This window comes from Streptomyces sp. URMC 126 (assembly GCF_051386555.1).
GTDB lineage: Bacteria > Actinomycetota > Actinomycetes > Streptomycetales > Streptomycetaceae > Streptomyces.
In genome coordinates this window covers 1-47,413 of the sequence record NZ_JBPQTX010000013.1, presented here as the reverse complement: position 1 = coordinate 47,413, position 47,413 = coordinate 1, and the positions used below count along the sequence as shown (strand labels likewise).

At 73.1% G+C, this 47,413-nt stretch carries 35 protein-coding genes, 1 pseudogene and 1 riboswitch; of the genes and pseudogenes, 19 read left to right on the top strand and 17 right to left on the bottom strand.

Annotated elements, in window-relative coordinates; translation table 11 throughout:
• Window positions 1-1,130 (bottom strand): hypothetical protein (locus tag ACSNOK_RS03305; protein WP_436779006.1); only part of this gene is annotated, 1,130 nt, incomplete at its 3' end.
• Window positions 1,131-1,337: 207 nt separating this feature from the next.
• A riboswitch (glycine riboswitch) is annotated at window positions 1,338-1,442 on the top strand.
• A gap of 160 nt (window positions 1,443-1,602) precedes the next feature.
• Between ACSNOK_RS03305 and gcvT the strand changes: the two genes are divergently transcribed.
• The 4 genes from gcvT (at window position 1,603) to ACSNOK_RS03285 (ending at window position 6,184) form a co-directional block, all read left to right on the top strand.
• A complete protein-coding gene (gene gcvT, locus ACSNOK_RS03300) occupies window positions 1,603-2,754 on the top strand; it encodes a glycine cleavage system aminomethyltransferase GcvT (protein WP_436779005.1) in 1,152 nt (383 codons plus the stop codon).
• A 229-nt stretch (window positions 2,755-2,983) separates the two neighbouring features.
• Entirely contained in the window at window positions 2,984-3,361 is a 378-nt protein-coding gene (gcvH, locus tag ACSNOK_RS03295; protein ID WP_436779004.1) for a glycine cleavage system protein GcvH, read from the top strand.
• Window positions 3,362-3,407: 46 nt separating this feature from the next.
• Window positions 3,408-4,670: a serine hydroxymethyltransferase gene (glyA, locus tag ACSNOK_RS03290; RefSeq protein ID WP_436779003.1), complete on the top strand. Its 1,263-nt coding sequence runs from the start codon at window positions 3,408-3,410 to the stop codon at window positions 4,668-4,670.
• A gap of 131 nt (window positions 4,671-4,801) precedes the next feature.
• The gene (locus ACSNOK_RS03285) at window positions 4,802-6,184 is read left to right on the top strand and encodes an L-serine ammonia-lyase (RefSeq protein ID WP_436779002.1); all 1,383 of its coding nucleotides are present in this window, start codon (window positions 4,802-4,804) and stop codon (window positions 6,182-6,184) included.
• 98 nt (window positions 6,185-6,282) lie between these two features.
• On the opposite strand, the gene ACSNOK_RS03280 is transcribed toward ACSNOK_RS03285, so the two are convergent.
• Together ACSNOK_RS03280 and ACSNOK_RS03275 are read right to left on the bottom strand one after the other, a co-directional pair.
• Window positions 6,283-6,576: a hypothetical protein gene (locus ACSNOK_RS03280; protein ID WP_436779001.1), complete on the bottom strand. Its 294-nt coding sequence runs from the start codon at window positions 6,574-6,576 to the stop codon at window positions 6,283-6,285.
• Complete coding sequence (locus tag ACSNOK_RS03275; protein ID WP_436779000.1) at window positions 6,573-6,740, bottom strand: hypothetical protein; 168 nt, start codon at window positions 6,738-6,740, stop codon at window positions 6,573-6,575. The genes ACSNOK_RS03280 and ACSNOK_RS03275 overlap by 4 nt, the downstream gene beginning before the upstream one ends.
• Window positions 6,741-6,978: 238 nt before the next feature.
• Between ACSNOK_RS03275 and ACSNOK_RS03270 the strand changes: the two genes are divergently transcribed.
• Together ACSNOK_RS03270 and ACSNOK_RS03265 are read left to right on the top strand one after the other, a co-directional pair.
• Entirely contained in the window at window positions 6,979-8,319 is a 1,341-nt protein-coding gene (locus tag ACSNOK_RS03270) for a tetratricopeptide repeat protein (protein ID WP_436779007.1), read from the top strand.
• Window positions 8,320-8,361: 42 nt separating this feature from the next.
• Complete coding sequence (locus tag ACSNOK_RS03265; RefSeq protein WP_436778999.1) at window positions 8,362-8,727, top strand: hypothetical protein; 366 nt, start codon at window positions 8,362-8,364, stop codon at window positions 8,725-8,727.
• 77 nt (window positions 8,728-8,804) lie between these two features.
• Here the strand turns inward: ACSNOK_RS03265 and ACSNOK_RS03260 are convergent, their stop codons facing one another.
• Complete coding sequence (locus ACSNOK_RS03260; protein ID WP_436778998.1) at window positions 8,805-9,377, bottom strand: ArsR/SmtB family transcription factor; 573 nt, start codon at window positions 9,375-9,377, stop codon at window positions 8,805-8,807.
• Window positions 9,378-9,483: 106 nt separating this feature from the next.
• On the opposite strand from ACSNOK_RS03260, the gene ACSNOK_RS03255 reads away from it, so the two are divergent.
• Window positions 9,484-10,749, top strand: coding sequence for an MFS transporter (locus ACSNOK_RS03255; protein WP_436778997.1), 1,266 nt, complete (start codon window positions 9,484-9,486; stop codon window positions 10,747-10,749).
• A 96-nt stretch (window positions 10,750-10,845) separates the two neighbouring features.
• On the opposite strand, the gene ACSNOK_RS03250 is transcribed toward ACSNOK_RS03255, so the two are convergent.
• The 3 genes from ACSNOK_RS03250 to cutA form a co-directional block, all read right to left on the bottom strand.
• Window positions 10,846-11,892: an AraC family transcriptional regulator ligand-binding domain-containing protein gene (locus tag ACSNOK_RS03250; protein WP_436778996.1), complete on the bottom strand. Its 1,047-nt coding sequence runs from the start codon at window positions 11,890-11,892 to the stop codon at window positions 10,846-10,848.
• Between the two features lie 312 nt (window positions 11,893-12,204).
• Window positions 12,205-12,963 carry an ATP-grasp domain-containing protein gene (locus ACSNOK_RS03245; RefSeq protein ID WP_436778995.1) on the bottom strand — a complete coding sequence of 253 codons (759 nt, stop codon included), beginning with the start codon at window positions 12,961-12,963 and terminating at the stop codon, window positions 12,205-12,207.
• Window positions 12,964-13,028: 65 nt separating this feature from the next.
• Window positions 13,029-13,382, bottom strand: coding sequence for a divalent-cation tolerance protein CutA (gene cutA, locus ACSNOK_RS03240; protein ID WP_436778994.1), 354 nt, complete (start codon window positions 13,380-13,382; stop codon window positions 13,029-13,031).
• A 108-nt stretch (window positions 13,383-13,490) separates the two neighbouring features.
• On the opposite strand from cutA, the gene ACSNOK_RS03235 reads away from it, so the two are divergent.
• Window positions 13,491-13,799 (top strand): hypothetical protein, encoded by a 309-nt coding sequence (locus ACSNOK_RS03235; protein WP_223769923.1) that lies wholly within the window; start codon window positions 13,491-13,493, stop codon window positions 13,797-13,799.
• Window positions 13,800-13,831: 32 nt separating this feature from the next.
• On the opposite strand, the gene ACSNOK_RS03230 is transcribed toward ACSNOK_RS03235, so the two are convergent.
• From ACSNOK_RS03230 to ACSNOK_RS03205, 6 genes are all read right to left on the bottom strand, one after another.
• Window positions 13,832-14,071 carry an EF-hand domain-containing protein gene (locus tag ACSNOK_RS03230; protein WP_436778993.1) on the bottom strand — a complete coding sequence of 80 codons (240 nt, stop codon included), beginning with the start codon at window positions 14,069-14,071 and terminating at the stop codon, window positions 13,832-13,834.
• 58 nt (window positions 14,072-14,129) lie between these two features.
• Complete coding sequence (locus tag ACSNOK_RS03225; protein ID WP_436778992.1) at window positions 14,130-14,846, bottom strand: N-acetylmuramoyl-L-alanine amidase; 717 nt, start codon at window positions 14,844-14,846, stop codon at window positions 14,130-14,132.
• 476 nt (window positions 14,847-15,322) lie between these two features.
• Window positions 15,323-15,826 (bottom strand): ATP-binding protein, encoded by a 504-nt coding sequence (locus ACSNOK_RS03220; protein WP_436778991.1) that lies wholly within the window; start codon window positions 15,824-15,826, stop codon window positions 15,323-15,325.
• A 286-nt stretch (window positions 15,827-16,112) separates the two neighbouring features.
• Window positions 16,113-16,895, bottom strand: coding sequence for an enoyl-CoA hydratase/isomerase family protein (locus tag ACSNOK_RS03215; RefSeq protein ID WP_436778990.1), 783 nt, complete (start codon window positions 16,893-16,895; stop codon window positions 16,113-16,115).
• A gap of 81 nt (window positions 16,896-16,976) precedes the next feature.
• Complete coding sequence (locus tag ACSNOK_RS03210) at window positions 16,977-18,230, bottom strand: L,D-transpeptidase (protein WP_436778989.1); 1,254 nt, start codon at window positions 18,228-18,230, stop codon at window positions 16,977-16,979.
• 165 nt (window positions 18,231-18,395) lie between these two features.
• Window positions 18,396-19,670 carry an Ig-like domain-containing protein gene (locus ACSNOK_RS03205; RefSeq protein WP_436778988.1) on the bottom strand — a complete coding sequence of 425 codons (1,275 nt, stop codon included), beginning with the start codon at window positions 19,668-19,670 and terminating at the stop codon, window positions 18,396-18,398.
• A 215-nt stretch (window positions 19,671-19,885) separates the two neighbouring features.
• Between ACSNOK_RS03205 and glgX the strand changes: the two genes are divergently transcribed.
• From glgX to ACSNOK_RS03180, 5 genes are all read left to right on the top strand, one after another.
• The gene (gene glgX / locus ACSNOK_RS03200; protein ID WP_436778987.1) at window positions 19,886-22,255 is read left to right on the top strand and encodes a glycogen debranching protein GlgX; all 2,370 of its coding nucleotides are present in this window, start codon (window positions 19,886-19,888) and stop codon (window positions 22,253-22,255) included.
• A gap of 51 nt (window positions 22,256-22,306) precedes the next feature.
• On the top strand, window positions 22,307-24,421 hold the full coding sequence (locus ACSNOK_RS03195; protein ID WP_436778986.1) for an ABC transporter transmembrane domain-containing protein: 2,115 nt from the start codon (window positions 22,307-22,309) through the stop codon (window positions 24,419-24,421).
• The gene (locus ACSNOK_RS03190; RefSeq protein WP_436778985.1) at window positions 24,418-26,304 is read left to right on the top strand and encodes an ABC transporter ATP-binding protein; all 1,887 of its coding nucleotides are present in this window, start codon (window positions 24,418-24,420) and stop codon (window positions 26,302-26,304) included. The genes ACSNOK_RS03195 and ACSNOK_RS03190 overlap by 4 nt, the downstream gene beginning before the upstream one ends.
• A 1,480-nt stretch (window positions 26,305-27,784) precedes the next feature.
• On the top strand, window positions 27,785-30,067 hold the full coding sequence (locus ACSNOK_RS03185) for a M4 family metallopeptidase (protein ID WP_436778984.1): 2,283 nt from the start codon (window positions 27,785-27,787) through the stop codon (window positions 30,065-30,067).
• 389 nt (window positions 30,068-30,456) lie between these two features.
• Window positions 30,457-32,010, top strand: a complete 1,554-nt coding sequence (locus tag ACSNOK_RS03180; protein WP_436778983.1) for a M4 family metallopeptidase — start codon at window positions 30,457-30,459, stop codon at window positions 32,008-32,010.
• 174 nt (window positions 32,011-32,184) lie between these two features.
• Here ACSNOK_RS03180 and glgP read toward each other — a convergent pair whose 3' ends face one another.
• Window positions 32,185-34,812 carry an alpha-glucan family phosphorylase gene (gene glgP / locus ACSNOK_RS03175; RefSeq protein ID WP_436778982.1) on the bottom strand — a complete coding sequence of 876 codons (2,628 nt, stop codon included), beginning with the start codon at window positions 34,810-34,812 and terminating at the stop codon, window positions 32,185-32,187.
• A 153-nt stretch (window positions 34,813-34,965) separates the two neighbouring features.
• Between glgP and ACSNOK_RS03170 the strand changes: the two genes are divergently transcribed.
• From ACSNOK_RS03170 to glgB, 5 genes are all read left to right on the top strand, one after another.
• Window positions 34,966-35,892, top strand: a complete 927-nt coding sequence (locus ACSNOK_RS03170; protein ID WP_436778981.1) for a helix-turn-helix domain-containing protein — start codon at window positions 34,966-34,968, stop codon at window positions 35,890-35,892.
• Between the two features lie 680 nt (window positions 35,893-36,572).
• Window positions 36,573-38,576 (top strand): maltotransferase domain-containing protein, encoded by a 2,004-nt coding sequence (locus ACSNOK_RS03165; RefSeq protein ID WP_436778980.1) that lies wholly within the window; start codon window positions 36,573-36,575, stop codon window positions 38,574-38,576.
• The gene (treS, locus tag ACSNOK_RS03160; protein WP_436778979.1) at window positions 38,573-40,291 is read left to right on the top strand and encodes a maltose alpha-D-glucosyltransferase; all 1,719 of its coding nucleotides are present in this window, start codon (window positions 38,573-38,575) and stop codon (window positions 40,289-40,291) included. The genes ACSNOK_RS03165 and treS overlap by 4 nt, the downstream gene beginning before the upstream one ends.
• Before the next feature lie 313 nt (window positions 40,292-40,604).
• Window positions 40,605-42,089 carry a maltokinase N-terminal cap-like domain-containing protein gene (locus ACSNOK_RS03155; RefSeq protein WP_436778978.1) on the top strand — a complete coding sequence of 495 codons (1,485 nt, stop codon included), beginning with the start codon at window positions 40,605-40,607 and terminating at the stop codon, window positions 42,087-42,089.
• 101 nt (window positions 42,090-42,190) lie between these two features.
• Window positions 42,191-44,503 (top strand): 1,4-alpha-glucan branching enzyme, encoded by a 2,313-nt coding sequence (gene glgB, locus ACSNOK_RS03150; RefSeq protein ID WP_436778977.1) that lies wholly within the window; start codon window positions 42,191-42,193, stop codon window positions 44,501-44,503.
• An 81-nt stretch (window positions 44,504-44,584) separates the two neighbouring features.
• On the opposite strand, the gene ACSNOK_RS03145 is transcribed toward glgB, so the two are convergent.
• The 3 genes from ACSNOK_RS03145 to ACSNOK_RS03135 are packed head-to-tail and all read right to left on the bottom strand — an operon-like array spanning window position 44,585 to window position 46,249.
• The gene (locus ACSNOK_RS03145; RefSeq protein WP_436778976.1) at window positions 44,585-45,265 is read right to left on the bottom strand and encodes a hypothetical protein; all 681 of its coding nucleotides are present in this window, start codon (window positions 45,263-45,265) and stop codon (window positions 44,585-44,587) included.
• Entirely contained in the window at window positions 45,262-46,023 is a 762-nt protein-coding gene (locus ACSNOK_RS03140; protein WP_436778975.1) for an RNA polymerase sigma factor, read from the bottom strand. The genes ACSNOK_RS03145 and ACSNOK_RS03140 overlap by 4 nt, the downstream gene beginning before the upstream one ends.
• Window positions 46,016-46,249 (bottom strand): hypothetical protein, encoded by a 234-nt coding sequence (locus tag ACSNOK_RS03135; RefSeq protein ID WP_436778974.1) that lies wholly within the window; start codon window positions 46,247-46,249, stop codon window positions 46,016-46,018. The genes ACSNOK_RS03140 and ACSNOK_RS03135 overlap by 8 nt, the downstream gene beginning before the upstream one ends.
• Window positions 46,250-46,952: 703 nt before the next feature.
• On the opposite strand from ACSNOK_RS03135, the pseudogene ACSNOK_RS03130 reads away from it, so the two are divergent.
• Window positions 46,953-47,413 (top strand): annotated as a pseudogene (locus tag ACSNOK_RS03130) (hypothetical protein); the annotation flags it as partial.

Sequence of the window (47,413 nt, the reverse complement as noted above, 5' to 3'; positions counted from 1 at the left end):
GGAGGCTTCGGCGCGGGGGGCTTCGGCGCGGGGCGGAACGCGCCCGGGGACGGCGGGCGGACGGGAACGGCCGGTCCCGGAGCGGACGGGCCGGGCGCACGGGCGGGCTCGGAGGGCGGCCCGGGAGACTTCGCCCCAGGGGGCTTCGACGCAGGACGGAACGCGCCGGAGGACGGCGGATGGACGGGAACGGACGGCCCCGGAACGGAGGGTCCCGGGGCAGGCGGTCCCGGAACGGCGGGCCCTGAGGCGGACGATCGCGGAACGGACGCCTCCGTTCGGCGCGGCACGGCGGCCGGCGCCGCCGGGGAGGCACCGGCCGGTGCTCCGGCGGATTCTCCCGCCGGGGAGGAACCGGCGGAGCCCTCCGCCAGGGACGGACCGGCGGAGCCTCCCGCCGGGGACGGACCGGCGAAGGCCCCGGCCGCCCCCGGACCGCCGGGCGCGCTCGTCGCGCTCGGGTCCGTGAAGGCGATCGTCCGCAACGCCGCCGCGGCCGGGCGGTCGAGCAGGACCACGCTCGCGGCGCCCGTCGGCGGCCGGCCCCCGGCCGCGGCCGTGATCAGCCGCTCCATGGCACGGCGGTGGCGCGCGAACGCGGCCCGGGAGACCGTCCGCCCGCGGGCCCGCTGCCCGGCGAGCGCCGCCCCGGGCTCGACGGCGAGCAGCAGGACGTGCAGCGCGGTGCGGCGGCGGCGCGCCTCGCGGGCCAGCAGGCGGCGGACCCAGCCGCGCTGCCCGCAGTCGTGCACGACGAGGCTCGCGCCGGAGCGCAGGGCGCGCCAGAGGCGCGCGTAGTGCGCGAGGCGCGCGAGGGGGCGGTAGACGCCGTACGGGAGCCGGACCGGCAGCCCGCGCAGCCGGCGCTCCAGGCGGGCCCGGGCGTCCTGCGAGTCCACGCTGCGGACGGGGGCGCCCCGGCCGTCGAGGGCGGGCACGGCCCGCCGGATCAGGGTGGACTTGCCGGCGCCGGGGAGCCCGGAGACCACCAGCAGATCACCGGCGCGGTACCGCAGCTCCGCCGGGGGCGGCGCCGCCCCGCGCAGGTCGCGCACCGGCGGCCCGGCGGCCCCCGCCGCACGCGCCGCCCGCGCGGCTTCCGCCGCCTCCCCCTGGACGCCCGTTCGCACCGCTCCCCCGCCCCTCGCACGCTCTCCCACGGCCTCGTCGCTCCGTCGCTCGTGCTCTCGGTGTACCCCCCTCGCATACGGAGGGAGTAAAGGAAAAGTAATCCAATGCGATGGGCTCCGGACGGTCCATCGCACGCCCGTACGTGCAATGATGTGCGCGCCAAGAGCACGACCAACGGCGTCACGATCAACTGCATACCGGCCGCTCGAATCCGCGCGGGAGAGTCCCGGCACGGCGTACCGCCGCCCGCCGGGCGCCGAAGGAGCAAGTTCCTCCCTTGAATCTCTCAGGCCCCGTACCGCGCAGGGTGAGGCAGATCTGAAAAGCGGACCGCCCGGCGGTCCCACCCAAGGTGCAAGCCGCGCGCCCCTCCGGGGGCTCCCGGTGAACCTCTCAGGTTCCGATGACAGATGGGGAGGCCGTCCTCCGACGTCCCCGCGTCCCCGCGACCGCTGCCCGGGAGCCTTGACCATGTCTGCTGCACAGCCCGCACCGCCTTCCGAGACCGCCGCCCCCCGCCGTACCGCGCTCGACGCGCTGCACCGCGCCCTGGGCGCGACGATGACCGACTTCGCCGGCTGGGACATGCCCCTCCGCTACGGGAGCGAGCGCGACGAGCACGTGGCCGTCCGCACCCGCGCCGGTCTGTTCGACCTCTCGCACATGGGCGAGATCACCCTTACGGGTCCGCAGGCCGGCCAGGCGCTGGATCACGCCCTGGTGGGCAACCTGTCCGCGCTGAAGCCCGGCCGGGCCCGCTACACGATGATCTGCGACGAGCGCGGCGGGATCCTGGACGACCTGATCGTCTACCGGCTGGCCGACGAGGAGTACATGGTCGTCGCCAACGCCTCCAACGCCCAGGTGGTGCTGGACGCGCTCACCGAGCGGGCCGCGGGCTTCGAGGCCGAGGTGCGGGACGACCGTGAGAACTACGCGCTGATCGCCGTCCAGGGCCCGGCCTCGCCCGCGATCCTGAAGTCGGTCACCGACGCCGACCTGGACGGCCTGAAGTACTACGCGGGCCTGCCCGGCACGGTCGCCGGCGTCGAGGCGCTGATCGCCCGCACCGGCTACACGGGCGAGGACGGCTTCGAGCTGTTCGTCGCCCCCGCCGACGCGGAGAAGCTCTGGCAGGCGCTGACCGAGGCGGGCGCGGAGGCGGGGCTCGTCCCCTGTGGTCTCTCCTGCCGGGACACGCTGCGCCTGGAGGCGGGCATGCCGCTGTACGGGCACGAGCTGACGACCGCGACCACGCCGTTCGACGCCGGGCTCGGCCGGGTCGTCAAGTTCGACAAGCCGGGCGACTTCGTGGGCCGCGCGGCGCTGGAGGCCGCCGCCGAGCGCGCCGCAGACGCCCCGCCGCGCAAGCTCGTCGGCCTGGTGGCCGCCGGGCGGCGGGTGCCGCGGGCCGGCTACCCGGTGGTGGACGCCGCCTCGGGCGCGGTGATCGGCGAGGTCACCTCCGGCGCCCCCTCCCCCACGCTCGGCAAGCCGATCGCCATCGCCTACGTGGACGCGGCCCACGCCGCGCCCGGGACGGCGGGGGTCGCCGTGGACATCCGCGGCAGCCACGAGCCGTACGAGGTCGTGGCGCTGCCGTTCTACCGGCGGGAGCGCTGACCTCCGCCCGGCCCCGGCCCCTGCGCGGGCGCGGGCGCGCGGCCCGCACCGCCCGCGTACGGAGACCGGGCCGGGCCGGGGGCCGGCGGGGCATACCCGGGGAAACCGGGAGGAACCCCCGCGGCCTCCGCTGTGACGCCCCTCACCCCTCGTCTCACCTGTCAAGACACCCCCTGGCCGGACCAGGGGTCCTGCACAAGCACCGATCCGCGTACAGGAGAATCGACCCATGAGCAACCCCCAGCACCTCCGTTACACCAAGGAGCACGAGTGGCTGTCGGCCACCGACGAGAACGGTGTGGCGACGGTGGGTATCACCGAGTTCGCGGCCAACGCGCTCGGTGACGTCGTCTTCGCCCAGCTCCCGGCCGTGGGCGACACCATCACCGCGGGCGAGACCTGTGGTGAGCTGGAGTCCACCAAGTCGGTCAGCGACCTCTTCGCCCCCGTCACGGGCGAGGTCGTCGAGGCCAACCAGGACGTCGTGGACGACCCCTCGCTGGTGAACTCCGCCCCCTTCGAGGGCGGCTGGCTGTTCAAGGTGAAGATCACGGACGAGCCGGCGGAGCTGCTGACCGCCGACGCGTACACGGACTTCGCCGGCTGACTCGCGTCCCGCCTCCACCCGGCCCCTCCCGCCCCAGGAAGAACTCATGTCGCTTCTGAACAGCTCCCTCCATGAGCTCGACCCCGACGTCGCCGCCGCTGTCGACGCCGAACTCCACCGTCAGCAGTCCACGCTCGAAATGATCGCCTCGGAGAACTTCGCTCCGGTCGCGGTCATGGAGGCCCAGGGCTCGGTCCTCACCAACAAGTACGCCGAGGGCTACCCGGGCCGCCGCTACTACGGCGGCTGCGAGCACGTCGATGTCGTCGAGCAGATCGCCATCGACCGGATCAAGGCGCTGTTCGGCGCCGAGGCCGCCAACGTGCAGCCGCACTCGGGCGCCCAGGCCAACGCCGCGGCGATGTTCGCGCTGCTCAAGCCGGGCGACACCATCCTGGGTCTGAACCTCGCCCACGGCGGGCACCTGACCCACGGCATGAAGATCAACTTCTCGGGCAAGCTCTACAACGTGGTCGCGTACCACGTCGACGAGCAGACCAACCTGGTCGACATGGAGGAGGTCGAGCGCCTCGCCAAGGAGCACCGCCCCAAGCTGATCGTCGCCGGCTGGTCCGCCTACCCGCGTCAGCTGGACTTCGCGGCCTTCCGCCGGATCGCCGACGAGGTCGGCGCGTACCTGATGGTCGACATGGCCCACTTCGCGGGCCTGGTCGCCGCCGGGCTGCACCCCTCCCCGGTGCCGCACGCGCACGTCGTCACCACCACCACGCACAAGACCCTCGGCGGTCCGCGCGGCGGTGTGATCCTCTCCACGGCCGAGCTCGCCAAGAAGATCAACTCGGCGGTCTTCCCCGGTCAGCAGGGTGGTCCGCTGGAGCATGTGATCGCGGCCAAGGCGGTCTCCTTCAAGGTCGCGGCGAGCGAGGAGTTCAAGGAGCGCCAGCAGCGCACGCTGGAGGGCGCGAAGATCCTGGCCGAGCGCCTGGTCCAGGACGACGTCAAGGAACACGGCGTCTCCGTCCTGTCCGGCGGCACGGACGTGCACCTGGTCCTCGTCGACCTGCGCAACTCCCAGCTGGACGGCCAGCAGGCCGAGGACCGCCTCCACGAGGTCGGCATCACGGTCAACCGCAACGCCGTCCCGAACGACCCGCGCCCCCCGATGGTCACCTCGGGCCTGCGGATCGGCACCCCGGCGCTGGCCACCCGCGGCTTCACCACCGAGGACTTCCGCGAGGTCGCGGACGTCATCGCCGAGGCCCTGAAGCCCGAGTACGACGCCCAGGCGCTGCGCGCCCGCGTCACGGCGCTGGCGGACAAGCACCCGCTGTACCCCGGCCTGAAGTAGGACCGGACCTCCGGTTTTACCGGGATGTACGGGGCATCGCGCACACTGGAGGTGAGCGCGGTGCCCCGCACCACGTCACGCATAAAGCTGTCACCCCCCACGTACCATCCCCGACCCAAGGAGCTGCCACCGTGGCCATCTCCGTCTTCGATCTCTTCTCGATCGGCATAGGCCCGTCCAGCTCCCACACGGTCGGCCCGATGCGCGCCGCCCGGATGTTCGTGGGCCGCCTGAAGAAGGACGGCCTGCTCGCCCAGACCGCCTCGGTACGGGCGGAGCTCTTCGGCTCCCTCGGCGCCACCGGGCACGGGCACGGCACCCCCAAGGCCGTCCTCCTCGGTCTGGAGGGCCACTCCCCGCGCACCGTCGACGTCGAGATCGCCGACGACGAGGTGGAGCGCATCCGCACCACCAAGCGCCTGCGCCTCCTCGGCACCGAGATCGGCTCGGACCACGAGATCGACTTCGACGACTCGACGCAGCTGATCCTGCACCGCCGCCGCTCGCTGCCGTACCACGCCAACGGCATGACGCTCTTCGCCTACGACGAGAGCGGCGCGCCCCTGCTGGAGAAGACCTACTACTCGGTCGGCGGCGGCTTCGTGGTGGACGAGGACGCGGTCGGGGCGGACCGGATCGTCCCCGACGACACCGTCCTGAAGTACCCCTTCCGCACCGGCGACGAGCTGCTGCGGATGTCCCGCGAGTCCGGCCTGTCGATCTCCGCGATGATGATGGAGAACGAGAAGGCCTGGCGCACCGAGGACGAGATCCGCGCCGGCCTGCTGGAGATCTGGCGCGTCATGCAGGCGTGCGTCAGCCGCGGCATGTCCCGCGAGGGCATCCTCCCCGGCGGCCTGAAGGTCCGCCGCCGCGCCGCGAGCACCGCCCGCCAGCTGCGCGCCGAGGGCGACGCGCAGGCCCGCGCCATGGAGTGGATCACCGTCTACGCGATGGCGGTCAACGAGGAGAACGCGGCCGGCGGCCGTGTCGTCACCGCTCCCACCAACGGCGCCGCCGGCATCATCCCGGCCGTCCTGCACTACTACACGAACTTCGTCCCCGGCGCGGACGAGGAAGGCGTCGTCCGCTTCCTCCTCGCCGCCGGCGCCATCGGCATGCTCTTCAAGGAGAACGCCTCCATCTCCGGCGCCGAGGTCGGCTGCCAGGGCGAGGTCGGCTCGGCCTGCTCCATGGCCTCCGGCGGCCTCGCCGAGGTCCTCGGCGGCTCCCCCGAGCAGGTCGAGAACGCGGCCGAGATCGGCATGGAGCACAACCTGGGCCTGACCTGCGACCCGGTCGGCGGCCTGGTCCAGATCCCGTGCATCGAGCGCAACGGCATGGCGGCGGCGAAGGCCGTCACGGCGGCCCGCATGGCCCTGCGCGGCGACGGCCGGCACCACGTCTCCCTCGACAAGGTCATCAAGACCATGAAGGAGACCGGCGCGGACATGAAGGTCAAGTACAAGGAGACGGCACGCGGCGGCCTGGCCGTCAACGTCATCGAGTGCTGACCGCGCTGACGCGCTGAACCTCCCCCTCCGCACGCCCCGCCCGCACCCCCGGGCGGGGCGTCGCCGTCCCGGCTCCCCGCTCGGCCGCTCGGCCGCTGTCAGGCGCGCACTCGCCGGTGCTCCCGCCGCCAGTGCCCGGCCCGCTCCCGGGCGACCAGCGCCTCGGCGGCCGCGTCGCCCGCCCGCACGGCGTTCGCGAGCGCTTCCCGCAGGGCCGCACAGCAGACGCACGGGCGGCGGGGCCGCTGGGACACGGCGGGGAGGCTGTACGCGCCTCCGGCAGCGGATCCGTGCGGGACGGTGACCACGTACTCGCGCATGATCGCCAAGTCCGGACGCGGGGGCGGGTATTCGCCGACTCCGACGGCTTCCCCGTCACTCGATCCGGTCATCGCGCGCCCCCTTCCGGGTCGAGCCCCAACGCGCGGCGCTCGTCGGGCGAAGCGAGGGTCAGCCGGTACCTCGGGCACCACCACGAACCGGTACCGCCGATCCCCAGCAGGCGCACCTTGCCGCCGTCGGTCTCCCGGATCAGCCCCAATCTCCCCGTTCCCATGTCCTTGACCAGGCGCCCCAGCGGAATCGGTGCCGCGGCGGCCGGGGGTGAACCGGGCGGCGGGCGGTGGGGCGCGTGCGGGTCTTCGCTGCCAGAGAAGTCGGAGCCATCCGTCTCCATTGGTGATCGTCCCGGTTACTCGTACAGAGAACCAACCGGCCGCTCCCGGCGGTACGGTTGGGGGGCCGTCATGACTTAAGAGCTTTAAGTGACAGTCCGGCACGAGGGCGTGAGCGCTGTGAGTGAATCGCGGGACGACACAGGCTTGTCAAGGCTCGACCGCGAGACGGGTTGGACGCTGCGCCGGTTCGCGCAGGAGGTGAACCGGCTCGGGACCGAGCGCGGGACGCCGCTCAGGTACCGCGAGCCGTCGGTCCATCAGTGGCTCGGCGGCCATCTGCCCAGGGAGTCCGTGCGGCCCCTTGTCCTGGAGGCCCTTTCCCGGCGGCTGGGGCGACCGGTCTCGTACGCCGAGGCCGGTTTCCCCGCTCCCGGCGAGGGGGCCGAGGACACAGCGGGCACCACCGAGGGGCTGCTCGCACTGGGCCGACAGGATGTGGATCCGTCGCGGCGCGGCGTCCTCGGGGCCGGGCTGTTCTCCGTCGCGCTGACCGTTCCGCACTGGCAGGACGTCGTCGGACGCATGGAGACGGTCGCGCGGGGTGAGCGGCCCCGGTACGGGGCGTCGGACGTCGCCATGGTGTCCGCCATGACGGAGCGGATCTCGGAGCTTGACGACAGCTTCGGCGGGCGCCACGCGCGGCCGATGGCGGCGGCGTTCCTCGTCAACACGGTGGTCCCGTATCTCCGCGCGGACGCGCCGGAGTCCGTACGGCAGGCGATGATGTCGGCCGCCGCCGACCTCTGCTATCTCACCGGTTACATGGCCGTCGACGAGGGCTTCCACGGCCTGGCCCAGCGCTACTACGTCAAGGCTCTGGAACTGGCCGGGGCGGCGGGTGACCACCTCACGTACTGCACCACCCTGCGCGGGATGAGCGTCCAGGCCGTGGATCTCGGGCACGGACGCGAGGCCCTGCGCCTCGCCGACGCTGCGGCCGCAGCGTCACCGCGGGCGGGCCCCCGGATGCGCGCCTTCCTGGCCGGGCAGCAGGCACACGCCGCGGCCCGCACCGGCGACCGGGCGAGAGCGCTGGCGTACCTCCGGGAGGCGGAGGCGGCGATGGAGAAGGCCGAGTCCCGGGCGAAGGCCTTCGGTTCGTACGATCCGTCGTCGCTGCTCTACCACGTGAGCCAGGTCCGCTACGAGCTGCGGGACATCGCCGGATCGGTGGCCGCGCTCAAGGAATCGGACCGCGTCCGGCAGGGCGTGTTCCGGCGGGCCCGCGTCCGGCACCGCTGCACTCTCGCCGAACGGCAATGGGAGCTCGGTCACTTGGAAGACGCCTGCCGGACCTGGCACCTCGCCCTGGACGACTACCCCGACGTCCACTCCGGCCGCGCGGACGACCGCGTCCGCGCCATGAACGCCCGCATCCGCCCGCACATGCGGAACCATGCCGCCAAGGAACTCCACGCACGGGCCCGTCGCCTCGCTCCCGCGCTCGTCGGGGCGTGAAAGACGTGACAGACGTAACAGACGTAAAGGAAGGGAATCCCCTTGTCCGAGAACGAAGGCGCCCGGCTGTTCCGCGAAGCGTGGATCGCCGGAGTGCGCGCGCACTTCCCCGGGGAGCCCAAGCCCGGCTACGTCACTCCCTGGGAGGACACGCCGGACTGGGAACGGGCCGCCGCCGGGGCCGTGTTCGAGCAGGTACGGCGGTTCCTCGACGTCAGCGGCGGGCACGCGGCGCGGCTGACGCGCGAGCAGAAGGGCCGGTTCGTGGCCCTCTGCTGGACGGCGCAGATGTACCTGCACTTCACGGACCCGAAGCCGGGTTACGTCGCCGACTGGGCCGAACTCCCGGAGTGGCAGCGGGAGACGGACGCCGACGTGTTCGAGGCGATCGAGAAGTTCGGCGGCTGACCCTACTCCGGCCTTCCCATAGGCCTGCTCTCTGACAGCGCGTCGTGCGCGGTTCGGGCTCGTTGGGCCGCCTCTGTTCAGGGATCCGTTTCTTGAGCAGGGGCGGAGTCCGGCGGCCCTGACGGCTCTTTCTGGGTGCGGTCGTGCGGCGTCCGGTGCAGGGGGAAGGCCATCAGGGTCACCCCCACCGGCACCGTCCCGGGCGAGCGGGACGGGCGGGCCGCGTCGTGGAGTTCCGCCGCGATGTCGGCCAGCTTCCGGCGGGCCCGGTCCCAGACCTCCGGCTCCAGCCACAGTTCCGCGTCGACCGTCACTCCCCTGCCCTCGGGGTGCCGGCGCGCGGCGCGCTCCTTGAGGGTGTGGGCCAGGGCCGCGCCCAGCATCCGCGTCCCGTCGGTCCGGTCGGACAGCGGTGAGCCGTGGACGGTGCGGTAACGGCGTTCCCGGCCTCCGCGGCGGGTGCGCTCCTCGGCCAGTTCGACGAGGCCGACGGCGTCCAGGCTCCGGAGGTGCCGGCTGGCCAGGGCGTGCGAGATGTCCAGCTCTCGGGAGAGTTCGGCGGCGGACATCGGCCCGGGCCACATGAGCGTGAGCATCCGCAACCGCACGGGGTGGGCGAGCGCCCTCAGGACGGGATCGGCATCGGTCACACCGGCCAGTAAACCGTACGGCCACCAGGCGCGAGACCTACCACCAACCATTTCGTTGGGGGTAGGGTGCGGAAGCCCGGCGACGGTGTGACGAAGGGGGCGGGTGATGACCCTGGGCCTGTTCGCGGTGCTGCGCGAGCGCAATGCCCGCCTCTATCTGGCCGGAGTGATCGTCTCCGGGTTCGGGGACGCGGCCATGCTGTTGGCCGCCGGGGTCTGGGTGAAGGAGCTCACGGGGTCCGACAGCCTCGCCGCCCTGGTGGGTTTCTGCGCCTGGGCACCCGCCTTGGCCGGACCGTACATCGGCACACTGGCCGACCGCGTGCGCCGCCGCACCCTCCTGATCGCCACGAGTCTGATCCTGGCCGTGGTCATGACGGCACCGCTCGCCGTGCGTTCCGCGCGGGACGTCTGGCTGCTCTTCACCGTGCTGACCGTGGTGGGCGCCGGATCGGTGCTCACGAACGCCGCCGAGACGGCGTTGATCGCGAAGACCGTCCCCGGCGTACTGCGCGGCGATTTCAACGGCTTGGTCCGGACCGCGATCGAGAGCAACAAGCTGATCGCTCCCCTGGTCGGCGCCGGCCTCCTCACCGTTCTCGGCGGGCACACCGTCGCCCTGCTCGACGCACTGTCCTTCCTCCTGGCCGCGGCCGCCTTCGGCCTGATCCGCGTCCGCGAACCCGTGCCCGCCCACCGGCCACGGCGGAACCTGACCGCCGAGACCGGGGAAGGAATCCGCTACGTGTGGGCACATCCGGTGCTGCGCCCGCTGGTCGTCGCGGGTGGCTGCGCCATGGCGGCGTCGAGTCTCGGCAGCACGGCCACGTACGCGCTCCTCGACACCGGGCTGCACCGGCCCGCGGCGTTCGCCGGGGTCCTCAACTCCACCCAGGGGCTCGGGTCGGTCGTCGGCGGCCTGGCGGCCGGCGCTCTGCTGCGCCGCGTTCCGGCGCGCGCCCTGTCGGCGATCGGGCTCGTCCTCTTCGCCGCCGGGTCCCTGGCCCGGCTCACCGGTCTCGTCCCCGTCGTGCTGGGCGGCGGCCTGCTCATCGGCCTAGGCCTGCCCTGGCCGCTCATCAGCGCACTGACCACGGTCCAGAGGGAGACGCCGGACGGACTCCTCGGCCGCGTCGCGGCCACCGCGAACACCCTGATCTTCGCTCCGACCGCGCTCGCCCTCCTCGCGGGCACGGCCATGGTCGCGGTCCTCGACTATCGGGTGCAGCTCCTCGCGGCGGGCACGCTCGCCCTCGCGACGGCCCTGCTGCTGACGGTCACCGCCCGTGCACCACGCCGGCGCGGTGCCGCCGAGCCGAGCGGGGAGCCCCGACGGCACGATGCCGATGCCGATGCCGTACGGAAGAGCTGACCGGCGCGGAGCGGCAGGATCCCGGCGGACGCCCACGCTCCGCGCCGCGGGTGACGGCTCTCGGGCCGGCCTCGACGCCTGCCGTGCCGAGGACGTTCACCTGCCGGGCGTGGTCCGGGGAGCGCCGTCGCCCGGCTCCTCCGCCGCCGACCACCGCCGTACCGCCCGCCGCAGCGACCGCGGGTCCGAGTAGCCGAGGCGGTCGGCGAGCGTCGCGTTGCCGGGGTGGCCGGAGCGGCGCGCGTGGAGGGCGTGACGGCGGCGGGCGTCGTCGAGTTCGGCCCGCCAGGTGGTGCCGGACTCGGCGAGGCGGCGTTGCAGGGTGCGGCGGCTCATGGCCAGCCGCCGGGCGACGTGGTCGAGGGCGGGGGCGCCCTCCAGGAGGCAGGCGTCGAGCGCCTGCCGGAAGAGGTCGCGCCAGTCGGCGGGCGGCGGCGGGGGCAGGGTCGCGGCGTAGCGGCCGAGGATGGCGCCGAGCCGTGGGTCGGCGCCGAGGACCGGGCGGTCCAGGTCGGCGGTGCGGAAGGTGACCGTGGCCCGGTCCTGGCCGAAGTCGACGCCGCGCTCGGCGCCGAGGGCCTCGGTCAGGGTGGCGTGCCGGCGCGGCGCGGACTGGGAGAAGCCGACGTGCAGCGGGTGCACCGGCGTACCCGTCACCCCGCGCGACCGTGCGCAGAGCACGGCCAGGGCGAACTGTTCGGCCAGCTCCACCTGCCGGGGTTCGCCCTCCACGTAGTGGAAGGAGAAGGTCGTCTCACGGTCGTTTCGCGCCTGGAGCGTGAAGCGGCCGTTGGTGGTGATGAAGTGCAGGTACCGGGTGCTGCTCTCCATCGCCTCACCGAGCGTCGGCGCGTTGGCGAAGAGGTAGTCGAAGAGCCCGAGGGCGCCCAGGCTGTACCAGCCCGCGATGGACACCGGGGAGTCCGGGACGTCCAGGGCCCGTTCCACCAGCTCCCAGACGTGCATGGTGCACCGGGCCGGAATCGTGACCTCGTCCTCGGCCAGCGCCCAGTCGGGCACCCCGGCCTCGCGGGCGATGCGGTCGGGGTCGGCGCCGTTCGCCGCCGCCGCGGTGAGGAGGAACTTCGACAGGACGATGGAGTCCAGCTCGCCGGTCGTCCCGGTGGTCAGCGCTTCTGCCATGCGCCCATTTTCCGTCACCTTGGCGCGTCGTGTGCCATGGGTGGCACGTTCGGTCCTGTACGGAGGCGGGAGGTTGTGGGCAATCTGGAGCGACCGCGGGGGCTCCGGCGGCCGGAAACGGACGCTGTCCGTCCATCGGCGGCCGTTCCGGGCCGCGCGGACCGGAGCGCGAGCGGGTACGGGGGTCCGGCTCGCGTTCCCACCGTCACTCGACCGACGACCACAGGAGGGGAGTCGTCGGACGGCTGACGTCCCATCGTCCTCATGGGCGGTCCACGCCACCCGTGGCCTCTCGGGTCCGCTCCGGAGCCGTCACTCCATCCCGGCCGCCCGCCGGACGAACGGCCGGTCCCGGGCGGCGAGCGCCGCGTGCGGACCGGCGGCCCGGAGGACGACATCGAGGGCCGTGTCCGGATCGGTGGTGTAGAGGCCGCTCGCCCACGCGGCGTTGGCCTCGACGACCGCCCAGCCGCCGTCGACGGTTCCCACGTCGACGACCACCGCGGAGGGCAGTGTGTCCGCGTGGGCGGCCAGCAGGTCGGCGCCGAAGCGGGCGGCGTCGGACGGCAGGGGGCCGAGGGCGAGCCGGCCGCGTTCGCCGTACCGGCTTCCGCCCCGGACCGCGCCGTCCAGGACGAACAGCCGGTACTCGGCGGTGAACTCCACCACGTCGCTCACCAGGACGGTCGTCGCCGGATCGACGGCGTCGGGGCCGGGCAGCCGGGAGCCGTCGGCGTAGACCATGGCGCGGATCCCCTTGTCGTTCGGGGACTTGACGAAGGCGGGCCGGCGCAGGGCGTACGCCTCGCCGACCGGCGTCGCCCGCACCTCGCGCCGGGTGAACTCCCGCGGCAGCCGGGCGAGCCAGCCCTCGGGGGCCTCCAGCGGAGCGATGCCCAGCGCCGGCGCCACCGCGTCCGCGAACCCCGGCCCGGCGTGCAGGTGCCCGGCGCGCAAGCCGGGCGGAACGGTGAAGTCCGGCAGTTGTACGGTCGGGAGCCCGCGCCGGCCGGCGGCGGCGCGGACGGACTCGGCGGAGGCGGTGAGGCGGGGCGGGAGGACGAGCGTCATGGGCCCTGATCATCGTGTACGGGCGGGGGGAGCGCTCCCGGATTTCCGGCCCGTGCGCCGGCGGATCAGGAGGCGGCGGTCTCCGAGCGCAGCCACGCCAGGTAGGCGTCGCTGCCGGCCGTGACGGGGGTCGCGATCACCTCGGGGACGTCGTACGGGTGCCCGGCGCGGATGTGGGCCTCCAGCTCCGCGTACCGGGCGGCCGTCGTCTTGTAGAGAACGCGCCACTCGGTGTCGGTCTCGATCCCGCCCTGCCACCGGTAGACGCTGGTCACGGGGCCGTCGATCTGTGCGCAGGCCGCCAGCCGGCGGTCGACGGCGCTCGCGGCGAGGCGCCGGGCGGTCTCCTCGTCGGGGGCCGTGGTCAGCACGGCGAGGCAGGGGGTCGTCGCGTCCGCGGGAGGGGTCGTGGCGTCCATGGGGCGACGGTATCGCGGGGCGGCGAGGGGTGGTGAGGCGGCTGCCGGGCGGGGCGGGCCTCCATGATCCGGACCGCGTTGTCAGTGGTGCCGCGTACGCTCGCGAGTATGAGTTACGCAGACCTGCGCGAACTCCACAGCGCGCTCAACACCGCTTCGGACATCGCCTACGCCCTGGAGTCCCCGCCCACCGCCGAGGAGGCGGGGCAGATCGTCGACGCCCTGCGCCGGGCGCTGGACGCGGCCCGCGCCCTGGGCGCCGCGCACGGCGCGACCGGCTGCTCGCTGCACCCCAAGGGCGCCGTGGACCCGTTGTACGGGGACAAGGAGGATCCGCTGCCCCCGGGCTGGGGCCGCTGCCTGTTGTGCAACGACGCGCGGCGGCGGGCGGGCGCCCAGCGGCGGGGCGGGCGCTGACCCGCCCCCGGCCGCCGGCCGCGCGGCGCCGGTCAGGCCTCGGCGGCCTCGGCGTTCCCGGCCTTGTTCCGCGAGGCCCAGAACTCCTCGAAGGACATCAGCCCGTCGCCGTTGGTGTCCTTGGAGTTGATGATCGCCTGGGCCACGGTCTCGGTGACGAACGGGTCGCCGAGCCGGGCCATGGCGCTCTTGTACTCGGCCGCGGTGATGAAACCGTCGCCGTTGGCGTCGAACTGCGCGAACACCTTGCGCGCTTCCTCGATGTCAGCCATGTGGGCCTCCCCTGATCTGCCGCGCACCGTAGGTCGCGGGCTTGTCGACCGGCACAGATTAGCCGCCCGCCGTGAGGTGCCCGGCCACGAGTTCCAGGTAGCGGTCCCAGTCCCAGTACGGGCCGGGGTCGGTGTGGGTGGAACCGGGTACTTCCACGTGGCCGATGACGTGGTCGCGGTCGGCGGGGATGCCGTACCGCGCGCAGACGGCGGCGGCGAGCCGGGCGGAGGAACGGTACAGCGCGTCCGTGAAGTACTCGGGCCGGTCCACCCAGCCCTCGTGCTCGATGCCGATGCTGCGGGTGTTGTAGTCCCAGTTGCCGGCGTGCCAGGCGATGTCCCGTTCGCGGACGAACTGGGCGACGTAGCCGTCGGCCGAGGCGACGGCGTAGTGGGCCGAGACCTTGGACGTGGGGTCCTGGAAGATCTTCACGGTGTCCGGGAAGGTCTCCTGCGTCACGTGGATGACGAGGTATTCGACCGGATAGGCGCCGGGGCGGCCGGAGACCGTGTAGTTGGCGCTGCTCGCCGGGATCCAGTGGGTGGGCGGGTAGGACTCCGGAGGCCGTGAGGCGGCCGAGGCGGCGGGGCGGCCGACACTGAAGGCGGTGGCCACTCCCAGGGCGGCCACTCCGAGGAGCGTGGCGGCGCCCCCGAGGGCGCGGCGGCGCGGCACGTCGGCCGGTCCGGGTCCGGCCGGGGACGCGGCGTCCAACGGCGCGTCGTTCAACGGCGCGTCATCCAACGGCACGTCGTTCAACGGCTCAGCGTCCATGGGGCCTCCAGGAGGCGCGAGGGGAACGTCGGACGGGGACATGACACCCACAGAAGACCGGAGCGCGCAAGCACCGCCGCGCCGGGAACCGGGCCCCATTTTCCGGAATGGTCTGCACCTTTTCGGCCGACAGCCGCATATCCATAAGTTACTCAGCGGATTGATTCATGGAAAAGAAGGCGAGTGGCGCAACTCACCTTTGATTACCCAGAGTCATTTGGGAGATCGCTCGCAAATCCTCCCATACCGGCCCTATTGAGGTTTGGCCGGGCACCGCCCCGTCTGCCATAGTCGGTGCCACGACCCCCATTGACCCGGGCTCGGTCGTCACCACGCCGCGGAACACACCCCAATTCTCCGCGGCGCCAGAAAGAGGCCCCTCCCGTCGCAGGACGACGGACCGGGGCCTCTCGGCGTATCCGGGAAACCGGAAGGCGATCTTCAGCGATTCGGGCCGCGGGCCCCGGCCGGCCCGGTCAACGGTCGGTGAACCGCATCTCGAACCACGTCGTCTTGCCCCGCGCCAGCAGGTCCACACCCCAGCGGTCGGCGAGCCGGTCGACGAGGAACAGCCCGCGCCCGCTGATGTCCAGCTCCCCCACCGGCACCAGACAGGGCAGCCCGCGCGAGGGATCGCGCACCTCGGCCCGGATCCAGCCCCTGCGCCGCGCGAGCCGCAGCCCGAAGTGCCGGGCGCCGGTGTGCCGCACGGCGTTCCCGACGAGCTCCGAGACCAGCAGCACGGCGTGCTCGGCGAGCCGCTCGGACAGGCCCCAGTGGCAGACGATCACCGCCTGGGTGAGCCGCCGCACGGCGACCGTGGACTCCGGGCAGGAGGGCATCCGGATCTCACGGACCGTGGGGTCGCCGTACCGTTCGAGCGCCTTGAGCGCCAGTTCGTCGTCAACCGCCGGAGCCCAGCGCGCCTCGGCCGTACCGACTCCGCGTCGCGGCTGCTCCGTTCCCTCCAGACCCGCCATGCCCCCCATGATGGACGCCGAAAAGCCGTCCGGGAGTGGAACCTTCGGATTCGGTTTTCCGGAAGGGGGCCCTCCGAGGCCGTGCGGCGACATATGCCAGAGGCTTCATCCGCGCCGCCACACCATGACTGACCTGCGATGACCGCGGGTGCACAAAAGATCGTCACGGCTGTCCGACCGGGTCAACGGCAAGGGTCGGCACACCCCTCGAAATTCCCCCACAAGAGGCAACCCCCGGAACCCGATCCTCCATGTACACACGCTCGGGCCAGGGGGTCACTTCCTGTCAATTGCGCTGCGGACAGACGAACTTGGCCTTGCCCGGACCGTCCTCGACAAAACTGCGCATACCGATCTCGCGGTCCTCGGTGGCGAACAGCCCGGCGAACCAGTTGCGTTCGATCGCCAGTCCGGTGTCGATGTCGGTCTCCAGGCCGGAGTCCACCGCTTCCTTGGCGGCCCGCAGGGCGATGGCGGGACCGGCGGCGAGCCGGGCCGCCCAGGCGTGCGCCTGCTCGTACACCTCGGCGGCCGGGACGACCCGGTCCACCAGCCCGATGGCCAGCGCCTCGTCGGCCTTGACCTGACGGCCGGTGAAGATGAGGTCCTTGGCCTTGGACGGGCCGATCAGCCGGGGCAGCCGCTGGGTGCCACCGGCGCCCGGGATCAGGCCGAGCAGGATCTCGGGCTGGCCGAGCTTGGCGTTGTCGGCGGCGATCCGGAAGTCCGCGCAGAGCGCGAGCTCGCAGCCGCCGCCCAGCGCGTAGCCGGTCACCGCGGCGACCACCGGCTTGGGGATACGGGCGACGGCGGTGAAGGCGTCCTGGAGTGACCGGGACCGGGCGATCATGGCCGGGTGGTCCATGTCCCGCATCTCCTTGATGTCCGCGCCGGCCGCGAACACCTTCTCCCCGCCCCAGAGCACCACGGCCCGCACGTCGGCGCGGTGGGTGATCTCCTCGGCCAGCTCGCGCAGCCGGTCCTGGGTGGCGATGTCCAGCGCGTTCATCGGCGGACGGTCCAGCCGGACGGTGCCGACGCCTTCCGCGACCTCAAGATGCACAGTCATGGCAGCAGGTTAGACGCCGGGAAACGGCGACGGCCCGGTGCACTTGGTCACAGTGCGCCGGGCCGTACCGAACGGGAGGGGTCAGCTGCCCTTCGTCCACTCCGACCACGGCATGTTCCAGCCGTTGAGGCCGTTCTCCGGCTGGATGACCTTGTCGTCGGAGTTCTTCACCACGACGACGTCACCGATCAGCGAGTTCTTGAAGAACCAGGAACCGGGCATCGAGGGGTCGCCGCCGCCGCGCTGGTCCTCCAGGCCGACGCAGCCGTGGCTGGCGTTCTCGGCGCCGAAGGTGGCGTGGCCGGACCAGTAGTTGCCGTGGATGAAGGTGCCGGACGTGGAGAGGCGCATCGCGTGCGGCACGTCCTTGATGTCGTACTCGCCGCCGAAGCCGACCGTGTCGCCGTTCATCCGGGTCACGTCGTACTTCTCGCTGATGACCATCTGACCGTTGTAGGTCGAGTGGCCGGGGGCGCCGGCGGAGATCGGGATCGTCTTGACGACCTTGCCATCGCGCTCGACCTTCATGGTGTGCGCCTTGGCGTCCACCGTGCTCACCTGGCGGCGGCCGACGGTGAACTTCACGGTCTTGGTCTGGGTGCCGTAGACGCCGGGGCGGCCCTCGACGCCGTTGAGGTTGAGGTGCAGCGTCACCTTGGTGCCGGCCGCCCAGTAGTTCTCGGGGCGGAAGTCGACGCGGTCGTTGCCGAACCAGTGCGGCTTGATCTCGACGGCGGGCTCGGCGGTCACCTTGACCGCCTTCTCCACGGCCTTGGGGTCGGTGATGCCCCGGCTGAAGGTGAGAGAGACCGGCATGCCCACGCCGACGGTGCTGCCGTCCTCGGGCGTGAAGTAACCGGCGAAGGTGTTCTTCGGGGTGAGCGTGGTGAACGACGCGTGCTTGGCGGACTCGCGGCCGTCCTTGTCCTTGGCTATCGCGTCCACGGAGTACTTGGTGGACGCCGCCAGGTGGGCGACGGGCTCCCAGAGGGACCCGCCGCGGGATATCTTCCCCTCTATTCGGCCGCCCTTGCCGTCCGTCACCTTCACCGACGTCAGGCTGCCCTGGTCGGCGGTGACCTTCAGCGCCCCGCTCGTCTTCACGTCGGTCGCGCCGTCCTTGACCGCGATGGACACCACGGCCTGCGACGGGCCGTCGGCGGCGACCTTCTTGCCCGACTTGTGGCCCGGGTCCGACGCTTCCTTGTCGCCTCCGCACGCGGTGGCCACGGTCATCACCGCGGCCAGCACCAGGGCGGACAGCGCTCCCCGGCGTCCGCTTCTCCCGATCCCCCCGCGTCCCCCGGATCTCACGGACAGCGGCAACACGTTCACTACGGTTTCTCCTCATCGCACGGCCCGCGGCCACGCGGCGCCCCCGAAGCGCGACCTCCGCGCATGGCGATAGATAACCATACGGATCGGACAGCCCGGCCCCGTGAAGGTCACCGTTGCGTTCCAAGTGGTACGCGAACGGGGGTGCATAGGGTGCCGACCGGGTCAATCCACCCCGGCGAGGGAGGTCGAGCGGCCCAGCGCGGAGCCCGCGCGCCACTCCTCCCAGGTCAGATTCCAGCCACCCAGCCCGTTGTCCGGCAGCACCGGGCGCCGCCCGGAGTTGATCACTTCGACGGTGTCGCCGACGAGGGACGCGGCGTAGAACCAGGCGGCCGGGGTGGCACCGGCGGCGGCGTCGACGTGCTCCGCGTCGCGCAGCCCGATGCAGCCGTGGCTGACGTTCCGGGCGCCGAACGTCGCCGCCGGGACCCAGTAGTTGCCGTGCAGAAACGTCCCCGTGGCGGTGAGCCGCATGGCGTGCGGCACGTCCTTGATGTCGTACTCGCCGCCGAAGCCGACCGTGTCCCCGTTCATCCGGATCACCGGCGCCTTCTCGCTGATCACCATCCGGCCCGTGTACGTCTCGGTCCCGGGGCCGCCCGTGGTGACCGGCACGGTGCGCAGCGTCCGGCCGGCGCGAACCACCGTCATGGTGTGCGCGGCGGCGTCCACGGTGCTCACCTGGTCCCGGCCGACCCGGAAGGCGACGCCGCGGCGCTGGATCCCGTAGACGCCGGGCGCCGCGCGGACGTCACGGAGCCGCAGGTCGACGGTGACGAGGGAGCCGGGCGTCCACCGCCGGCGCGGCCGGAAGTCCAGCCGCGAGGGGCCGAACCAGTGGCCGGCGACCTCGGTCCGCGGCCAGGCGGTGACCTTGACGGCCCGTTCGACCGCCGCCCGGTCGGCGACCGGCCGGCTGAAGGCGAGGGAGACGATCATGCCCGTGCCGACCGTGGCACCGGGGGCGGGGGTGAGCGCGGCGACGACGCGGTGCTCCGGGACGTACGTCCTGAACTCGCTGTGCTGCGTCGCCCTTCGGCCCTCCGCGTCCCTGGCGGCCACGTCGACGGTGTAGCGGGCGGCGAGCGCGAGCCGCCGCGCGGCCGGCCGCCAGCGGCGCCCGTCGGCGGAGATCCGCCCGGCGACCGGGCGGCGGACGCCGTCCCGGATCCGGACCGCCCGTACCCGCTCCAGCCGGCCCTGCCGGACCCGCACCTCGAACCGGTCCGCGGCACGGACGTTCCGGGCGCCGGGGCGCGGGGTGACCCGGATCAGCCCGGCGACCGGCCGCGGGTCGTCCGTGGGCGCCGCGGCCACCGGCGCGGCGGAGTGGGACCGTGCCGCTCGCGGGGCCTCGGCGGCGCAGCCGGAGAGCATGGCGAGGGCGGCGAGGGCGCACAGTCCGCGCAGGGCGCGCGGGAGGGCAAATCCTGTCACATCCGTCCCAACGACCCGGCTCCCCACGGGAAACGTACCGGCACTCGCTTGCCGCGCCCGGTCACACCTGAGAGCGCATGCGCGGAACCGGGCAGGAGTGGGAAGGAAACCCCGAAGGAGCCCCGGGACGCGGGGCGGAGGCCGCACCGCCGGACACCCGTACGGGACGCCGGGCGTCCGGTGCGCGCCGTCCGAGAGCCGCCGGAGGCGAACACGTGTCGAGCACACCGGAGCAGCAGACGGGGCGCCGCCCCCAGGCCCGACCGGCGGAGCGGACGGCCGCGGCGCCGCCCGCCGCCGTCAACGGACGGCCGGTGGTACGCGGCGCCGAGGGAGCGGTGTGGCCGGGCTCCCCCGAGCCGCTGGGGGCCTCCTTCGGCGTCGGGGCGCACGGCGTCGCCGGGACGAACTTCGCCCTCTGGGCCGGGGGCGCGGAGGCGGTGGAGGTGTGCCTCTTCGACGACGCCGACGACACCGGCGCCGGCGGCGAGCTGCGCGAAACCCGGTACTTCCTCGGCGAGTTGACGCACGAGATATGGCACGGCTTCATCCCCGGCGTCCTGCCGGGACAGCGCTACGGCTTCCGGGTGCACGGCCGCTGGGACCCCTGGACGGGCGCCCGCTGGAACCCCGCCAAACTGCTGCTCGACCCCTGCGCCCGGGCCGTCGACGGCGACTTCGGCCACCCGCCGGGCCGCTCCGGGCCGCTGCCGCCGGAGCTGTACGGACACGTCCGGGACTGGCCGCAGCAGCACGTCGCCGACACCGTCCGCGACGACCGGGACTCGGCGCCGTTCGTCCCCAAGGGCGTGGTCGTCGCCGACGACGACGTCCCGGCCGGCGCCGGCCGGCCCGAGACGGCCTGGGCCGACTCGGTCATCTACGAGCTGCACGTCCGCGGCTTCACCATGCGCCACCCCGGCGTCCCGCCGGCGCTGCGCGGGACCTACGCGGGGCTGGCGCACCCGGCCGCCCTCGACCATCTGGTCCGCCTCGGGGTGACGGCCGTCGAGCTGCTGCCCGTGCACCAGTTCGCCCACGAGGACCACCTGCTCCGCCGCGGCCTGCGCAACTACTGGGGCTACAACTCCATCGGCTACTTCGCGCCGCACGCCGCGTACGCGGCCACCGGCACCCGCGGCCAGCAGGTCGGCGAGTTCAAGCGGATGGTCCGGGCGCTGCACGCGGCCGGCATCGAGGTGATCCTCGACGTCGTCTACAACCACACCGCCGAGGGCGGCGAGCTCGGGCCCACGCTCTCGCTGCGCGGTGTCGACAACCGCCGCTACTACCGGCTCCAGGACGACCCCCGCCGCTACGCCGACTACACCGGCTGCGGCAACACCCTGCACGTCGTCCGGCCCAATGTGCTCCGGCTGATCACCGACTCGCTGCGGTACTGGGTGACGGAGATGGGCGTCGACGGGTTCCGCTTCGACCTGGCGGCGGCGCTCGCCCGGTCCATGCACGACGTCGACATGCTCTCGCCGTTCCTCGCCGTCATCGCCCAGGACCCGGTGCTGCGCCGGGTCAAGCTGATCGCCGAGCCGTGGGACGTCGGGTCCGGCGGTTACCAGGTGGGCCACTTCCCGCCGCTGTGGACGGAGTGGAACGACCGCTACCGGGACGCCGTACGCGACTTCTGGCGCGGCGCGCTCCCGGACGTACGCGACCTGGGCTACCGGCTCTCCGGCTCCAGCGACCTCTACGCGTGGGGCGGCCGGCGGCCCTACGCGTCGGTCAACTTCGTCACCGCGCACGACGGATTCACCCTGCGCGACCTGGTGAGCTACGAACGGAAGCACAACGAGGCCAACGGGGAGGGCAACCGCGACGGCAACGACGACAACCGCTCCTGGAACTGCGGCGCGGAGGGGCCGACGGACGACCCGGCCGTGCTGGCCCTGCGCCGGCGGCAGGCGCGCAACCTGATGACCACGCTCCTGCTCTCCACCGGGGTGCCGATGCTCGTCGCGGGCGACGAGATGGGCCGCACCCAGGGCGGCAACAACAACGCCTACTGCCAGGACAACGAGACCGGCTGGGTCGACTGGTCGCTGCTGACGGATCCGGGCTGGCGGGCCCTCGCCGACCTGACCTCCCGGCTGCTGGCCCTCCGCCGCACCCACCCCGTCCTGCGCAGCCGCACCTTCTTCTCCGGCCGGCCGCAGTCGGCGGACGGGCTGCGGGACCTCGCCTGGTTCACCCCGCGCGGCACGGAGATGACGGAGGCCGACTGGTACGCGCCCGCCGCCACGCTGGGCATGTACCTCTCCGGCGGCGACATCCCGCAGCGCGGACCGGACGGCACGCCCGTCACGGACGACAGCTTCCTCGTCGTCCTGCACGCCGGGGAGGAGCCGGTCCGGTTCACGCTGCCCGGGCCGCCCTGGGCGGAGACGTACGAGCTGCTCGTCGACACGGACCTGGAGGAGCAGGACACCGCACCCGGCGCACGGCATACGGCGGGCGCCCCGATCACCGTGCGGGCGCGGTCCGTTGTGGTGTGGAAGGTGCTGCCGGGACGGGTGCCCGGGGAGCCGGCCGGGAAGGGGACGGAAGGGGGTACGGGACCCCGGTCCTAAGGCGGAAATCCGAGTGAGCGTTGTCAGTGGCGGGCCGTAGGCTCCCCACTGATGACCGGAATCCGTGAAGCACCCGGGGCCGAGGCGCAGCGCTCCGCCGTGCGCTCGCTGCTGCGCCTGTGGCCGTTCGTGCGGCCGGCCCGGGGCCGGATGCTGATCGGCGTGGTGATGGCGGTGTTCGCCTCGGCCATGAGTCTGGTGATCCCGCTGGCTCTCAAGTGGACGGTCGACGGGCCCATCGCGGACCGGGATCCGCCCGGGGTGTGGCTCGGCGGGCTGGCGATCCTCGTGCTGGGCGTGCTGGAGGCGGGGCTGTTCGGGCTCCGCCGGCTGGTGGTGGCCCGGCCGCTCGCCGAGGTCGAGGCGACCATGCGGGAGACGCTCTACCGCCACCTCCAGCGGCTGCCCGTCTCCTTCCACGACCGGTGGGCGTCCGGCCAGTTGCTCTCCCGCGCGACCACCGACCTGATGCTGCTGCGCATATTCCTGGCGTTCGCGCTGACGTTCCTCGTCGTCAACGGGCTGACGATCCTCATCGGATTCGTCATCCTGCTCCTCCAGCGGTGGACGCTGGGCCTGGTGCTGCTCGCCCCGGTCGTCCCGCTGGTCATCCTCTGCCGCTCCTTCGAGGCCCGCTACTCGCTGGCGGCCCGCACCGCCCAGGACCAGGTCGGCGATCTCACCACGGTGGTGGAGGAGAGCGTCCTCGGCATCCGGATCATCAAGGGCTTCGGCCGGCACCGGGGGCAGCAGCGGGCCTTCGAGGCGCTCTCCGGCCGGGTCCGCGCGACGGAGCTGCGCAAGGCACGCCTGCTGGGGGCGTTGTGGGCGGTCATCATGATCCTGCCCGAGGTGGCGATCGGCGCGGCGCTGGTGCTGGGCGTCCGGGAGGTCGCCGACGGCGGTCTGACGGCGGGGGCGCTGGTGGCGTTCCTGTCGACCGCGCTGGCGCTGCGCTGGCCGGTGGAGTCGATCGGCTTCCTGCTGGCGCTCTCCAACGAGGCCGCCACGGCGACGGACCGCTACTTCGAGGTGCTGGACGTGCCGGTGCCGGCGGATCCCCGGGAAGGGGAGGCGGCGGGGGCCGCCGCCTCCCCCGCGTGCCGCGACGGCGGACTGCGCCTGGAAGGCGTCGAGTTCCGCTACCCGGACGCGCCGCCGGACGCCCCGCCCGTGCTGCGCGGTGTCGATCTGCACATCCGGCCCGGGGAGACCATGGCCCTGGTCGGGGCCACCGGCAGCGGCAAGACCACCCTGACCGCGCTGATCCCCCGGCTGCACGAGGCCACCGCCGGCCGGATCACCCTCGACGGGCAGGACGTCGCCGCGCTTCCCCGCGAGCGGCTGCGCGAGCTGGTCGCCGTCGCGTTCGAGGAACCGACGCTGTTCAGCGCCTCCGTGGGAGAGAACGTGCTGATGGGCGGGGACGGCGTGGGCGACGCCGAGCTGGCGCGGGCGCTGGCGGTGGCCCGGGCCGACGGCTTCGTCCACGCGCTGCCGCAGGGCACCGACACCCAGGTCGGCGAGCAGGGCCTCAGCCTCTCCGGCGGGCAGCGGCAACGCCTCGCCCTGGCCCGCGCGGTGATCGGGGAGCCGCGGTTCCTGATCCTCGACGACCCGCTCTCGGCGCTCGACGTGCACACGGAGGCGCAGGTGGAGCGGGCACTGCGGGAGGTGCTCGCCACGACGACCGCGCTCGTGGTCGCCCACCGGCCGTCCACCGTGCTGCTCGCGGACCGGGTCGCGCTGCTGTCGGAAGGACGGATCGCGGCCGTCGGCACCCACCACCAACTCCTGCGGGAGAACCGGGAGTACGCGTGGCTGATGTCCGCCCCGGAGGGCGGACCGGAGCCGTACGGGGAACGGGTGCCGTCCGGGTGCCCGGACGCCGCGGAGCGTCCGAAGGGCGCGGCGGATGGGCACGGAGCGGAACGCCGGACGGGGGCGGAACGCCGGACGGGCACGGGAGGCCGGAGCGACTCGGCACACCGGACAGGCGTGGAACCCCAAGGCGACTCGGCGGACCGGGCCGGGCCGGCCCTACGGGAACGTCCGGGGCACCGGACGGGGGCGGAACACCGGGACGACTCGACACACCGGACCGGGCCGACCCTCAAGGCCCGCCCGGAACGCCCTGGACACCAGGAAGGGGACGACCGACCGTGACCTCCACCGTCTCCGGTCCGCCGGATGCCGGCGCGCGTCCGGCCGAGGGCGCCGCCGGGGCGCCCGCCGGCGGCCCGCCGGACCCGTCGGCCGACGACCCGGTCGCGCGGGACGTCCTGCCCGCGCCGCAGGGCGCCTCGCTGAAGCTGCTGCGCTCCCTGCTGGCGCCGGCGCGCGGGCGCGTGTGGCTGACGGTGTTCCTGCTGCTGGCCCAGCAGGCGGCCGTGCAGGCCGGCCCGCTGCTCGTCGCCGTCGCCATCGACCGGGCCGTGCCGGCCGTCCGCCGGGACGACTACGGCCCCCTCGTCGCGGTGGGCGCCGCCTACCTGGTCTGCGCGGTGGCCTCCGGCCTGCTCCAGCTGGCCTTCATCCGGGTCTCGGCCCGGGTCGGCCAGGACGCGCTGCTCGATCTGCGGGGCCGCATCTTCCGGCACGCGCAGACGCTGAGCGTCGACTTCCACGAGCGCTACACCTCGGGCCGGGTGATCTCCCGGGCCACCACCGACGTCGAGGCGCTGCGCGAGCTGCTCAACGACGGGCTCCAGGAGCTCATGGGCATCGCCACGTCGGTCGTCCTCGTCTCCGCGACCCTGGCCTGGCTGGACTGGCGGACGGGCGCGGCGGCGGCGCTGTCCTTCGTCCCGCTCGCCGTCGTCATGCGCGGCTACCGGCGCCGGTCGCTGACGGTGCACCGCCGGAGGTCGACGGCCACCGCCGCCGTCATCGTGAAGTTCGCGGAGACGATGAACGGCATCCGGCCGGTGCAGGCGTTCCGCCGGGAGGCGGTGAACGAGCGGCACTTCGCCGAGCTCAACCACCGGCACCGGGAGACCAATGTGGACGCCATGCACAGCATGGCCCGGTACATCGTGACCTCCCGGCTGATCTGCAACGTCTCGCTGGCCGCGGTGGTGGTCTGGAGCGCCTACCGGGTGGCCTCCGGCGGGCTGGAGCTGGGTGTGCTCGCGGCGGCGGTGCTGTACCTGCGGCGGCTCTATGATCCGGTGGACCAGGTCGGTATGTTCCTCAACTCGTACCAGGCGGCGGCCGCGTCGTTGGAGAAGATCGCCGGTCTGCTGGCGCAGCGGCCCACGGTCCCCGAGCCGGAGCGGCCGGTGGCGCTGCCGCCGCGTCCGGCCGGCGAACCCGGCCGCGAGGTCGTCTTCGAGGGCGTGCGCTTCGCCTACCGCACCGGCGGCGAGGTCCTGCCCCGCTTCGACCTCACCCTCGCCGCCGGGCGGACCGTGGCGGTCGTCGGCTCCACCGGCGCCGGCAAGTCCACCCTGGCCAAGCTGCTGGCCCGGTTCTACGACCCGACCGAGGGCCGGGTGCTGCTCGACGGCGTACCGCTCACCGACCTGTCCTCCGCCGAGCTGCGCCGGCATGTGGTGATGGTGACGCAGGAGGCGTTCCTGTTCTCCGGCACCGTCGCCGAGAACATCGCCGTCGGCCGTCCCGACGCCACCCGCGCGGAGATCGAGAGCGCGGCCAAGGCCATCGGCGCCCACGACTTCATCACCGCGCTGCCCGACGGCTACGACACCGACGTACGCAAGCGCGGCGGGCGCATCTCCGCCGGCCAGCGGCAGCTCGTCGGCTTCGCCCGGGCCCTCCTCGCCGACCCGGCCGTCGTCGTCCTGGACGAGGCCACGTCCTCACTCGACATCCCCGGCGAGCGCGCCGTCCAGCGGGCGATGCGCACGGTCCTGCGCGGCCGGACGGCGGTGGTCATCGCCCACCGGCTGTCGACCGTACAGATCGCCGACCGGGTCCTGGTGATGGCCGACGGCCGAGTGGTGGAGGACGGCACTCCGGCCGAACTGACGGCGGGCGAGGGGAGGTTCGCCGCACTACACCAGGCGTGGCGGGACAGCTTGGCATAAGGCCCACTCGCACGCGGGACCGGGCACGCATCCGCCGACGACGAAGCCCGACGGCGCGGCCGGCCCGGGGGCCGGGGGCGCGGCCGGGCGTGCGGCGGTCGGGCGGGCCGGCGCCGGCGATCGAGCCGGAGGCGTAACCCCGGGGCAGGAAGCGGGACATGAGCCACTGCGCCCGGTCGACGGACGGGCCAGGGACCCGGTCCCGGTCGAGACCGGCCGTGGTCCCGGTCGGAGCCAGGCAGGCCGGGCAGACCGCGGTTGGCAGGCAGGCCGAGCGGGCCGGGGCCCGGGTTGGGCCGAGCCGGGCCGCGGTCGGGGCGTGCGGCCGTGGTCGGTCCGAGCGGAGCACGCTCGGGATCCGGATTGGGCGAGCCGAGCCACGGTCGAGGCACGTCAGGCAAGGCAGGGCCGGGCGGGCCGCAGTCGGGACAGGCGGTCCGCCGTCGGGCCGAGCGGGGGCGGTCATGGTCCGGGTTGGGCCGAGCCGCCTCGGTTAGCCGGGCCGCTGTCGCGGTCGGGCAGGTCGGGCAGGTCGGGCAGGTCGGGCAGGTCGGGCAAGGCCGGCCCGGGCAAGGCCAAGCCGCAATCGCGACGGGCGGCCCACGGCCGGGCCGAGCAGGCCGCAGTCCGGGTTCGGGATAGGCCGCGCCGAGCCGCGGTCGAAGCAAGGCCGGGCAGGCCGCAGGCGAGGTTGGGGCGGGCAAGGAAGCGGGCGTCATCCGGGGTGGGGGTAGGGCCCGGTGCCGGCGGGCCTGGGTGGTGTCCGGCTGCGGGGTACGCCCCGCGCCGCGCCCCGGGCCGGCGGCCGTCCGGGCGCGTGCAACGCGGCCGGACGCCGGCGCCGCAGAACCGCTGACCGTCGCGACCACCCCGCACCGCCGCCGGAACAGCCGCATCCGGCCATCGGCGCCCCCGCCCCGTCCGGCCGCGCGCGGTAGACCGTCGTCTTCCGGTCGTCGGGCAAGCCATGCGCCCGGTCCCGGAATTTCGGCCACACCCCCCGTCCCGGACCGCCCTTCCCCACCCAACTCCCGGCATAACGCCCGCTATTCGGACAGCGATCTTTGGCCAACGGACATTTTCCGGCCAACTTGTTGACGCGCTCCTGACATCCGCCGGGAGGCGGTGGCACTCTTCACCACAACCGGCGCCGGAACACCCCCACCCCCCGCGCTCCCCACAGCGCCCGCATCGACACCACAGCACCCCCCACAGCGAAACGTTCCACCACGAGGCTTCACCGCCGAAGCCTCCCCGTCGGGGCTTCACCGTCGAAGCACCCGCACCCTGGCTCCCGTACCGCACCGGAGCACCTCCCGATCCCGGACGGGAACGCCTCACCCCACCCCCATCCCGGAGTTTTCCCTCCTCTCTTCTCTCCACTGGTTCTGCCGTGAACAGCCGGCCGGCTCCCCACGCCGCCCGGCCGCCCATCCGGCCACACACCCACCGGTCGTGGTCGTCCGCAGAAGGAGTCAGCGTGAGACCCACCCCCCAGAGACGCGCCGTCGCGACCGGCGCCCTCGTAGCCGTCACCGCGATGCTCGCCGTGGGCGTCCAGACGACCTCGGCCTCGGCCGGGCAGGACAAGGCCGCCCCGGCGGCCCCCCGGCAGTCGATCCACAAGCCCGACCCGGGCGCCCAACCGGTCAAGCTGTCGCCGTCACAGCGGGCCGAGCTGATACGCGACGCCAACGCCACCAAGGCGGAAACGGCGAAGACCCTGGGCCTCGGGGCCAAGGAGAAGCTCGTCGTCCGCGATGTCGTCAAGGACGCCAACGGCACGGTGCACACGCGCTACGAGCGCACCTACGACGGACTGCCGGTGCTCGGCGGCGACCTGGTGGTCGACGCCACCAAGGGCGGCCAGGTCAAGACCATCGCGAAGGCCACCAAGCAGCGCATCACGGTAGCCACCACCACCCCGTCCCTCGCCGCCTCGGCGGCCGAGAAGGACGCCGTCAAGTCCGCCCGCGCCAAGGGCTCCAAGGCCGGCAAGGCCGACCGGGCGCCGCGCAAGGTGGTCTGGGCGGCGAACGGCAAGCCGGTGCTCGCCTACGAGACCGTCGTGGGCGGCCTCCAGGACGACGGCACGCCCAACCAGCTGCACGTCATCACGGACGCGAAGACGGGCAAGAAGCTCTTCGAGTTCCAGGGCGTCAAGCAGGGCACCGGCAACAGCCAGCACAGCGGCCGGGTCGAGATCGGCACCACCAAGGTCGGCAACGTCTACCAGCTCTGGGACCAGACGCGCGGCGGCCACAAGACGTACAACCTCAACGGCGGCACGTCGGGGACCGGCACCATCTTCACCGACGCCGACGACGTCTGGGGCAACGGGACCAACTCCGACCCGGCGACCGCCGGCGTGGACGCGCACTACGGCGCCCAGGTCACCTGGGACTACTACAAGAACGTGCACGGCCGCAGCGGCATCCGCGGTGACGGCGTCGGCGCGTACAGCCGTGTCCACTACGGCAGGAACTACGTCAACGCCTTCTGGGACGACAGCTGCTTCTGCATGACCTACGGCGACGGCAACGGCATCCCGCTCACCTCGATCGACGTCGCCGCGCACGAGATGACGCACGGCGTCACCTCCGCCACCGCCAACCTCACCTACAGCGGTGAGTCGGGCGGCCTCAACGAGGCGACCTCGGACATCATGGCGACCGCCGTGGAGTTCTGGGCCAACAACCCCACCGACAAGGGCGACTACCTCATCGGTGAGAAGATCAACATCAACGGCAACGGCACCCCGCTGCGCTACATGGACAAGCCCAGCAAGGACCGTTCCTCCAAGGACGCCTGGTACTCCGGCCTGGGCGGCATCGACGTCCACTACTCGTCCGGCCCGGCCAACCACTGGTTCTACCTGGCCTCCGAGGGCAGCGGCGCCAAGGTGATCGACGGGGTGTCGTACGACAGCCCCACCTCCGACGGACTGCCCGTCACCGGCATCGGCCGGGACAACGCCGCGAAGATCTGGTACAAGGCGCTGAGCGAGCGCATGCGCTCCAACACCGACTACAAGGGCGCCCGTGACGCCACCCTGTGGGCGGCCGGCGAGCTGTTCGGCGTCAACAGCGAGACGTACAACAACGTGGCCAACGCCTGGGCGGCCATCAACGTCGGCCCCCGCGCCTCCACCGGCGTCTCGGTCACCAGCCCCGGCGACCAGACCAGCATCGTGAACCAGGCCGTCTCCCTGCAGATCAAGGCCACCGGTTCGACGAGCGGCGCGCTGACCTACTCGGCCACCGGGCTGCCGGCCGGCCTGTCGATCAACGCCTCCACCGGCCTGATCTCCGGCACCCCCACCACCACGGGCACCAGCGACGTGACGGTGACGGTCAAGGACTCCGCCGGCAAGACCGGCTCCACGTCCTTCAAGTGGACGGTCAACACCACGGGCGGCGGCAGCGTCTTCGAGAACGCCACCCAGGTGGCCATCCCGGACGCGGGCGCGGCCGTGACCTCGCCGATCGTCGTCACCCGGAGTGGCAACGGCTCCTCCGCGCTCAAGGTGGACGTGAACATCACCCACTCCTACCGCGGTGACCTCGCGATCGACCTGGTCGCCCCGAACGGGAAGATCTGGCGGCTGAAGAGCGCCGACGCCTGGGACTCCGAGGCGAACGTCTCCGAGACGTACACGGTCGACGCCTCCGGCGTGACCGCGAGCGGCACCTGGAAGCTCAAGGTGCAGGACGTGTACTCGGGTGACTCCGGCACCATCGACAAGTGGCGGCTGACCTTCTGACGGACGGCAGGACCGGCACGGACGGCACGACCGTCCCCGGCGGCCGGACGGGACGACCGTCCGGCCGCCGGGACCGCGGGACCGGGCGCCGCCCGGGGTGAGCTTCGACTCCCCCGGGCGGCGCCTCTCGCGTTGCCCGCGACCGGCGGCCCGCCGCCCACCGCCCACCGCCCCCGTCCGGCGGCGGATCCGGACGACGCACGTCCCGCACAACCGGAATAGCCAATTCGACCGCTTCGCCCGGAAATTCCCCGAACAGGCGAAGAATCTTTATCAAACCGCTGCCACAGCAGCCCCGATATTCCCGGCGAGACGCACGCGAGTTCGATCAAACTGGCGCTCGGCCGCGATCCTCGCGGACCGCTCACTCTCACCTGCCAGGAGCATGCGTGCGTCACACGTCCCGAATAGCCCGTGCCGGGTCCCGTCGCCCCGCCGTCGTCGCGAGCGCGGCCACGGTCGCCGCGGCCCTCCTCGCCTCCGGCTTCGCCGGGGCACCGGCCCAGGCGGCCGGCCAGGAGGACCCCGCCAAGGCCCTGAAGCTCAGCGGCAAGGAGCGGCTGATCCCGCGCGGCACGGTCACCGACGAGGACGGCACCGTCCACACCCGCTTCGAGCGCACCTACGAGGGCCTGCCCGTCCTCGGCGGCGACCTCGTCGTCCACCAGGACAAGAACGGCAAGGTCGAGGACGTCGACAAGGCCACCGAGGCCACCATCAAGGTCCCCACCACCAAGGCGAAGATCGCCGCCCCCGTCGCGCGCCGCCAGGCGCTGGCGGCCACGGCGGACGAGGGCGCCGGCGCCTTCGTCCGCAACCAGGCCCCGCGCAAGGTGGTCTGGGCGGCCAAGGGCGCCCCCGTCCTCGCCTACGAGACGGTCGTCGGCGGCCTCCAGCACGACGGCACCCCCAGCGAGCTGCACGTCGTCACCGACGCCACGACCGGCAAGAAGCTGGACGAGTACCAGGCCATCGCCACCGGCACGGGTACCGGCATGTACAACGGCAAGGTCCCGGTGAACTCGCTGAAGTCCGGCGGCCGGTTCTACATGAAGGACACCAAGCGCGGCGGTCACACGACCTTCCACGCGAAGAACAAGGAGACCGGCTCGTTCCCGGCCTTCAGCAACACCCGTGACGTCTGGGGCAACGGCAAGCAGAGCATGGCCCAGACCGCCGCCGTCGACGCCCAGTACGGCGCCGCGATGACCTGGGACTACTACAAGAACGTCCTGGGCCGCAAGGGCATCAAGGGCAACGGCAAGGCCGCCAACTCCTTCGTCCACTACGGCAACGGCTACAACAACGCCTTCTGGTCGGACGAGTGCTTCTGCATGGTCTACGGCGACGGCAAGGGCAACAAGACGCCGCTGACCTCCCTCGACGTCGCGGGCCACGAGATGACGCACGGCGTCACCTCCGCCACCGCCCGCCTCCGCTACGAGGGCGAGTCCGGTGGCCTGAACGAGGCCACCTCCGACATCTTCGGCACCGCCGTCGAGTTCTACGCCCGCAACGGCAAGGACAAGGGCGACTACCTCATCGGCGAGAAGCTGGGCAAGCCGCTCCGCTACATGGACAAGCCCAGCAAGGACGGCCGCTCGGCCGACTACTGGCGCAAGGGCCTCGGCAACCTGGACGTGCACTACTCGTCCGGCGTGGCCAACCACTTCTTCTACCTCCTGGCCGAGGGCAGCGGCGCCAAGACGATCAACGGCGTCAAGTACAACAGCCCGACCTGGGGCAACAAGAAGGTCAACGGCATCGGCCGCGGCGCCGCCGAGAAGATCTGGTACAAGGCGCTCACCGCGTACATGACCACCGGCACCGACTACAAGGGCGCGCGCTCCGCGACCCTGAAGGCGGCCAAGGCCCTGTACGGCACCAAGAGCAAGCAGTACAAGTCCGTCCAGGCGGCGTGGGACGGCGTCAACGTCAAGTAGTCCGGCCGTCCGGCCGTCACCGACCGGACGACCACCGGCGCCGGACGACCACCGGCGCCGGACAGACCGGCACACCGGACAGACCGGCACGCCCGACGGCCGGCCGGGGAGCAGGGGCAGCGCCCCGCCTCCCCGGCCGGCCGTCGGCGTCTCCCCGGCGCGTCCGCCGGCGGCTCAGCGCATCAGCACCCCCGCCGCCTCCCCGGAGGCCTCGGCCGGGACGGCGACGAGGCCCATCTCCGCGCCGTCGGCGAGGAGGCGGTGGCTGGGGAGGATGCGGACCGTGTAGCCGAAGGGGCCCGTGCGGTCGAAGGTGAGCGGACCCTCGTAGAGCCTGCGGCCGTCGAGGGCGGTGGTGCCCGCCGGCTTGAGCGGCACGGCCGCGGCGCCGGTGAGCCGGTCGGCGGCGTCCACCCGGCCGGCCAGGGCCTGCACCTCGACATCCGACGGATCGAGGTCGCCGAGGGTGACGGTCACCCGGAGGGTGACGGTGGAGCCCAGCTCGGCGGTGCCGTCCAGGGGCCCGTCGGCGGCGGCCTCCACATGGTCCACGGCGACCGCGGGCCAGGCGGCCCGCACCCGGGCCTTCCAGGCGGCGAGCTCCCGCGCCGCGTCCGGGGTGAGGGCGCGCTGCGCCTCCGCGGCCGGACCGTAGAGCCGCTCCACGTACTCGCGCACCATGCGCCCCGCCAGCACCTTGGGCCCGAGGGAGCCCAGTGTGCCGCGGACCATCTCGATCCAGCGGCCGGGCAGCCCGTCGGGGCCGCGGTCGTAGAAGCGGGGGGCGACGCGCGTCTCCAGCAGGTCGTAGAGGGCGGCGGCCTCCAGGTCGTCGCGGCGCTCCTCGTCGGTGCCCGAGCCGTCGGCGGTGGGGATGGCCCAGCCGAAGTCCGGCTCGTACCACTCGTCCCACCAGCCGTCCAGGACGGAGAGGTTGAGGCAGCCGTTGAGGGCCGCCTTCATGCCCGAGGTGCCGCACGCCTCCAGCGGGCGGAGCGGGTTGTTGAGCCAGACGTCGCAGCCCGGGTAGAGCTTCTGGGCCATGGCCATGCCGTAGTCCGGCAGGAAGACGACGCGGTGCCGGACGCGCGGGTCGTCGGCGAACCGGACGAGCTCCTGCACCAGCCGCTTGCCGCCGTCGTCGGCCGGGTGCGCCTTGCCCGCAACGACGATCTGGATCGGCCGCTCCGGGTCGAGCAGCAGCCGGGTCAGCCGCTCGCGGTCCCGCAGCATCAGGGTGAGCCGCTTGTACGACGGGACGCGGCGGGCGAAGCCGATGGTCAGCACGTCGGGGTCGAGCACCCCGTCGATCCAGCCGAGCTCGGCCGTGCCGGCGCCGCGCTCCCGCCAGGAGGCGCGCAGCCGCTCGCGGACCTCGTCCACCAGCTGCTCGCGCAACGTACGGCGGAGCTCCCAGACGTCGGCGTCGGAGATGTCCGCGACCGAGTCCCAGCGTTCGCTGCCGCCCAGGGTGAGCGCGTCCTCCGCCCGGGCGACGCCGATCCGGCGGGCGCCGAGCCGGAAGACCTCGGGGGCCACCCAGGTGGGCGCGTGGACGCCGTTGGTGATCGAGGTGATCGGCACCTCGGTGTCGTCGAAGCCCGGCCACAGGCCGGCGAACATCCGCCGGCTGACCTCGCCGTGCAGGGTGGAGACGCCGTTGGCGCGCTGGGCCAGCCGCAGCCCCATCACCGCCATGTTGAACAGGGCCGGGTCGCCGCCGGGGTAGTCCTCGGCGCCGAGCCGCAGCACTCTCTCCACGTCGATGCCGGGCAGCTCGGCGCCGTCGGCGAAGTGCCGGGCGACCAGCTCGCGGTCGAAGCGGTCGATGCCGGCCGGGACGGGCGTGTGGGTGGTGAAGACGGCACCGGCCCGGACGCTCTCCAGGGCGGCGTCGAAGTCCAGCCCGCCCGCGCTGAGTTCGCGGATGCGCTCCAGCCCGAGGAAGCCGGCGTGGCCCTCGTTGGTGTGGAACACCTCGGGGGCGGGGTGGCCGGTGAGCCGGCAGTAGGCGCGGACCGCCCGGACGCCGCCGATGCCCAGCAGCATCTCCTGGAGCAGCCGGTGCTCGCTGCCCCCGCCGTAGAGGCGGTCGGTCACGTCGCGTTCGCCCGGCGCGTTCTCCTCGACATCGGAGTCGAGGAGGAGCAGCGGCACCCGGCCGACCTCGGCCTTCCAGACGTGGGCGCGCAGGGACCGGCCGCCGGGCAGGGCCAGGGAGATCACGGCGGGTGCGCCGTCGGCCTCGCGGAGCAGGGACAGCGGCAGCTCGTTGGGGTCCAGCAGCGGGTAGTGCTCCTGCTGCCAGCCCTCGCGGGAGAGGGACTGCCGGAAGTAGCCGTGCCGGTAGAGCAGCCCCACGCCGATCAGCGGGACACCGAGGTCGCTGGCGGACTTCAGATGGTCGCCGGCGAGGATGCCGAGGCCGCCGCTGTACTGCGGGAGGGCGGCCGTGATGCCGAACTCGGGCGAGAAGTAGGCGACGGCGGCGGGCAGTCCGGGCGGCTGTTCCTGATACCACCGCGCGCCGGTGAGATAGTCGTGCAGGTCGTCGGCGGCCGCGGCGAGCCGCCTGCGGAAGCGGCGGTCGTCGGCGAGGGCGGTCAGCCGGGCGGCCGGCACGGCGCCGAGCAGCCGCAGCGGATCGCCGCCGGCCGCCCGCCAGCCCTCGGGATCGAGGGTCTGGAACAGCTCACGGGTCTCGGGATGCCAGGACCAGCGCAGATTGCGCGCCAGCTCGCTGAGCGGTCGTAGGGGCTCCGGAAGGACGGGGCGCACGCTGAATCGACGAATGGCCTTCACGAGCACGACGGTAGCGGCGCGGGGCCCGCGTCGCGGCTCAAGACGCCAAGTGCCTCCTTCTGCCCGATCTCCTTCCCTCGGGGGCGGACCTCGGGCGCTCCCTGACCCTGACAGGGGCAGGCACCCCGGCCGGAGAGGCGCTTGACTGGTCCCATGGACACTCCTGCCGCCCTGGGCGAATTCCTGCGCACCCGCCGCGCCGCGCTGCGGCCCGAGGACGTCGACCTGCCCGCCTACGGAGGACAGCGCCGGGTGCCCGGCCTGCGCCGTGAGGAGCTGGCCCTGCTGGCGGGGGTCAGCACGGCGTACTACACCCGGCTGGAGCAGGGCCAGTCCGTGAACGCCTCGGACGGGGTGCTGGACGCGCTGGCGCGGGCCCTGCGGCTCAGCCCGGACGAGCACGCGCACCTGCGGAACCTGGCCCGCCCCGGCCGTCCCGCGCCCCGGACCGCCGGCCGTCCCGCCCGGGTACGTCCCGGGGTGGCACGGCTGATCGCGGCCCTGGACGGGATCCCGGCCCTCGTGCTGAACCACCGCTACGACGTGCTGGACTGGAACCCCCTGGGCCACGCGCTGACCGCCGGCCACCTGGCCGCCGACGGCCCGCACCGCCCCGCCGCCCGTCCCAACACCCAGCGGCTGCTCTTCCTCGACCCGCACGTGCGGGACCTGTACCCACGCTGGGACCTGGAGTCCCGCCGGGCGGTGTCGGCGCTGCGGCTGGCCGCGGGCGAACACCCCGACGATCCGGCGCTGGCCGAGCTGATCGGCGAACTGACCATGAAGAGCCCGGAGTTCGCGTCCCTGTGGGCCCGGCATCCGGTCCGGGCCTGCGTCACGGGCAGCAAGGACTTCCACCACCCGCTGGTGGGCCCGCTGACGCTGACCTTCGAGATGCTGCGGGTGCCGACGACGGACGGCCCCGGGCAGTCGCTGCTGACGTTCAGCGCGGAGCCGGGGAGCCCGGCGGAGGCGGCGCTGCGGCTACTGGAGACCACGCTGGAGCCGGCGGCCGGGACGGACGGCCGCCGGGATCCGGAGGGCCGGGCGGGAGACCGGGCGGACGAGCGGGCGGGGTAACGGGCCGGAAGCCGAGCGGACGGGCGGCCGGGAGGCCCGGGGGGCGGGACAGCCGGGCAGTCGGGCGGACGCCCGTCCCGAACGCGCCGTCACCGGGCGCGCGGAACGCGACCGTCAGGAGCCGACCGCGCGCTGATGCGCCGGTACGAGGCGGAAATACGCCACGCCTACACCCCACCGTTCGAAGGCCGGAAGTCGCTACGGCCTTCGAAGGCCGGGTCGGCGCGGCGTTCCCCCATCCGGCCGTCGCCGGCACCCGGTCGTCACATTGCACACGATCGGCCCAGCGGGGAGACTCCCTACGAGTGACGGAGGCCCCGCCGCCTTCCCGGGCGGCACCGGGGGAACTACGCACCGGTAGTCCGGACGGTGCGGGCATGTTCGCCAGGGCCTGGTGGGAAAGCTCCATCGGTGCGGGGATCCCGCACCCGTCCGCTCACCCTCCGGACGGCCCCCTCGCTTTTTCCGCACTTCCCGCTCGTCAGGTTTTCCGCAGGTTTTCCCGCGCCCGGCCGGGTGAATGCGGACAGGTGCAGCCCTGCCCGCGCGCTCCCGGCCGTCGGGGCAGCGGATAGAAAGAACAGAACGCGCCAGATCCCCCGGCAGGACCGTCAGCATCCGTCAGTATCCGTTCGCAACCGGGCAATTCTCCGGTTTCCCCTCGGACCCCAGGTGATTCCATGATCGGTCGCATTCCCGTCCTGGACCTCGCCCCGCTCGTGGACTGCGGCCGCAGACCGGCGAAGGCAGTGGTCGGCGAGTCCTTCGAGGTCACCGCCACGGTTTTCCGCGAAGGCCATGACGCGGTGGGCGCCAACGTGGTATTGCGGGACGCGGCGGGCCGTTCGGGGCCCTGGACGCCGATGCGGGAGCTCGCCCCGGGCACCGACCGGTGGGGCGCCGAGGTCACCCCGGACGCGGAGGGCCGCTGGACGTACGCGGTCGAGGCGTGGAGCGACCCGGTGACCACCTGGCGGCACGCCGCCCGCATCAAGATCCCGGCGGGCATCGACACCGAGCTGGTGCTGGAGGAAGGGGCGCGGTTGTACGAGCGGGCGGCCGGCGGGGTGCCCAAGAGCGAGGGCCGGGAGGCGGTGCTCGGCGCGGTCGACGCGCTGCGCGACACCCAGCGGCCCGTCGCCGACCGGCTCGCCGCCGCGCTCGCCCCGGCCGTCTCGGCCGCCCTCGCCGCGCACCCGCTGCGCGAACTGGTCACCGCCACCCGCCCGCTGCCGCTGCTGGTGGAGCGGGAACGGGCGTTGTTCGGCTCGTGGTACGAGCTGTTCCCGCGCTCGGAGGGGGCGGTGGTGACGGCGGCCGGTCCACCGGTGAGCGGTACGTTCAGGACGGCGGCCAAGCGACTGCCGGCGGTGGCGGCGATGGGCTTCGACGTCGTCTACCTGCCCCCGATCCACCCCATCGGCACCGCCTTCCGCAAGGGCCCCAACAACGCGCTGAGCGCGGGCCCGTACGACGTGGGCAGCCCCTGGGCGATCGGCTCGGCCGACGGCGGGCACGACGCGATCCACCCGGACCTCGGCACCTTCGAGGACTTCGACCACTTCGTGGCCCGGGCGCGCGAGCTGCGGATGGAGGTGGCGCTGGACTTCGCCCTCCAGTGCTCCCCCGACCACCCGTGGGTGAAGGAGCACCCGGAGTGGTTCCACCACCGCGCGGACGGCTCGATCGCGTACGCCGAGAACCCGCCGAAGAAGTACCAGGACATCTACCCGCTGGCGTTCGACGCGGACTTCGACGGGCTGGTGCGGGAGACGCTGCGGCTGCTGCGGTTCTGGATGGACCGCGGGGTGCGGATCTTCCGGGTGGACAACCCGCACACCAAGCCGGTGCTCTTCTGGGAGAAGGTCATCGCGGACATCGGCCGCACCGACCCCGATGTGATCTTCCTGGCCGAGGCGTTCACCCGGCCCGCGATGATGCGCACCCTGGCGTCGATCGGCTTCCAGCAGTCGTACACCTACTTCACCTGGCGCAACTCCAAGCAGGAGCTCACCGATTACCTCACCGAGCTCTCGCGCGACTCGGCCGCCGTGATGCGCCCCAACCTCTTCGTCAACACCCCTGACATCCTGCACGCCTACCTCCAGGAAGGCGGCCGGGCGGCTTTCGAGATCCGGGCCGTGCTCGCCGCCACCCTCTCCCCGACCTGGGGCGTCTACGCCGGCTACGAGCTGTGCGAGCGCGTCCCCGCCAAGCCCGGCAGCGAGGAGTACCTGGACTCGGAGAAATACCAACTGCGGCCGCGCGACTGGGAGTCGGCCGAGCGCGCAGGGCGCAGCCTGGCTCCCCTGATCACCGTGCTCAACCGGCTGCGGCGGCGGCACCCGGCTCTGCGGCGCCTGCGCAACCTCCGCTTCCACCACGTCGACAACGACGCCGTCATCGCCTACTCCAAGCGCTGCGGCGGCCCGGGCGGAGACTGCGTGGTGACGGTCGTCAACCTCGACCCCCACCACACCCAGGAGGCCACGGTCTCGTTGGACATGCCGGAGCTCGGCCTCGACTGGCACGAGACCTTCCCGGTGCGCGACGAGCTCACCGGCGAGACCTACCACTGGGGCAGGGACAACTATGTGCGCCTTGAGCCGGGCCGTTCGATCGCGCCCGCGCACGTGTTCTCGCTGCGACCGTCCTCACCGATCGGAGGGTCACCCACACCATGATCGTCAACGAGCCCGTACCGGACACGTTCGAGGACACCCCCGCGAAGGACCGGGATCCCGACTGGTTCAAGCGCGCGGTGTTCTACGAGGTCCTCGTGCGTTCCTTCCAGGACAGCGACGGCGACGGCATCGGGGACCTCAAAGGGCTGACCGCCAAGCTGGACTACCTGCAGTGGCTGGGCGTCGACTGCCTCTGGCTGCCGCCGTTCTTCCAGTCCCCGCTGCGGGACGGCGGGTACGACGTCTCCGACTACACCTCCGTCCTGCCGGAGTTCGGTGACCTGGCGGACTTCGTCGAGTTCGTGGACGCCGCGCACCAGCGCGGCATGCGCGTCATCATCGACTTTGTCATGAACCATACGAGCGATCAGCACGACTGGTTCCAGCAGTCGAGGACGGATCCGGACGGGCCGTACGGCGACTACTACATGTGGGCCGACGACGACAAGCAGTACCAGGACGCGCGGATCATCTTCATCGACACCGAGACGTCCAACTGGACGTTCGACCCGGTCCGCAAGCAGTACTACTGGCACCGGTTCTTCTCCCACCAGCCGGACCTCAACTACGAGAACCCGGCGGTCCAGGAGGAGATCCTCGCCGCCCTGCGGTTCTGGCTGGACCTGGGCATCGACGGGTTCCGGCTGGACGCGGTGCCGTACCTGTTCGCGCAGGAGGGCACCAACTGCGAGAACCTCCCGCAGTCGCACGCGTTCCTCAAGCGCGTCCGCGCCGAGATCGACGCCCACTACCCCGACACCGTGCTGCTGGCCGAGGCCAACCAGTGGCCGGAGGACGTGGTCGACTACTTCGGCGACTACGAGACGGGCGGCAACGAGTGCCACATGGCGTTCCACTTCCCGGTGATGCCGCGGATCTTCATGGCGGTGCGGCGCGAGTCCCGCTACCCGGTCTCCGAGGTGCTGGCCAAGACCCCGGCCATCCCGGCGCGCTGCCAGTGGGGGATCTTCCTCCGCAACCACGACGAGCTGACCCTCGAAATGGTCACGGACGAAGAGCGCGACTACATGTACGCGGAGTACGCCAAGGACCCCCGGATGCGCGCCAACATCGGCATCCGGCGCCGCCTGGCCCCGCTGCTGGACAACGACCGCAACCAGATCGAGCTGTTCACCGCGCTGCTGCTGTCGCTGCCCGGCTCGCCGATCCTCTACTACGGGGACGAGATCGGCATGGGCGACAACATCTGGCTCGGCGACCGCGACGGCGTCCGGACCCCCATGCAGTGGACGCCCGACCGGAACGCGGGCTTCTCCTCCTGCGACCCGGGCCGGCTCTTCCTCCCCACGATCATGGACCCGGTCTACGGCTACCAGGTCACCAATGTCGAGGCGGCGATGAGCAGTCCGTCGTCGCTGCTGCACTGGACCCGCCGGATGATCGAGATCCGGAAGCAGAACGTGGCGTTCGGCCTCGGCTCGTACACCGAACTCCAGTCGAGCAACCCGGCGGTGCTGGCGTTCCTGCGGGAGTACCAGGACGACCTCGTCCTGTGCGTGAACAACTTCTCCCGTTTCGCACAGCCGACCGAGCTCGATCTGCGGATGTTCAACGGGCGCCATCCGGTGGAGCTGATCGGCGGGGTCCGCTTCCCGGCGATCGGCGAGCTGCCGTACCTGCTGACCCTGGCGGGGCACGGCTTCTACTGGTTCCGGCTGCGCCGCAACGCGCCGGCCGGGCACCTCCCGGGCTGATCCGACGGACCCGCCTCCGCCGCGAGGGCGGGATCGGGGCGGGTCCCCGGTTTTCCCGCCCCCGCCCCGGGCACCCTCACTACTACGCACGGACCGGCCCGGCCGAGCAGGGCCGAACGGTTCCCGTACGACCGTCGCACCCGCACCGTCGCACCCCGCACCGCCGCGGCGCGCGCTGACCGTACGGACGATCCTGGCCGGACACTCCCGCCGCCTTCGGCGGGAGGGCCCCGACGCACCGCACACTGGCCAAAGCCGCAATCCGGGACACTGTGCCCCATCGTCGTGTGCCCCGGGGAAAGGACGCGACGCCATGTCGGACGCTGTACCGTCCCGCCGGGAGGCCATCCCCCGGGCGGCGAGCCCCGGGTCCGCGCCGTCCGGCGTCGCCGCCGCGCCGCCGCCCGCCCCCTCCGCCGTGCCGGACCGCGCCGAGGCGCTGCTGTCCTCCCTGACGCCCTCGCTCCTGTCCTGGCTGCCCCGGCAGCGCTGGTTCGCGGGCAAGGGCAGCGCGGTCACCGGGCTCGCCCCGGTCACCGCCGTCGACCTGCTGCCCGTCGGCACCGACGGCACCGCCCCCGGCCTGATCCACCTCCTCGTCCGCGCCCGGCAGTCCGCGAACGGCGCGGACGACTGCTACCAGCTGCTGCTCGGCGTCCGGCACACCCTGCCGCCGCACCTCGCGCCCGCGCTCGTCGGCCGGCCGGAGGACGGGCCGCTGCGCGGGCTCGCCGTGTACGAGGCGCTGGCCGATCCCCGGCTCGCCGGGCTGCTGCTGGAGCGGCTGCGCGTGCCCGGCCGGCTCGGTCCGCTCCGCTTCGCCCGCGAACCGCACGCGGACCTGCCGACGGGCCTCGCACCCCGGCTACTCGGGGCCGAACAGTCCAACTCCTCGGTGGTGTACGGCGATACGTACATCCTCAAGCTCTTCCGCCGCGTCAGCCCCGGCGTCAACCCGGACCTCGAACTCCCCAGGGCCCTCGCCCGCACCGGCTGCTCCCGGGTCCCCGCCCCCGTCGCCTGGTGCGAGGCGGAACCGCCGGGCGCGGCCGAGCCGATGACGCTCGGCGTCCTCCAGCCGTTCCTCGCCGGTTCCGCCGACGGCTGGCGGCTGGCCCTCGACGCGCTGGCCGCGGGGGACGGCTTCACCGCCTCCGCGCACGCCCTCGGGCAGGCCACCGCCGAGGTCCACCGCGCCCTGGCCACCGCCCTGCCGACGGCCGACCTGGACCCGCCGCGGCTGGAGCGGGTCGCCGCCGCCATGCGCCGCAGGCTGGAGGTGACCGCCGAGGCCGTCCCGGCGCTCCGCCCGTACCGTGACGCCCTGCGCGCCGCCTACGACGAGCTGACCCGCCCGCCGGGCCCCGGCCGGCCGCGCCGCGCCCAGCGGATCCACGGCGACCTGCACCTCGGCCAGGCGCTGCGGACGGCGGCGGACGGGCGCTGGTCGCTGATCGACTTCGAGGGCGAGCCGGCCCGGCCGCTGGCCGAGCGGCGCCGCCCGCAGCCGGTCGAGCAGGACGTCGCGGGCATGCTCCGCTCCTTCGACTACGCGGCGGCGGTCGGCCGGGCGGCCGGCACCGACTGGGCGCCGCGCGCCCGCGAGGCGTACTGCGACGGCTACGCCGCCGTGCACCGCGATCCGCGCGAGGACGGCGCGCTGCTGATCGCGCAGGAGACCGACAAGGCCGTCTACGAAGTGCTGTACGAGGCCCGGCACCGGCCGGACTGGCTCCCCGTGCCGCTGTCCGCGATCCGCCGGCTCGCCGAGCGGGCGGACGGCGGCCGGCACCCCTGACCACCGCCGCCCATCCGCTGCCGGGCGGCCCGACGACCGTTCGCTCGCCCGCTGCCGGGCGGCCCGACCGCACCCGCCATCACTTCCGGGAGGAAGACCCCGTGACCGCTCGACCGTCGTCCCACGAGCCCCCGAACGGGTTCGTCCCCGCCACCTTCCTGCCCGGCCGCCGACGCCCCGGCTCCCCGCCCGTGCCGGCCGGCGGCCGGGGGGTGCGGCCCGCGCCACGCCCGGACGATGCCGAGCGCGCACGGCTGCTGAGCGGCGCCCACCACGACCCGCACGCCCTGCTGGGCGCCCACCACGCCCCGGGCGGGGTGGCGTTCCGGGTGCTCCGCCCGTACGCCCGCGCGGTGACCGTGGTGGCGAAGGGGCTGCGGGCGGAGCTGATCCCGGAGGGGGACGGCTTCTTCGGCGGGCTGCTGCCGCTGACCGAGATCCCTGTCTACCGGCTGCATGTGACGTACGAAGAGGACGGGGTCGACGAGATCGAGATCGACGACCCGTACCGCTTCCTGCCCGCCCTCGGCGACCTGGACCTCTATCTGATCGGCGAGGGGCGTCACGAGCAGTTGTGGCAGGCGCTCGGCGCGTGGCCGATGACGCACCAGGGGGTGGCGGGGACCCGGTTCACGGTGTGGGCGCCGAATGCCCTCGGGGTGCGGGTGACGGGCGGTTTCAACCTCTGGGACGGCACCGCCCATCCGATGCGCTCGCTCGGGGCGACGGGCGTGTGGGAGCTGTTCGTCCCGGACGTCGGCGAGGGCGAGTTGTACAAGTTCGACATCACCCGGCCCGACGGCACGCACACCCTGCGGGCCGACCCGATGGCCCGGCGCACCGAGGCGCCGCCCGCCACCGCGTCCGTGGTGCACGTCTCGCACCACGAGTGGGGCGACGACGACTGGATGGCGCGGCGCGGCGAGCGGCCGGCGCACGCGGCGCCGTTCTCCGTCTACGAGGTCCACCTGCCGTCCTGGCGCCCGGGCCTGGGCTACCGGGAACTGGCCGAGCAGCTGACCGCGTACGTGACCGAGCTCGGTTTCACGCACGTGGAGTTCCTGCCGGTGGCGGAGCATCCGTACGGCGGCTCGTGGGGCTACCAGGTGACCGGCTTCTACGCGCCGACCGCCCGGCTGGGCTCCCCGGACGAGTTCAAGCACCTGGTGGACACGCTGCACCGGGCGGGCATCGGGGTGCTGGTCGACTGGGTGCCGGCGCACTTCCCGCGGGACGAGTGGGCGCTGGCCGAGTTCGACGGCCGGCCGCTGTACGAGCCGGCGGACCCGCTGCGGGCGGCCCACCCGGACTGGGGGACGCTGGAGTTCGACTACGGGCGCACGGAGGTGCGCAACTTCCTGGTGGCGAACGCGGTGTACTGGTGCGAGGAGTACCACATCGACGGGCTGCGGGTGGACGCCGTCGCCTCCATGCTCTACCTGGACTACTCGCGTGAACCGGGGCAGTGGACGCCCAACGAGCACGGCGGCCGGGAGAACCTCGACGCGGTGGCCTTCCTCCAGGAGATGAACGCCACCGTCTACCGCCGCTGCCCGGGCATCGTCACGGTGGCCGAGGAGTCCACCGCCTGGGACGGCGTCACCCGCGCCACGCACCACGTGGGCCCGGGCGGCTTCGGCGGGCTGGGCTTCGGGCTGAAGTGGAACATGGGCTGGATGCACGACTCCCTGGAGTACATGTCCAAGGAGCCGGTGCACCGCAAGTACCACCACGGCGAGATGACCTTCGCCATGGTCTACGCGTACAGCGAGAACTACGTCCTGCCGATCTCCCACGACGAGGTGGTGCACGGCAAGCGGTCGCTGGTGTCGAAGATGCCCGGCGACTGGTGGCAGCGGCGGGCCAACCACCGGGCGTTCCTGGGGTTCATGTGGTCACACCCGGGCAAGCAACTGCTCTTCATGGGCCAGGAGTTCGCCCAGGGGGCGGAGTGGTCGGAGGGGCACGGCCCGGACTGGTGGCTGCTGGACTCCACGTACGCGGCCGGGGCGGACCACCGGGGCGTACGGGAGCTCGTCCGCGACCTCAACCGCCACTACCGGGCCAATCCCGCCCTGTGGGAGTACGACACGGTGCCGGACGGCTTCTCCTGGGTGGTCGGCGACGCGGCGGAGGACAACGTCTTCGCGTTCCTCCGCTTCGCCGCCGACGGCTCGCCGCTGCTGGCCGTCAGCAACTTCTCGCCCGTCGTGCGCGCCGGTTACCGGCTGGGCGTCCCGGCGGGGACGGCGGTCTGGGAGGAGTGCCTCAACACGGACGCGGCACGGTACGGCGGGAGCGGCGTCGGCAACCCGGACCCGGTGAAGGCCCGGCCGGTGGGGTGGCACGGGCGGCCGGCGAGCATCGAGCCGACGCTGCCGCCGCTGGCGACGGTGTGGTTCCGGCCGGCGTGACGGTCTCGGTCTCTCGATCCCGTCGATGCCCTTGGCGTCCTTGATTCCCTTGGCGTCCTTGATTCCCTTGGCGTCCTTGATTCATGAGGCCGCCGCCGCGAGGTCGCGGAGATCCTGGACGAGGGGGGGCTCGGGGAGCGGGATCGCGCCGAGGTCGGGATCGAGGTGCTCGTGGATGTGCACGGCGGCGGGGGCGGGCAGCCGTGGCACCGCGGCGGAGACGGCGGCCCGGTCGCCCCACACCCGGTCCGGGGCGAAACCGTGCCGCGTCAACTGGCCGCACCAGAAGGCCGCGTCCTGGTACTCACCGCGGCAGGAGTGGTCCAGGAACAGGCAGTACTCGGCCGTGCCGTCGCCCGCGCCGGCCGCGAACTGCCACCAGAAGCGGGCGCCGTCGCCGCGGTCGGCCAGGTGCAGCAGACAGGCGAAGACCCTGGCCCCGGTCCGGTCGGCGGACCGGTCGCGGATGAAGCGGTCGAGGTCGTGGGGGGCGTCGGGGGCGCGCAGGACGGCGAGGCTCATGACGGTGAGGTCCCACCAGGCCCGGTCGGCGTCGGGGGCGCCGGGGGCCGGTTCGGTCCAGGCCCCGGACCAGGCGACGAGGACGGCGGGCGCCGCGCGCCGGGCGCGGGCGGCCAGCCGGTCCCGGAGGCGCTCCTCGGCCGCCGCCACGTCGTAGTCGGCGTACCGGTCGCGGGTACGGGCCAGGGACAGCAGTCGTTCGACTCTGCCCCGGGCCTCGGGGGCCAGGTCGTCGGTCATGGGGTCTCCTCCCGCGGTGCGGTGCCGGCCGTGGCCTCCGGGGCGCCGGGGGTTACGTCGGCCTTCCGGGCGCCGGGGGTTACGTCGGACTCCGGGGCGACGGGGGTTACGTAGGACTCCCGGGCGCCGGGGGTCCCCGCGGCCTCGTGGATCCCGTCGACACCCGGGGCCCTGCGCGTCGCCGGAGCCCCTCCGGTCCCGTTGGCACCCGTCCGCAGCACGCGGGCCAGGCGCCGGCAGGCCTGGCTGACGTGGGAGCGCACGGTGGCCTCCTCGATCCCCAGCAGTTCCGCCGCCTCGGAGGTGGTGTAGCCGATGCGGTAGCGGAGCACAACCGCGTCCCGCTGTCTCTCACTCAGACTGCTGATGGCCGCGTTCAGCTGGAGGAAGTCGGTGAGGAGTTCGTAGGGGTCCTCGGCCTGGTCGCGGAGGGCGGCCTCGAAGGCGGCGGTGTCCATGGGTTCGGGGCGGCGCTTGCGGCGGCGCCACTGGTCGCAGATGCGGTGCTTGAGGATCGTCCACGCGTACTGCTCCAGGTGCGCCATGCGCAGCATGCGGGGCCAGTTGCGCATGACGGCCTCGAAGGCGAGGTCCACGGCCTCCTCCGCGTCGGCGTCGGAGCCCAACTGGGCGTAGGCGAAGCGCATGTAGTCGCGTCTGCGGGCGAGATGGAAAGCCCAGAACGACAGCCGGTCGGTGTCCGACCAGCGCTCCATCGGACCTTCCCGGCCGGGATCGTCGGGCGCCCCCTCAGTCACAGCGGCCTCCGTGCTTGCACGAGGGCTTGTAGGGCGGCTTGTACGGCGGCTTGTAGGAGGGCTTGTACGGCGGCTTCGCCGAGTGGCGGGCGCCGCCGACCAGCCCCGAGATGCCGATCCGGACGCCGGCGGCGAGCATCCGGCGCAGCAGCCGGAACACGTCCGGCCCGAACACCCTCACCGCCAGGGCGACTTCGATCCACTGCGCCGCGTTGTCTTGATGCACGTGCTTCTCCAGAGCTGCGTGTCGATGGGAGTGGGAGACGCCGGGCATCCCCCATGCGGCGCCGGAGACGCGCGGTCTCCATGGGTACAAGCGCCGTGCGGAGCCCGAACGTGCAGGCCCCGGAGGCGGGGAAGTGCCGAACGTGGCGTTCCGGCCACTCCCCCACTTCGTTCACCAGTGCGAAAGTTCTCAGGGTTTTCCCTGATCGAACCCGGAGTCGTCCCTACCACCCGGTGCGCCGGAAGCATGACGCGTGCTTCAGTATGAGATCCATCAACTCTCCCGGCGGACCGGCCTCCAGAGCGAGGCTCGCCTACCGGAACCCGTTGGTCCACTGGTCCGGGCGTCCGGCCGGACAAGCATGGACAAGATCCATTGCCATCGCGAACACGAGGAGAGGGACGTTGAGCGAGGGAAGGAGGCGGACACGACCCTGGGGACCGCTGCGCGGCCCCTCCGGGCCTGCCCAGGAGCTGGCCAACCTGCTGCGCACCTGGCTGGACAAGGCGGGACTGCGCGTCAAGGACCTGGCGTGCGCCCTGCAGCCCGAGCACTTCACGGACGGCCGGGTGCCGGCCCGCACGACGGTCGCGGACCGGCTTGCCGGAGCGAATCCCCAATGGGACTTCGTGGAAGCCGTCGCCGACGTCTGCTCGCGCGACGACGCGGAGCGCACCCGCATGCTCGCCGAGGCGCGGCCGTTGTGGGAACGCGTCCGGACCGCCCCGCCCCGCCCCGGCGCGACGCCCGGACCGGACAACCCGGCCGGCCCTCCGACGGCGGCGGGGACGCCTCCTCCCGCGCGGCCTCCGACGACACGGCCGACGAGGCGCTGCGCGCCGCGCTGGAACGGGCGGCGGCGGCCGAACGGGCCAGGGACGGCGCGCATCAGCTGTCCGTCCTGCTCCTGACGACCGTCAGCCGCCTGGAGAACGACCTGTCCGAGCTGCGCGCCCGCGACCACGCGCGCGGCGCGCGGACGGAACAACTGCGCCGGGCACACCGCCGCCTCCAGCGCAGCGAGGCCCGAAGGGCGCTCGTGGTACAGGAGTTGCGGCGGGTACGCGCCGAACTGGACGCTCTCCGCCGCGCCGCGCCGCCCGCCCCGGACATCCGGACAACGCCGGCCTCACCCCACACCCCCTCACCGGACAACCACCTCAC

What these genes read in the sequence shown, in the direction of transcription:
- ACSNOK_RS03235 (WP_223769923.1), top strand. Translation starts at nt 13,491, where the DNA reads ATGAGTTACGCAGACCTGCGCGAACTCCACAGCGCGCTCAACACCGCT.
- cutA (WP_436778994.1), bottom strand. Translation starts at nt 13,382, where the DNA reads ATGGACGCCACGACCCCTCCCGCGGACGCGACGACCCCCTGCCTCGCC.
- gcvT (WP_436779005.1), top strand. Translation starts at nt 1,603, where the DNA reads ATGTCTGCTGCACAGCCCGCACCGCCTTCCGAGACCGCCGCCCCCCGC.
- gcvH (WP_436779004.1), top strand. Translation starts at nt 2,984, where the DNA reads ATGAGCAACCCCCAGCACCTCCGTTACACCAAGGAGCACGAGTGGCTG.
- ACSNOK_RS03215 (WP_436778990.1), bottom strand. Translation starts at nt 16,895, where the DNA reads ATGACTGTGCATCTTGAGGTCGCGGAAGGCGTCGGCACCGTCCGGCTG.
- ACSNOK_RS03255 (WP_436778997.1), top strand. Translation starts at nt 9,484, where the DNA reads ATGACCCTGGGCCTGTTCGCGGTGCTGCGCGAGCGCAATGCCCGCCTC.
- ACSNOK_RS03275 (WP_436779000.1), bottom strand. Translation starts at nt 6,740, where the DNA reads ATGGGAACGGGGAGATTGGGGCTGATCCGGGAGACCGACGGCGGCAAG.
- ACSNOK_RS03230 (WP_436778993.1), bottom strand. Translation starts at nt 14,071, where the DNA reads ATGGCTGACATCGAGGAAGCGCGCAAGGTGTTCGCGCAGTTCGACGCC.
- treS (WP_436778979.1), top strand. Translation starts at nt 38,573, where the DNA reads ATGATCGTCAACGAGCCCGTACCGGACACGTTCGAGGACACCCCCGCG.
- ACSNOK_RS03155 (WP_436778978.1), top strand. Translation starts at nt 40,605, where the DNA reads ATGTCGGACGCTGTACCGTCCCGCCGGGAGGCCATCCCCCGGGCGGCG.
- ACSNOK_RS03225 (WP_436778992.1), bottom strand. Translation starts at nt 14,846, where the DNA reads ATGGACGCTGAGCCGTTGAACGACGTGCCGTTGGATGACGCGCCGTTG.
- ACSNOK_RS03165 (WP_436778980.1), top strand. Translation starts at nt 36,573, where the DNA reads ATGATCGGTCGCATTCCCGTCCTGGACCTCGCCCCGCTCGTGGACTGC.
- glyA (WP_436779003.1), top strand. Translation starts at nt 3,408, where the DNA reads ATGTCGCTTCTGAACAGCTCCCTCCATGAGCTCGACCCCGACGTCGCC.
- ACSNOK_RS03195 (WP_436778986.1), top strand. Translation starts at nt 22,307, where the DNA reads ATGACCGGAATCCGTGAAGCACCCGGGGCCGAGGCGCAGCGCTCCGCC.
- ACSNOK_RS03250 (WP_436778996.1), bottom strand. Translation starts at nt 11,892, where the DNA reads ATGGCAGAAGCGCTGACCACCGGGACGACCGGCGAGCTGGACTCCATC.
- ACSNOK_RS03220 (WP_436778991.1), bottom strand. Translation starts at nt 15,826, where the DNA reads ATGGCGGGTCTGGAGGGAACGGAGCAGCCGCGACGCGGAGTCGGTACG.
- ACSNOK_RS03145 (WP_436778976.1), bottom strand. Translation starts at nt 45,265, where the DNA reads ATGACCGACGACCTGGCCCCCGAGGCCCGGGGCAGAGTCGAACGACTG.
- ACSNOK_RS03280 (WP_436779001.1), bottom strand. Translation starts at nt 6,576, where the DNA reads ATGACCGGATCGAGTGACGGGGAAGCCGTCGGAGTCGGCGAATACCCG.
- ACSNOK_RS03245 (WP_436778995.1), bottom strand. Translation starts at nt 12,963, where the DNA reads ATGACGCTCGTCCTCCCGCCCCGCCTCACCGCCTCCGCCGAGTCCGTC.
- ACSNOK_RS03170 (WP_436778981.1), top strand. Translation starts at nt 34,966, where the DNA reads ATGGACACTCCTGCCGCCCTGGGCGAATTCCTGCGCACCCGCCGCGCC.